This window comes from Lacticaseibacillus camelliae DSM 22697 = JCM 13995 (genome assembly GCF_001311195.1).
In the GTDB taxonomy this organism is placed as follows: Bacteria; Bacillota; Bacilli; order Lactobacillales; family Lactobacillaceae; genus Lacticaseibacillus; species Lacticaseibacillus camelliae.
This window is the reverse complement of the sequence record NZ_BBAJ01000015.1, coordinates 1-43,097: the sequence shown is the minus strand read 5'-3', so window position 1 is coordinate 43,097 and position 43,097 is coordinate 1. Positions and strand designations below refer to the sequence as shown.

Annotated in this window: 41 protein-coding genes and 10 pseudogenes; 17 read left to right on the top strand and 34 right to left on the bottom strand. The window is 56.7% G+C overall.

Translation table 11 applies throughout. From position 1 onward, the window contains the following. Positions 1–33 precede the first annotated feature (33 nt). The 4 genes and pseudogenes from JCM13995_RS04485 to JCM13995_RS04470 form a co-directional block, all read right to left on the bottom strand. A complete protein-coding gene (locus JCM13995_RS04485; RefSeq protein WP_054662942.1) occupies positions 34–447 on the bottom strand; it encodes a helix-turn-helix domain-containing protein in 414 nt (137 codons plus the stop codon). A 107-nt stretch (positions 448–554) separates the two neighbouring features. Next, a complete protein-coding gene (locus tag JCM13995_RS04480; RefSeq protein WP_054662939.1) occupies positions 555–1,208 on the bottom strand; it encodes a TetR/AcrR family transcriptional regulator in 654 nt (217 codons plus the stop codon). Between the two features lie 8 nt (positions 1,209–1,216). Then, positions 1,217–5,479 (bottom strand): annotated as a pseudogene (locus JCM13995_RS04475) (acyl-CoA dehydratase activase-related protein). A gap of 22 nt (positions 5,480–5,501) precedes the next feature. Further along, a pseudogene (locus JCM13995_RS04470) lies at positions 5,502–5,947 on the bottom strand (flavodoxin). 523 nt (positions 5,948–6,470) lie between these two features. On the opposite strand from JCM13995_RS04470, the pseudogene JCM13995_RS04465 reads away from it, so the two are divergent. Further along, positions 6,471–6,743: pseudogene (locus tag JCM13995_RS04465) on the top strand (HAD family hydrolase); the annotation flags it as partial. Positions 6,744–6,848: 105 nt separating this feature from the next. Beyond that, complete coding sequence (locus tag JCM13995_RS04460) at positions 6,849–7,229, top strand: HAD family hydrolase (RefSeq protein WP_156314317.1); 381 nt, start codon at positions 6,849–6,851, stop codon at positions 7,227–7,229. A gap of 48 nt (positions 7,230–7,277) precedes the next feature. Here the strand turns inward: JCM13995_RS04460 and JCM13995_RS04455 are convergent, their stop codons facing one another. From JCM13995_RS04455 to JCM13995_RS04430, 6 genes and pseudogenes are all read right to left on the bottom strand, one after another. Continuing rightward, on the bottom strand, positions 7,278–7,967 hold the full coding sequence (locus JCM13995_RS04455; protein ID WP_225350712.1) for an ABC transporter ATP-binding protein: 690 nt from the start codon (positions 7,965–7,967) through the stop codon (positions 7,278–7,280). A gap of 23 nt (positions 7,968–7,990) precedes the next feature. Beyond that, positions 7,991–10,240: an ABC transporter permease gene (locus tag JCM13995_RS04450; protein ID WP_054662928.1), complete on the bottom strand. Its 2,250-nt coding sequence runs from the start codon at positions 10,238–10,240 to the stop codon at positions 7,991–7,993. Then, positions 10,237–10,488: a hypothetical protein gene (locus JCM13995_RS04445; protein ID WP_054662925.1), complete on the bottom strand. Its 252-nt coding sequence runs from the start codon at positions 10,486–10,488 to the stop codon at positions 10,237–10,239. The genes JCM13995_RS04450 and JCM13995_RS04445 overlap by 4 nt, the downstream gene beginning before the upstream one ends. Before the next feature lie 169 nt (positions 10,489–10,657). Further along, entirely contained in the window at positions 10,658–11,131 is a 474-nt protein-coding gene (locus JCM13995_RS04440; RefSeq protein WP_054662922.1) for an S-ribosylhomocysteine lyase, read from the bottom strand. 30 nt (positions 11,132–11,161) lie between these two features. Next, positions 11,162–12,021: pseudogene (locus JCM13995_RS04435) on the bottom strand (MetQ/NlpA family ABC transporter substrate-binding protein). 357 nt (positions 12,022–12,378) lie between these two features. Next, positions 12,379–13,308 carry a hypothetical protein gene (locus tag JCM13995_RS04430; RefSeq protein ID WP_054662919.1) on the bottom strand — a complete coding sequence of 310 codons (930 nt, stop codon included), beginning with the start codon at positions 13,306–13,308 and terminating at the stop codon, positions 12,379–12,381. 139 nt (positions 13,309–13,447) lie between these two features. Between JCM13995_RS04430 and nrdI the strand changes: the two genes are divergently transcribed. Beyond that, entirely contained in the window at positions 13,448–13,912 is a 465-nt protein-coding gene (nrdI, locus tag JCM13995_RS04425; protein WP_054662916.1) for a class Ib ribonucleoside-diphosphate reductase assembly flavoprotein NrdI, read from the top strand. Here nrdI and JCM13995_RS04420 read toward each other — a convergent pair. Then, positions 13,909–14,831, bottom strand: a pseudogene (locus JCM13995_RS04420) (alpha/beta hydrolase). The gene nrdI and the pseudogene JCM13995_RS04420 overlap by 4 nt on opposite strands. Before the next feature lie 99 nt (positions 14,832–14,930). Between JCM13995_RS04420 and JCM13995_RS04415 the strand changes: the two are divergent. Continuing rightward, positions 14,931–15,371, top strand: coding sequence for a MarR family winged helix-turn-helix transcriptional regulator (locus JCM13995_RS04415; protein ID WP_054662913.1), 441 nt, complete (start codon positions 14,931–14,933; stop codon positions 15,369–15,371). Positions 15,372–15,481: 110 nt separating this feature from the next. Here the strand turns inward: JCM13995_RS04415 and apf are convergent, their stop codons facing one another. The 7 genes and pseudogenes from apf to JCM13995_RS04385 all read right to left on the bottom strand — a co-directional run bounded on the left by apf (position 15,482) and on the right by JCM13995_RS04385 (position 20,245). Further along, positions 15,482–16,192, bottom strand: a complete 711-nt coding sequence (gene apf / locus JCM13995_RS04410; protein ID WP_054662910.1) for an aggregation-promoting factor — start codon at positions 16,190–16,192, stop codon at positions 15,482–15,484. A 279-nt stretch (positions 16,193–16,471) separates the two neighbouring features. After that, positions 16,472–16,723: an HAD hydrolase-like protein gene (locus tag JCM13995_RS16730; RefSeq protein WP_263849562.1), complete on the bottom strand. Its 252-nt coding sequence runs from the start codon at positions 16,721–16,723 to the stop codon at positions 16,472–16,474. Next, positions 16,623–17,123: an HAD hydrolase-like protein gene (locus tag JCM13995_RS04405; RefSeq protein WP_263849561.1), complete on the bottom strand. Its 501-nt coding sequence runs from the start codon at positions 17,121–17,123 to the stop codon at positions 16,623–16,625. Before JCM13995_RS04405 ends, JCM13995_RS16730 begins: the two co-directional genes overlap by 101 nt. Then, positions 17,120–18,285: pseudogene (locus tag JCM13995_RS04400) on the bottom strand (cation:proton antiporter). The gene JCM13995_RS04405 and the pseudogene JCM13995_RS04400 overlap by 4 nt, the downstream one beginning before the upstream one ends. 12 nt (positions 18,286–18,297) lie before the next feature. Beyond that, positions 18,298–18,816: a GNAT family N-acetyltransferase gene (locus JCM13995_RS04395; protein ID WP_054662907.1), complete on the bottom strand. Its 519-nt coding sequence runs from the start codon at positions 18,814–18,816 to the stop codon at positions 18,298–18,300. Between the two features lie 125 nt (positions 18,817–18,941). After that, positions 18,942–19,262: a hypothetical protein gene (locus JCM13995_RS04390; RefSeq protein ID WP_054662904.1), complete on the bottom strand. Its 321-nt coding sequence runs from the start codon at positions 19,260–19,262 to the stop codon at positions 18,942–18,944. An 83-nt stretch (positions 19,263–19,345) separates the two neighbouring features. Further along, on the bottom strand, positions 19,346–20,245 hold the full coding sequence (locus tag JCM13995_RS04385) for a proline iminopeptidase-family hydrolase (RefSeq protein WP_054662901.1): 900 nt from the start codon (positions 20,243–20,245) through the stop codon (positions 19,346–19,348). A gap of 128 nt (positions 20,246–20,373) precedes the next feature. Here JCM13995_RS04385 and JCM13995_RS04380 point away from each other — a divergent pair. After that, positions 20,374–22,721 (top strand): annotated as a pseudogene (locus tag JCM13995_RS04380) (cation-translocating P-type ATPase). Positions 22,722–22,769: 48 nt separating this feature from the next. Here the strand turns inward: JCM13995_RS04380 and JCM13995_RS14880 are convergent. The 3 genes from JCM13995_RS14880 to JCM13995_RS04365 all read right to left on the bottom strand — a co-directional run bounded on the left by JCM13995_RS14880 (position 22,770) and on the right by JCM13995_RS04365 (position 24,298). Beyond that, the gene (locus JCM13995_RS14880; RefSeq protein ID WP_054662898.1) at positions 22,770–23,219 is read right to left on the bottom strand and encodes a universal stress protein; all 450 of its coding nucleotides are present in this window, start codon (positions 23,217–23,219) and stop codon (positions 22,770–22,772) included. Positions 23,220–23,355: 136 nt separating this feature from the next. Next, positions 23,356–23,703: a hypothetical protein gene (locus JCM13995_RS04370; RefSeq protein WP_054662895.1), complete on the bottom strand. Its 348-nt coding sequence runs from the start codon at positions 23,701–23,703 to the stop codon at positions 23,356–23,358. A gap of 100 nt (positions 23,704–23,803) precedes the next feature. Beyond that, positions 23,804–24,298: a flavodoxin domain-containing protein gene (locus JCM13995_RS04365; protein ID WP_054662892.1), complete on the bottom strand. Its 495-nt coding sequence runs from the start codon at positions 24,296–24,298 to the stop codon at positions 23,804–23,806. Between the two features lie 139 nt (positions 24,299–24,437). Here JCM13995_RS04365 and JCM13995_RS04360 point away from each other — a divergent pair, with 139 nt between their 5' ends. After that, positions 24,438–24,938: a thiol peroxidase gene (locus tag JCM13995_RS04360; protein ID WP_054662889.1), complete on the top strand. Its 501-nt coding sequence runs from the start codon at positions 24,438–24,440 to the stop codon at positions 24,936–24,938. Between the two features lie 1,060 nt (positions 24,939–25,998). Here the strand turns inward: JCM13995_RS04360 and JCM13995_RS16725 are convergent. The 4 genes from JCM13995_RS16725 to JCM13995_RS04340 all read right to left on the bottom strand — a co-directional run bounded on the left by JCM13995_RS16725 (position 25,999) and on the right by JCM13995_RS04340 (position 29,463). Beyond that, the gene (locus JCM13995_RS16725) at positions 25,999–26,469 is read right to left on the bottom strand and encodes a metallophosphoesterase family protein (protein WP_162230905.1); all 471 of its coding nucleotides are present in this window, start codon (positions 26,467–26,469) and stop codon (positions 25,999–26,001) included. Next, a complete protein-coding gene (locus JCM13995_RS16720) occupies positions 26,466–26,594 on the bottom strand; it encodes a hypothetical protein (RefSeq protein WP_263849560.1) in 129 nt (42 codons plus the stop codon). The genes JCM13995_RS16725 and JCM13995_RS16720 overlap by 4 nt, the downstream gene beginning before the upstream one ends. A gap of 221 nt (positions 26,595–26,815) precedes the next feature. Next, entirely contained in the window at positions 26,816–27,802 is a 987-nt protein-coding gene (locus tag JCM13995_RS04345) for an AEC family transporter (protein ID WP_054662881.1), read from the bottom strand. 2 nt (positions 27,803–27,804) lie between these two features. Further along, positions 27,805–29,463: a malolactic enzyme gene (locus tag JCM13995_RS04340; protein ID WP_054662878.1), complete on the bottom strand. Its 1,659-nt coding sequence runs from the start codon at positions 29,461–29,463 to the stop codon at positions 27,805–27,807. Positions 29,464–29,729: 266 nt separating this feature from the next. On the opposite strand from JCM13995_RS04340, the gene JCM13995_RS15680 reads away from it, so the two are divergent. From JCM13995_RS15680 to JCM13995_RS04330, 3 genes and pseudogenes are all read left to right on the top strand, one after another. Further along, positions 29,730–30,065 (top strand): LysR family transcriptional regulator, encoded by a 336-nt coding sequence (locus JCM13995_RS15680; RefSeq protein ID WP_225350711.1) that lies wholly within the window; start codon positions 29,730–29,732, stop codon positions 30,063–30,065. Further along, a pseudogene (locus tag JCM13995_RS15675) lies at positions 30,065–30,612 on the top strand (LysR substrate-binding domain-containing protein). The gene JCM13995_RS15680 and the pseudogene JCM13995_RS15675 overlap by 1 nt, the downstream one beginning before the upstream one ends. Next, positions 30,612–31,982 (top strand): class II fumarate hydratase, encoded by a 1,371-nt coding sequence (locus JCM13995_RS04330; RefSeq protein ID WP_054662875.1) that lies wholly within the window; start codon positions 30,612–30,614, stop codon positions 31,980–31,982. The pseudogene JCM13995_RS15675 and the gene JCM13995_RS04330 overlap by 1 nt, the downstream one beginning before the upstream one ends. Here the strand turns inward: JCM13995_RS04330 and JCM13995_RS04325 are convergent. Genes JCM13995_RS04325 through JCM13995_RS04315 form a run of 3 tightly spaced genes read right to left on the bottom strand, consistent with a single transcriptional unit; the run spans position 31,973 to position 33,844 of the window. Next, a complete protein-coding gene (locus JCM13995_RS04325) occupies positions 31,973–32,914 on the bottom strand; it encodes a magnesium transporter CorA family protein (RefSeq protein WP_054662872.1) in 942 nt (313 codons plus the stop codon). The two genes, JCM13995_RS04330 and JCM13995_RS04325, sit on opposite strands and share 10 nt — an antisense overlap. A 58-nt stretch (positions 32,915–32,972) precedes the next feature. Continuing rightward, positions 32,973–33,323 (bottom strand): CorA family divalent cation transporter, encoded by a 351-nt coding sequence (locus JCM13995_RS16710; protein WP_156314315.1) that lies wholly within the window; start codon positions 33,321–33,323, stop codon positions 32,973–32,975. Further along, positions 33,209–33,844 carry a CorA family divalent cation transporter gene (locus JCM13995_RS04315; protein ID WP_082397712.1) on the bottom strand — a complete coding sequence of 212 codons (636 nt, stop codon included), beginning with the start codon at positions 33,842–33,844 and terminating at the stop codon, positions 33,209–33,211. The genes JCM13995_RS16710 and JCM13995_RS04315 overlap by 115 nt, the downstream gene beginning before the upstream one ends. 187 nt (positions 33,845–34,031) lie before the next feature. On the opposite strand from JCM13995_RS04315, the gene JCM13995_RS04310 reads away from it, so the two are divergent. From JCM13995_RS04310 to JCM13995_RS04295, 4 genes and pseudogenes are all read left to right on the top strand, one after another. Then, positions 34,032–34,388 (top strand): DUF488 domain-containing protein, encoded by a 357-nt coding sequence (locus JCM13995_RS04310; RefSeq protein ID WP_054662864.1) that lies wholly within the window; start codon positions 34,032–34,034, stop codon positions 34,386–34,388. Next, on the top strand, positions 34,388–34,930 hold the full coding sequence (locus JCM13995_RS04305) for a 5-formyltetrahydrofolate cyclo-ligase (protein WP_054662861.1): 543 nt from the start codon (positions 34,388–34,390) through the stop codon (positions 34,928–34,930). The genes JCM13995_RS04310 and JCM13995_RS04305 overlap by 1 nt, the downstream gene beginning before the upstream one ends. A 63-nt stretch (positions 34,931–34,993) precedes the next feature. Beyond that, positions 34,994–35,939: pseudogene (locus JCM13995_RS04300) on the top strand (AEC family transporter). Between the two features lie 245 nt (positions 35,940–36,184). Then, the gene (locus tag JCM13995_RS04295) at positions 36,185–36,424 is read left to right on the top strand and encodes a hypothetical protein (protein WP_054662858.1); all 240 of its coding nucleotides are present in this window, start codon (positions 36,185–36,187) and stop codon (positions 36,422–36,424) included. Positions 36,425–36,471: 47 nt separating this feature from the next. On the opposite strand, the gene lexA is transcribed toward JCM13995_RS04295, so the two are convergent. Both lexA and JCM13995_RS04285 read right to left on the bottom strand, forming a co-directional pair. Then, a complete protein-coding gene (lexA, locus tag JCM13995_RS04290; protein ID WP_054662855.1) occupies positions 36,472–37,098 on the bottom strand; it encodes a transcriptional repressor LexA in 627 nt (208 codons plus the stop codon). Positions 37,099–37,220: 122 nt separating this feature from the next. After that, on the bottom strand, positions 37,221–37,412 hold the full coding sequence (locus tag JCM13995_RS04285) for a hypothetical protein (protein WP_054662852.1): 192 nt from the start codon (positions 37,410–37,412) through the stop codon (positions 37,221–37,223). 220 nt (positions 37,413–37,632) lie between these two features. Here JCM13995_RS04285 and JCM13995_RS04280 point away from each other — a divergent pair, with 220 nt between their 5' ends. Together JCM13995_RS04280 and JCM13995_RS04275 are read left to right on the top strand one after the other, a co-directional pair. After that, positions 37,633–38,811 carry an AI-2E family transporter gene (locus tag JCM13995_RS04280; RefSeq protein ID WP_054662849.1) on the top strand — a complete coding sequence of 393 codons (1,179 nt, stop codon included), beginning with the start codon at positions 37,633–37,635 and terminating at the stop codon, positions 38,809–38,811. 78 nt (positions 38,812–38,889) lie between these two features. Then, positions 38,890–39,279, top strand: a complete 390-nt coding sequence (locus JCM13995_RS04275; RefSeq protein ID WP_225350710.1) for a hypothetical protein — start codon at positions 38,890–38,892, stop codon at positions 39,277–39,279. 67 nt (positions 39,280–39,346) lie between these two features. Here the strand turns inward: JCM13995_RS04275 and JCM13995_RS04270 are convergent, their stop codons facing one another. Continuing rightward, positions 39,347–39,781 (bottom strand): hypothetical protein, encoded by a 435-nt coding sequence (locus tag JCM13995_RS04270; RefSeq protein ID WP_054662846.1) that lies wholly within the window; start codon positions 39,779–39,781, stop codon positions 39,347–39,349. A 144-nt stretch (positions 39,782–39,925) separates the two neighbouring features. Here JCM13995_RS04270 and JCM13995_RS04265 point away from each other — a divergent pair, with 144 nt between their 5' ends. Further along, positions 39,926–40,891, top strand: coding sequence for a zinc-binding alcohol dehydrogenase family protein (locus tag JCM13995_RS04265; protein WP_054662843.1), 966 nt, complete (start codon positions 39,926–39,928; stop codon positions 40,889–40,891). A 44-nt stretch (positions 40,892–40,935) separates the two neighbouring features. On the opposite strand, the gene JCM13995_RS04260 is transcribed toward JCM13995_RS04265, so the two are convergent. From JCM13995_RS04260 to JCM13995_RS04250, 3 genes and pseudogenes are all read right to left on the bottom strand, one after another. Next, positions 40,936–41,229, bottom strand: coding sequence for a hypothetical protein (locus tag JCM13995_RS04260; RefSeq protein WP_054662840.1), 294 nt, complete (start codon positions 41,227–41,229; stop codon positions 40,936–40,938). Positions 41,230–41,246: 17 nt separating this feature from the next. Then, complete coding sequence (locus tag JCM13995_RS04255) at positions 41,247–41,675, bottom strand: GNAT family N-acetyltransferase (protein ID WP_054662837.1); 429 nt, start codon at positions 41,673–41,675, stop codon at positions 41,247–41,249. Between the two features lie 78 nt (positions 41,676–41,753). Next, positions 41,754–42,108: pseudogene (locus JCM13995_RS04250) on the bottom strand (iron-sulfur cluster biosynthesis family protein). Between the two features lie 522 nt (positions 42,109–42,630). Between JCM13995_RS04250 and JCM13995_RS04245 the strand changes: the two are divergent. After that, positions 42,631–43,077: a LytTR family DNA-binding domain-containing protein gene (locus tag JCM13995_RS04245; protein WP_054662834.1), complete on the top strand. Its 447-nt coding sequence runs from the start codon at positions 42,631–42,633 to the stop codon at positions 43,075–43,077. Positions 43,078–43,097: the final 20 nt, after the last annotated feature.

Below are 43,097 nucleotides of genomic sequence, written 5' to 3'. Positions count from 1 at the left end.
CCGCAGCTTCGCTGTAGGAGTGCTTATACTTAGTCACATACTGACCACTTCAATTCGCTCTTCGAATGTTGTTTTCCGACTCATAGTGGGGACCTGCTTTCTGAACGGCGATGCCGTCAAAGTCTTGTCCTCATTATACTTGGAAAGCCATCTGCGGAGTTGTGCCGACGAGCGAAGACCGAAACGCATGGTCAGTTCAGTCAACGTACCTTCACCAGCTTGATAAGCCAACACCGCTGCCAGTTTGAGCGATGATGTATAGTGCTTATTCTTCCTAGCTTCACTGAGGCCTTCAAGACCATCACGCTCATATCGCTTCTGCCATCGAGCTAGCAGACAATGACCCAGACTGTGTTGACGCTCAAATGTCGTGGCTCCAAGACCTGACTGTCTGAATTCCTCCAGAAGAGCTAACTTCTCCTCTGCTGTGTACCTTGATCTAGGCATACAAATATCCCTCCATGATTGTCAGATGAATTATGATATTTCATCTGACAACCACAAAGGGATTATCGCAGCCGCATCCAAACGGCGCGAGATTTTTTTGTCTACGGTTACGCCTGGCCGCCGGTGAATGCCGGCAGTAGCGTCGCAACAATTTCTGCCGTGGTTTGCTCCACATCCAGTGACTCCTCAGACAGCATGATATTCGGCATGACATAGCCCAGCGCCAGACCGGAGACGCTGCGCACGATCCGCATCGTCGGCCAATCGTTCAACTCGCCGCTCTGGCGAAAATGATTCAGGATCGCATCCAGGCGCTGCTCGATCAGATCCTGCAACCGTGCCGTCAGCCGCGTGAGAATTTCCGGGTGCTTGCTGATTTCCTGCCCCATCACCCGCAGCGCCTCACGGTTTGCCATCGCAAAGCTCAGGCGGTTTGCCACGGCGTAGGAGAGCAACTCGGCAAACGATAACTCGGTGTGTGTCGCGAGATCCGTCAAAAACGCATCGGTCGCCTGTGGCAAAATCTGCGCTTCCAGCGGCGTCAGAATCACTCGCAGAATGCCTTCCTTCGTCTTGAACCGTTTCAGGACCGTGCCTTCGGCAACATGCGCGGCGCGCGCAATGTCTAAGGTCGTGGTGTTGGCAAACCCCTTTTGGGCAAACAAGGTGAGGCTGGCCTGAAGCACTGCCTGCTGTTTTGCCGATAACTCGCCAACAGTACTCGCAACGCTGCACGGGGCCACGATTTCTTGTTCTGTCATGATTCCTCCTACTGCGCCTGAGCCAGCGCCTGCTTCTTGGCAGTGGCCAGCATGAGGCGGATGCGGTTGAGCTGGTTCACAACGCTGGTGCCAGGATCGTAATCGATCGGGGCAATGTTGGCGCCAGGAAAACGGCGCCGCAGCTCCTTGACCATGCCCTTGCCGACCACGTGGTTCGGCAGGCACCCAAACGGCTGCATACAGATAATGTTGGGCGTGCCGTGCTTGAGCAGCTCGATCATCTCGCCAGTCAGGAACCACCCTTCACCCGTTTGGTTGCCCAGACTGAGCACCTTGCTAGCGTCATCGGCGATGGCATCAATGGCCTCGATGCCGTCAAACCGTTCAGAGGCGGTCAAGGCCTGCTGCAGCGGCTTTTCGCACCAGTCGATCAGCTGCATGGCAAACTTGGCGAACCATTTTGCTTTTGCGCTGGCCCCCAGGTGATCATAACGGTACAGCTGGTTGTACAGCGAGTAATTCATGAAACCGACGATGTCCGGCACGACGACTTCCGCGCCTTCACGTTCCAGCAGGTGGACCACGTCGTTATTCGCGATGGGCGAGTACTTGACCAGAATCTCGCCGACAACCCCCACGCGCGGCTTACGCCCTGCCTTGAGCGGCACGGTGTCAAAATCACGCACGATTTCGGCCACGTTGTGCTTGAACGCCTTGAAATTCCCCGCTTCGATCGACGGCCGCACCAGCTTCAGCCAGCCGGCGTGCATGTGGTCGATCGTTCCAGGCACTTTTTCATACGGCCGCGTGCGGTACACCACGCGCTCAAACAGGTCCCCGTACAAAAAGGCAATCGCCACCCGTTTCAGCAGTGCAGAGTGAAGCTGAAGCCTGGAGTTTCTTCGACCCCTTGGTTGCCCAGCGACAGTGACACCACCGGAATTTGCGGGAAGCCGGCGTCCGCCAGCGCCTTGCGAATCAGCGGAATGTAGTTCGTCGCGCGACACCCGCCGCCGGTTTGCGTCATCATCACGGCAGTTTTGTTCAGGTCATACTTACCGCTTTGCAGCGCCTCCAGCATTTGCCCAATCGAAATGATGGCCGGATAGCAGGCATCGTTGTTGACGAAGCGCTGGCCGACGTCAACGGCGGCACGGTCATCTGCAGGCAGGTTCACCACGTTGTAGCCTGACGCCTGCAAGGCGACATCCACCAGCCCCTGCTGATGAATCGGTGACATCATCGGCAGCAGCAGCGTGTAGCCCTGCTGTTGCATCTGCGGGGTGTAGTTGACCGGCGCCGGTGCTTCTGCCAGCACCTGTGGGCGAATGCGCCGCGTTTCGCGCTCACGCACCGCCGCCTTCAGGGAGCGCAGACGAATCCGAATCGCACCCATGTTAGTGCCTTCATCGATTTTCAGGCAAGTGTAGAGGCGGTTATGCTGGGTCATGATTTCTTCGATTTGATCGCTGTCGATGGCATCAATGCCGCACCCGAAGGAATTCAGTTGCACGAACTCCAGCTGGGGGAATTTCGCCGCGATTTCCGCCGCGGCGTATAGGCGTGAGTGGTACATCCACTGGTTGACCACTCGCAAACCCTTCACATCGCCGAGGTGCGCGATCGAATCTTCCGTCAGCACATGGAACCCTTCGGCCGTCATCAGCTGCGAAATGCCGTGATTGACTTCCGGATCCAAGTGATAAGGGCGCCCTGCCAGCACGATGCCGTGTTCGCCGGTTTCCTGAATCATGCGCAGGGTGTCTTCGCCGCGGTCTCGCGTCACCTGTTTGAAGTGTTCAAGTTCGGCAAACCCTGCATCCAGTGCCTCTGCAACTTCCGCCTTGGTGACGCCGAGGTCCTTGAAGCACTCGTATAGATTCTTCGCGGTTCCCTTACGATCGGCTAGGTTCAAATAAGGCGAACGGTAATCGACACTGCCGTTCACGATTTCGTCCACGTTATTGGCGATCACCGCCGGGTAAGACTGGACAATCGGGCAGTTAAAATGATTCTGGGCGGTTTTATCCTCGTTCACTTCGTAAACCACGGCCGGGTAGAAGATCCGCTTGCAGCCGCGATCGATCAGCGCCTGAATGTGCCCATGCACCTGCTTGGCCGGGTAGCACACCGTGTCGCTGGGAATGGTTTCCATGCCTTTTTCGTACTGCTTCTGGCTACCCTTGGGCGACAATTCCGCCCGGATGCCAAGCTTGGTGAAAAAGGTCTGCCACAGCGGGTAGTTCTCGTACATGTTCAACACCCGCGGCATCCCCAGCGTGCCGCGAGTCGCCAGCTTGCGGCGCAGCGGCCGGTACGCAAACAGGCGCTGATACTTTTCCTGCACCAGGTTGACCTTACCGTTGGACTTCGGCACGCGCAGCTTAAGCCGCGCGCCTCGCCGCGCTCGCACCGGTTGCCGGTGACAAACCGGCGGCCGTCGTTAAACACGGTAATGGTCAGCGCGCAATTGTTCTCACAGCCGCCGCAGTGCATGTATTCCTTGTTGAAACTGAGGTCATCCATGGCGGCAACGTCCAGCATCGTGGTCTGATCGCCGGCCTGGTAATTTTCTTGGGCAATCAGGGCCACCCCGTACGCACCCATCAGTCCGGCAATGTTCGGCCGCACCACCTCAACGCCGGCGATCTGCTCAAACGCGCGCAGCACCGCCTCGTTGTAAAAAGTACCGCCTTGGCAAACAATGTGCTGCCCCATGTCCTCGACGCGCCGCATTTTAATGACCTTAAACAGGGCGTTTTTGATAATCGACATGCTCAGGCCGGCGGCAATGTCACCGATCGTCGCGCCTTCTTTTTGCACCTGCTTGACCTTCGAGTTCATGAAGACCGTGCAGCGACTACCCAGGTCGCTCGGGTGCTTGGCCAGCAGTGCCGCCTGGGCAAAGTCGCGAATGTCGTAGTTCAAACTCGTCGCAAAAGTCTCTAAAAACGACCCGCAGCCGCTGGAGCAGGCCTCGTTCAACTTAATCGTTGAAAGAGCCTCATGACTGACGGTCATCGCCTTCATGTCCTGACCGCCGATGTCGAGGATAAAATCGACATCCGGCTCAAAATACCGCGCGGCCTTGTAGTGGGCGACGGTTTCCACCTCACCGATGTCCACATTCAACGCGTTTTTGATCAAATGCTCGCCGTACCCAGTCACGGCGACCTTGCCAATGGTGACCCCGGCCGGGAGTTTTGCGGTCATATCGCGCATAATTTGCTTGGTTTTCGCCAGCGGATCGCCGTCATTGGAGTCGTAATAGGTGTAAAGCAGCTTGTCGTCTTCGGAAATCAGCGCCACCTTGGTGGTCGTCGAACCCGCGTCAATCCCAAGAAACGCGGTGCCGCGATAGCTGGCCAAATCACGCGTGGCCACTTGAGCCTTGGCGTGACGCTTGCGGAACGCCGCCAGCTCTTGGTCGTCTTTAAACAGCGGCGGCAGGGAATGCGCCGGCTTCATCGCCGAGTCATCCCCATTTTCGAGGCGGTCTAATAACGTCGCCAGCGTGACCTGCGGTTGGTCATTGGCGTACAGTGCCGCGCCTTTCGCCACAAACAGCTGGGGATCGGCGGGAAAAATGACTTCGTCCGGCGTCAGGTTCAGCGTCTCAATGAAGCGCACCCGCAGCTGGTCCATGAAGTACAGCGGCCCGCCAAGAAACGCCACGTGGCCGCGGATTTTATGGCCCGCCGCCAACCCGGAAATGGTTTGGTTGACCACTGCCTGAAAAATGCTGGCCGCGATGTCGGCCTTCGCCGCGCCGTCGTTGATCAGCGGCTGCACGTCGGTTTTGGCAAACACCCCGCAGCGGCTGGCGATCGGGTAGATTTTGGTCGCGTCCTTGGCCATGTCGTTCAGACATTGGCGTCGGTTTTCAGCAGCGTCGCCATTTGGTCAATGAACGCACCGGTACCGCCGGCGCATGAGCCATTCATCCGCTGTTCCAAGCTGGCGCCAAAGAACGTGATTTTCGCGTCTTCGCCGCCCAGTTCAATGGCCACATCGGTTTCCGGGATCAACGTTTCTACCGTCTTGGTGCAGGCGATGACCTCTTGGATAAACTTCAGCTGCAGCAAATGCGCCAGCCCAATCCCGCCGGAACCGGTGATCGTGCACTGCACCACCGTCTGCGGGTCAAGCTCGGTCATTGCTTCCTTCAGCACACGGGCACTGGCCGCCTTGACGTCCGAGTAATGGCGCTCGTACCGCGCAAAAATCGTTTCGTGCTGGGCATTCATGATGACCAGTTTGACCGTGGTCGACCCGACGTCGATCCCTGCAACATACGACTCTTTTGGCATTCGACTACCTCATTTTCCGTGACTACAGCGCAACAATCGCACTGACGACCTGATCAAGTTGGGCAAAATCTGCCGCGTCGGGCTCAAGATCGATTTTGACTGACGACGCGACCTGCTTGGCCCCGGTTTGTTCAAACGCTGCGGTAAATAGATCGACGGCTGTGCAGAACTGGTCATAAGTTGAATCACCGCTTCCGCACACCGCATACTTGAGGTCCGGCAGTTCGAGTTCCTCTAGGTCTTCGTAGAAATCCATGCTTCTTCAGGCAATTCGCCATCGGTCACCCCAGAGTAGGTATACGACGCCACCACAGCGACGTCATAGTCGGCTAAATCGTCGGCCAGCGCCTGACTCATTTCTTCGACGTCAACGTCAGCGCCCCGTGCCTCCAATTGCGTTTTTAAATAGTCGGCAATGGCTTCATTATTACCAGTCAAACTTGCGTACACGATTTTAACTTTCGTCATCTTATCCTCCAGGCAATGTAATGTGAGTACTCACTCATTAATGCATGTTGAGCAGTGATTTTTCAAGCGAAATGTCTCACAATATCATGTGGCACAATTGATGGCGCAGCAATCGATAACAAGCATTCCCGTCGACTGCCACATCCGCATCGCCCGTCTACCGGATTGTCCATGCGCTCACAAATGTTTTTAAATTACCTGGTGGGATCCGTCGACAACATCCTGTAACACAAAAATAATCTAGGGTGCTGGCACACCTAGACCGAGGTGAAAAAAAGGGTTTCCGTGGTTGGTATCGCCTTGCCTTTAAAAAAATGAGGACGAATGCGATTGCCCCACGCGCGATTCTTCCTGGCTCGCACCGGTGGCATTGCGTTTGAACCGCGCCAATCGCACTGGACTTTAGTATAATGAAACCGCTTAGATTTGTACCCACAACAATTGTTAAAGGAAGGTCACTCATGTCACCTTACACTGTTTTCATGGATATCGATGGGACGCTCGTTGGCGAAAGCAGTATCCCAGCAAGCGCGTTGTCGAGACCATCGCCAAATACCGCGCGCAGGGGCACCGCTTCTTCATCGCCTCCGGCCGGCCGCTGTTTTCCGCCACCATGATGGCCGACCGCATCGGTCCGGACCTGGACATTATCTGCTCCAACGGCACGGTCACGCGCATTGGCGGCAAGGTCGAGGCCCAGCACCTATCGACTAATGCACTGGAGGGGATTTGGCGAGTCGCCAAGAAGTACCAACTGCCGCAGTACTTTTCACGCTCGAAAAAGTACTTTACTTAACGCCACTGCCTGCCGCCGTCTCCGCTGACGGCAAAAACCGCATCGCCGGCGAAGACCCCCACAAATACGTGGCCATCGACACTCTCGAACAGCTGCGGGCAAACAGTGGCAAGATTATCAACGCCATCGCCATCGACCCCGACCTGGAAAAAAATCGCCCGCGCTCGCGTCGAGATGAACGCCCTGCCCGATGTGGATGCCTCAAGTTCCAATATCGACAACATCGAAATCACGGCTCACGGCGTCAACAAGGCCACGGCAATCATGCGCGTGTGCCGAGAGCTCAACCAGCCGCTGGCGCGCACCATGGCGTTCGGCGACGGCTCCAATGACCTGGAAATGTTAAAAACCGTGCACTACGGCATCGCCATGGGCAACGCCAACGACCAGGTGAAGGCCGCCACCAAGTTCCACACCGTCGACCTGGCGCATGATGGCGTGGCGGTTGCGCTGGATAAGTTTCTCGGCAGCCAAGAACAAAATTAATTTCAGTATCATAAAAGCCCGGCAAAATCGCTGGGCTTTTTGTTTACTCTAAGGTTCGAGCAGCTTCTCATCCACGGCGAAGAGCTCATCGTACTTCTGCTGCAGATCGATGGCCGCCGTCTGGAAGGTCTGGAGGTGAGCGTCCTTCAGGAACATCACGCTATCGGCCATCGTGGTCACGTTACCCAGCTGATGCGAGGACATCAGGATGCTCTTACCCTGCCCCTTCAGTTGCGAAAAGACGCGCGTGAACAGCTCGATGCTGGTTGGATCTAGGCCGTTCAGTGGCTCGTCAAACAGCAGAAGGTCGGCGCCGGAAATCAGGTACATCCCCAGCAGCACATGCTGCTTCATGCCCAGCGACATGCTGGCCACCCGCTTCTTGCGGTACTTGTCCATACGCAGCACCTTGACGACACGGTCGACCGATAGCTGCCCGCCCCACACGTCCTTCACGTAGCCAAACAGCTCGTTGGGATTGAGACCCTCGTATAGCCTAGTGGAATCCTCTAGGAAAAAGAGGTGCTTCAAAAACTCCTGCCGGTCGTGCCAGGAATCGTGGCCAAGCAGACTGACAGTACCGTGCTTAGGACGCAGCAACCCGGTCACATTGCGCAACAAAGTGCTTTTCCCGGTGCCGTTCGGGGCCACGAGGCCAACGATGGTGCCCGCCTCGATCGTAAAGCTCAGGTCATCGAGGATCGGCTGCTTACCATAATTAAAGGAAAGGTTTTTCACTTCAAGCAAGAGACTCACTCCTTTCACGCGGCCTGGCGCCGGTAGACGACAACGTGGCCGGCAATCAGGAAGACCGCCGCCCAGGCGAATAGCACCGTTAGTCCCAACAAGCCCTGGCCACCGAATGGCCCGGCAGGATAGGTCTCCTGACTATCCATTAGCATCCAACTGATGTCGGTGTGACTGCCAGGCAGAACCTGCAACACCCCTGAAAGGGACGGCAGCCACTGCATGACAGTCCGGCTCGGCAGCATGACCACGGCGGCCAAGGCGAGCACAGTGGTGATCAAATTGGCGTGCCACTGCTTGAGCAGCAGCGCCAGCCCCGTCAGCATCAAGCTCACCGCAAGCAGGCCCAGCAGGTAGAAGGCCAGCGCCTTGAGTACCGGCACGATGATGGCACGCGTATCAGCTTTAAAGTCGACCCCAGAGCCCGAGAAGAATGCGGTCTGCCACGAGCCCATCCCACCCCGCGCGATGACGGGCACCGCCATCAGCATCAATGCCAGCAGCACCATGCCAAACGTGGTCAGGCCGATGACCACCTGCTGATTGAGCAGCACCCGATTCGCGCGCATGGGCAGAAGGGCGGCGAACTCGTCACGTTTGCCGCGCCCCATGGTGGTCAAGAAGGCGACCAGCACCGCAAGCGCCAGCACGATGTACGTGCTGTTACCAAAATACATCACTTGGTTCAGGAGATAATTGGTGAACGGCGTCTGGGTATCAACAAAATCATAGAACGGGACGTGATGCGCTGCAAGGTACTCGTACTTGGGGGCGCGCATGTCAGTAGCGGCGAAAAAGGCGGCCACTGCCTTGGGATAGGCGACCCGATCGCCCGCGTTGACCGCCGCGGTCACTTTTTCCGCCAACGGCAAGAGCTTCTTGGCCTGCTGGTAGTTCATGACCGTGGGCGGCGCCTTGGGGCCGGCTTTAATCACGCGCCGGATCGTCGCTAAATCGCGCGATTCCATCACGGTGATGGCATCGTCGCGCAGGATGGCAGCGGGAGTGCCTCGGGCCACCATCGACCGCGCAGCATCGGCATTAAGAAAAGCATCGTCATCACCAGCGGAATCAGCCAGATCGTGGGCCGCTTTAGGGCGAGCAGCCACTCCCATTTTTGTTGTTTCATCGCGTTCTCCTTCTATAGTCGTTGTCGCCGCGTCGCAACAATCAAGCTCAAACCGCCCAGCACTGCCGCCCAGCCGGCCAGGATCAGCGGCCCCCAGCCCGGGGCAAGAATCCCCACGGTCCCTTGAGGCAACAGAGTCGCTGCGGGGTCCAGGTACGGGAACGGCGCCCAGGGGCCAAGCTGAAGCGTTGGGCCAAAAACGCACAACCCCGCGAGCAGCAGTAACACCACAAAGTAATTGCGGATGAACTGCTGCAGCAAACTGTTCACTGCCGCCATGAAGCCAATAGCGCCAAAATGCTGAGCAAAAACAGTAGCACAAACCGGCCGGCGTCATCACTTGGACGGCTTGGCCCGCCGGGGCAAAGGCCAGCGGATAGCGCACATCCCCAAAGCCACTGGTGAGCACAGGAATCACCAGCGCCAGTGCGAACACGGCAATCGTGGTCACAGCGGCGATAAACCAATAAACCAGTTGCTTGGCCAAAAGGATCGTTTCCTGCCGCACTGGCACCAGCGCCGTGACCTCACCGACGCGGCTGCGCTTATCCCAAATCAGATAGTAACTGCTCCACACCGCGATAAACAGCAGCAGCCAAAGTGCTGGCACCCCGCGCTGTAGCGTGCGCGCAAGGGCCAGGCTAGCCGGCAGATTAGTCGCGGCCGCCGGCATAAAAACTTGATGGCGTTCAATCAAGATTTTTAGTACCGCATAGTCTTCTCGGGCCGGCAGTACGTCTATCGGTGTGCCACCGGTGTCGACATAGACCCGGCCGGCCTTGATCTGCGCCACCATCGACCGGCGCAGGCGGTACATCAGCTGAGTGAGGCGCCATGGCGACGCCTGGTTCTCAATGGCCGAAGTCAGCGCATAAAGCTGGTCTTGCTCCTTGCGCAGGTCCTCCTGAGTCGGCCGGGCCCCTTTTGCATCGGCTTTGTCCGGTGCCTTCTTCTGCAGCTTGGTATCCGCCTTCATCAGTTCTTGGAGTGCCGGCACTTCCACGTCGTAACCACTGCTTGGCGCCAGGCGCGCGGTGTTGGGCCACATGAGAAGTAAGGCGAACACGAGCGCGAAGCCCAGCCAGCCCCAGTCGCGCACCACGCGCAGCCACTCAAAGCGAATTTGTCGGCTCATTGCAGCCGCCTCCTTTGACCGAGGCTTAGCCATAACCAGGCTACGGCCAAGATTCCGACGGTCCAAGTCAGCAGCACTGCGATGCCACCGCCAACTGAAAGCTGAGGCCAGCTCGCATCACGAAGTAAGAGCGGCGCCGACTGCCATTGCCGCAACGACACAAACAACACCAATAAATCCAGCAACAGGCCGACCAGTCCCCGCTGCCAAGGTTGCTTCTTCCATTCCAGCCCCACCAAATGTGTCATCGTACTTCCCCCACTGACCGCGTGCCCCAAAAACTAAGAATTTTTCTCATTATACTACGATTAATTAATCATATGCTCATTTTCGTAAAAAGTATTAAGCGCTTACAGTCCGGGATAAAAAAAATGGCGCCACCGCGAACGGTGACGTCTGCACGATAACAACTGGCTGTTAAACTTCGTGGCGCTCGAACGGATCGTCGGAGATGCCGCGGCTGAGGATCAGCTTCGCCCATTCCTTGGCGGAAAAGAGGCTGTGATCCTTGTAGTTGCCGCAGGACTTGATGGTCGTGCCTGGCACATCGTCCCAGGTCACGTCGTTCGCGATGGCTTCCAGACTGGACTTCAGGGCCTTGGCCACTTCCGTCGTGCTGTGCTCGCCCCAGGTGATCAGATGGAACCCGGTGCGGCAGCCGAACGGCGAGCAGTCGATAACGCCGTCCATGCGGTCGCGCAGCAGACTGGCCAGCAGGTGCTCGATGGTGTGCAGACCCGCCGTATCGATTGCGGCCGTGTTCGGCTGCACGAGGCGCAAATCGTAGTTCGAAATTGTGTCGCCTTTTTGGCCGTGCTCCTCAGTAATCAAACGGACATAGGGTGCCTTGACCTTCGTGTGATCCAACGTGAAACTTTCAACTTTAGCCATAAATAATGCCTCCTAATATTTTTAGAACAGTCACTCGAGCTCACTGATCGGTTCTTTGACCTCAACTTTGGTGCCATCAAACTTTTGCTTCAACCAAGACTGGATGGCTGGCTTGCGGAACAAGGTGACTAACTTCTGGTACTGCTTGTTGTCCTTTTGGCTGGCGCGGGTGGCCAAAATATTGACGTTGCCCTTAGTGGTCTTGTCAACCTTCTCATGGTACAACGAGTCTTTCAGAACATTCAAGCCGCCTTGGAAGGCAATGGTGTTATTGATCAGCACCAAGTCCAAGTCCTTCATCACGCGTGGCCCAGTCGTATCGTCGATTTCTTTGAACTGCAACCCCAACGGATTTTTCGTCACGTCTTTAATGGTGCCAAGCGCGTTGAACCTTTTTTGAGCTTGATCAATCCCGCCTGTTGAAGCAGTAACAACTGCCGCGACTCGTTTGCCGGGTTGTTCGCGATACCGACCGTTGCGCCATGGGGAATCGCCTTCAGGGACTTGATCTTTTGCGAATAGATCCCGGTGGGCTCCATGTAGGTCGTCCCTAAGGCGACCAGTCGTTTACCCTTGGCCTGGGTCCGGTTGAAACTCTTGAAGTAATCCCACGACTGGAACGCATTGACGTCAATCTCACCTTCCTGCGTGGCGCGATTCAACTGCACCCCATCGCTGAAGGACTGCACTTGAATTTTTAACCCTAACTGCTTAGCCGCCTGACTCTTGGCGATGTGCTGCCAAGCCGCGACATCTGATCCAACTGAGCCCACCTTGATCACTTTGTCTGCGCTGCCAGTTGCTTGCGCGTGGTGCTGCTGAACGCAACCAGCTAGCAGCACTGTCAGTCCGGCGGCTAGGACCAGCAAAGGCCTGACCCATTTCTTCATCTTGTTTCCCCCTTTGCAACAGTCTTTCATCGCAAGTTGATTTCTAACCGCGCGCAAAAAAACGCCCCTTGATCCAACGTTCAGTTAGACCAAGGGGCGATTGATCGCGGTGCCACCCTTGTTTGCGAAAAAGCTTCGCCTCTAGATACCTGTTGATACCCGGCAATGTAACGGTTGCACCCGGCCCCACGGCGTGAACCGTGAAGCAGCTATTTGGAGCTCATCTTCGTCAACTTGCGACGCACCCTTTTACACCGGCCGGGTTCTCTAAATCGCCGCGCAATGACTACTCTTCTCCGCAAAGCACATAGTAGAAATCAACTTTAGGGCCATACTAGCCCCGTTTTTTTCATCGTGTCAACAGCGTTTTCTAATTTTTTTTGCCACTTCTTCTGCACGCCGGCGGGCGGTCATGCGCATGATTGCCGCCGCGATCGACATCGCGATCCCGATGATCAATATCACGCCTGCCAAGATGCGCCAGGTCGGCGCGGCCGCCGCCTGAATCTGCTCGATGACAATCTGACTGATCCCACCAAGGCGAATGTACTGCGCAAGCGCGGGAATTGAAGCGACCAGCGCACCCAGCCCGGCCAGGATGGCAATGCTGTAAGTCAGGCGGCCGGTCACGCGCAGCCAGCGCTCCCAGGAATGCGAACAAATCCGCATCACCGTTAAGACAATGACTCCTAAAATTGCCCCGACGATGGCCGCGGTTTGACAAATCAGCACCATCATTGGGTACGCGATGCCGACCCCGTGCATCATCATCGTGTCGAGAATCATTTCGTTGTAGTGCGCGGCGATGGCCTTTTCAACGGACACGCGCACCTCACCGGAATACTTAGGATCAACGTGCTTGGCCGCGACCGCCAGCCGCTGGTTCAGGGGCTTGAGCAGCGGCTCCAGGGTCATGTTGCTGGGGTCAGCCTTGTTAATGTACGCCGGGTCGACCCATTTGCTGTGAGCCGGCACGTCGCCGAAGTTGGCGCTGATGGCGAGCCCGGTTTCCAGCCCGTGCTTGAGCGCCTGCGGATCGATCAGCTGCGTCGTTTGGGGCAAATCAACGCCGGCCTTGGCCGCCTGTTTCAGGGCGCTTTTGTTCATCGTCTCCTGCAGGTTGGTCAAGCTCTGCCGGTTGGTGACGGCCTGGATCATTTTATCCGTGTTGCCAAACGTCATCGCAAACCCTAGTCCCACGCCAAAAATGACGAGCACCACGCAGTAGATTAAGCCAAAAAGCATCAGCCAGCCGCGACTGACCGCCGTGTACCGATTTCGTGCCATAAATGTCCCTCCACGACCATTATACCGAAGTCGGCCGGTCAATGTCGGACCACATATAGTGTTCACAGTGGTCCGCCGCCACTACCCGTTGGGTTCGATTCGTGTTACATTAGACGCATAGCGAAATTAACAAAGGAGCCTGACTGTGATCAACCTCTTATACATCTCCATTTCCGGCAATACCAGAGCGTTCGCCAACCATCTTGCCGAATACGCCAAAACGCAGCACCAGGCAAACGCGGAACAACCACTGATCCATTTGGAGGAGGTCTCCGACGCCACCCAAAACGAAGGCGAAACGGCGCCTTACTTTGTGATGATCCCCACGTACTTGGACGGCGGCAACGGGATTGACAACGGCTTTCACGAGCTGATGACCACGGCGATGGGCGACTACCTGCGCGAACCCGGCAACGCCGCGTGGTGCCGCGGCATTATCGGCTCGGGCAATCGCAACTTTAACGAGCAGTACTGCCTGACGGCCAAAGAATACTGCAAGGAATTTAATGTTCCGTTCCTGGCCGACTACGAGCTGCGCGGCACCGATAAAGACGCCAGCCGCATTTACGCCATCCTAGTCAAAGTCGCCCAGGCTGACGCTTAACGCCAGTGAGCATTGAACCAGCCCACCACGCGCGCCTGGTAACGCTGCGGTTGCATTTTCAGACTCTGGGCATGCCCGGCTTTGGGCACGATCCAGAGCTTTTTCTCGCTATGATCGGCGGCGTATTCACGATGCACCATGCTGGTTGGCACGAAGGTGTCCTTGGCCCCGTGGATGAAAAAGATGGGCCGACTGTTGTGGTTCAGCGCGGCGATAGTCGAGGCGGCAAACACGTTGTACCGGCCTTAACGCTTGCCGTCAGCGCCACCGCGGGAATCAACGGGTAGCGCGGCAGGGAAAACAGTTCCCGGCCCTGGGCCGCCAGCTCGTCCATGATACTGGTGTAACCGCAGTCCTCAACAATGGCGACCACCTGCTTGGGCAATTTTTCACCGCTCAGATACATCACCGTTGCCCCACCCATCGAGACGCCGTAAAAACCGATTTGACTGTTGGGGCCCACGCGCCGGATCACCCGGTTGATCCACTTCAGGTAGTCCAGCCGGTCCGCGTAGCCATACCCAATGTAATTGCCTTGCGACTGGCCATGGCCGCGGTCATCCGGCGCCAGAACGTTGAAGCCCGCTTCATGAAAGAATTCGATCTGGCGCGCCATGTCCTCCTTAGTATTCATGTAGCCATGGGCGACGACAATCGTTTTGGCGGTCGCCTGTGTTGCGGGGACCCAGTCGGCAACCAGTTGCAGGTTCGAGCCAGCGGCCGTTTCTCTCCAAGTTTGCTTATTGATGCGGTGCAGCCAGTTCTGTGCCTGCGCCACTGCCGGCTCAGTCTTGTTACTGAGAAAAGTTTTGCGGCTGGGAACAAAGGCATAGTTGTAGAAGTATAGCGACGCACCGGCCATCGCAGCAACAATGACCATCCCGAGGCTGCTCAAGAGAATTGTCCATTTGCGTTTCATTATGGGTCTCCAATCGATCAAATTTTCCAGCGATAATGGTTGGCGAACAATGCAATTTACGTTAGACTTATGGTAATGATACGGAGGAGGCACCAACCCATGAACGAAAAAGCGTTACGCGCCGGCTTCATCGACATTTACTTTGGTCTGATCAAGCACGTTGAGGCGGATCTTTCCCGCCCGCTGGAAGACTTTAAGCTATCGTTTGAACAATACCAGATAATGACCGACCTTGCCAACAACGAGGCCACGACGCTAACTGACATCGTCAAACGGCGCAAGGTGACCAAACCGGCAATTGCCCGGCAGCTCCGAGTCCTGCGCGACCTGGGTTACGTCTCCCAAACCACTGCCAAGGACGACCACAGGCGCCGCATTCTCCAGCTCACGCCCCTTGGCAAGCGCATCGAGGCCGAGGCCACCAAGGCCTCCAATGCGGCCTTCGACCAGTGGGTCCAAATTCTCGGCGAGGATAAGCTGCTTGCGCTGCTCACCATGCTGCAAGACGCCGAGAATCAACTTCATCAGACGCAACATTAAACGCAAAAGACGCGATCTCGCTAACTGCTGGGATCGCGTCTTTTATCTTGGCAGCAAAAACACCGAAACCCATAACCGGTTTCGGTGTCAACTTAAGTGGCAAATTAAGCTTAGTACCAGCCGTACGCGTTGGAGTGCGCCAAGGCGTTGGACCAGCTGCCGTAACGGCTGGCCACGTACTGATCAGCGACGCGTTCCTGATTTGCGGCAGAGTAATCGCCGTGCAGGTATGAATTGCTGAGCTGATACTTGCCAATATACTGGCCGTTGCGCGCGCCGTATGAACCACCGGATTCACGCTGGGCAATGGCGGCCTTAGCGGCGGCTTCACTGCCAGTGGCAGAGCTAGAATAACTGGTTGCCCGCGGCGTGGTGCGAGGTGCGCTGTAGGTCTTTGACACCGTGGCCGTGCGAGGCTGCGGTTGCGCCGCCTGCGTGGTTGTTCTCGCGGCAGGGGCACTGGTTGAAGAAGCAGCGGTCCCAGTCAGCTTCAGGACCTGGCCCACAATCAGCAGGTTAGGATTTTGAATGTTGTTGAAGCTGATCAGATTTGACTGACTAACACCAGTGCTGGACGCAATGTCCGACAGCGTGTCGCCGGCCTTAACGGTGTAAGTCTTAGGCGCGGCTGGCTTGGCTGGAGCCTTCGTCACAGTCAGGACCTGGCCGACGTGGATCAGGTTCTTATTCGCCAACTGATTGGCGACAGCCAGCTTGTCGGCGTTTGTGTTGATGGCTGCGGCAATCGCAGACAGGGTGTCACCCGCTTTAACCACGTACTCATCGGTGGTAGCCGCATCAGTGGTATTGGCGTGGCCCATGACCACTGCTGTGCTTAGTGCTGCTGCCGTTGTGAAGAGCCATGCTAAATGTGAGTTTTTGATAATTGTTCACTCCTATATGTTCGTCCAGTAACAATTCAACATTTACCATGTTAACGACTTAAGGTCACAGGGAAGCCACAGGAATGTTACGATTAATCGTAAATTTGTCTTATTGTCATGAAAATGTCGCATAACTGGGTCAAAATTCAATTTTTTGCCTCAAAAACGCAAAAAAAAGCGCCTGCCCGCAATGTGACAGACGCAAACCCAATTCTGTTACAAAAGCGCGGCCACCCCGCTAGGCAGTTCGGCCGGTGCAGCGATCACAGCAGTGGCGTGGGCCTGACGCAATTCGGCCAAATCGCCGAAGCCGTACGTCACCCCCAGCGTTTTGACGTGGTTGTTGGCCCCACCGATCATATCAGTGTCACGGTCGCCAATCATCAACGACTGCTGGCGGTCCGCACCACTTTCCTGTAGTGCGTATTCCAGTACCGCTGTTTTGGAGGAGCGCTCCCGCTCGTCCATCGTGGCGCCGTACAGCCCAGTAAAGTAGCGGTTCAGCAAAGCGCTCGGCAATTTGGGTCACCATCGGTTCGGGCTTCGCCGACGCAATATTCAACTGGTACCCCGCGTGCAGCAACCGGTCCAAGGCGTCCAAAATCCCGGGGTAAAGCGTCTGTTGAAAAATGCCTTTTGCCAGGTAAAACTCGTGATAATACTGAATCGTTTGGTCGACCTCGGCCGCCGACAGCGCCGGATAGTATTTGTTAAGGCTACTGCCCAGCGACGGGCCGATGAACTGGCGGTAAGTGTCGTCATCAAGCAGCGGCAGGTGCTGTTTTTGAATCATGTAATGAATACTATTGATGATTCCTTCCTGAGAATCGGCAATGGTGCCGTCTAAGTCAAAAAACAGAGTCTTCAAGCATTTTCCTCCTGTGCACGGTGACGGTTCAAAGCATCTTTCAGCATGAATGGCGCAATCAGAGTGGTCAAAATGATGACAATGATCACGCTGGAATAAAAATCGCGGTGCAGCAAATTTGCGTCAAAGCCAATTTGGGCAACAATCAGCGCCATCTCACCCCTGCTGACCATCCCCGCACCAATGATATTGGCCTCGTGCCAGGACATCCCAGATAGCTTCGCCCCGGCGCCGCAGCCGACCCACTTGGTCAAAAGCGCCAACACGGTCATGATGAGAATGAACCAGAAATCCCGGCCGATGCTGTCCAGGCGCATGTTCATGCCGATTGAAACAAAGAACACGGGAATGAATACGGCGTACCCGATGGACTCAAGCGCCTTGTCCACCTCGGCGCGGTACTTGGTTTCGCTGACGGCGACCCCGGCAAAAAAGGCGCCGATGACCGCGGACAGGCCGAACAAATCCGCCAGGTAGGCCATGCCCAAGCACAACAGCAGTGACCCAATCGTCACCGACGAGCTGGGCAGCAGGCGCTCCGCGAGGTGCATCACAAACGGTGCCAGCCACTTGACCACCAGGAAAATCAGCCCGAAGTAAACGACTTCCTCCAGCAGCGTCAGCCACAACGGGGCCGTGCTCTTGGCGTTGCCGGTGCCGAACACGCTGACGGCCACGCTCAGAATGATCACCGTCAGGATGTCGTCGACCACCGCAGCGCCCAAAATTGTGGCGCCGCTTTTGCTATCTAAGGCATCCAGTTCCTTGAGCACCTCCACCGAAATCGAAACCGACGTTGCGGCGTAGGTAATGCCCAGAAAAGCGGCGGCAACAAACGAGAAGCCCCACAGCTCGGCAAACACGAAGATGGTCACGACCGGGACAATGACGCCGATCACCGCCACCAGCACCCCAGGCCGAAAATACTTTTTCAGCAACGTGAGGTCACTTTCTAGGCCGGCGATGAACATCAGCAGCACCACCCCGATTTCCGAGAACTCGCTGATCATGGTGCTGGGATGGATCCAGTTGAGCACGCGGGGCCAAACAGGATGCCGGCAAGCAGCTCGCCGATCACCGCCGGGATCCCGAGCTGTAGACTAAAATGGCTTAAAATCAGCGTGGCAAACAGGATCAGCGCCAGTGTCCCCAAATAGCCCATATGTCCTCCTTATTACGGCAGTAGTAGCTGGTAAGCGTTGCGCTCCGGCACGGGTTCGTCCAAGTACACGACGCCGCGGTAAGTAAACCCGTTGCCTAAAATGACGTGCTGCATGATCTGGTTCTGCGCGTGCGTGTCAATGCGCAGGTCGCGGAACCCCCTGCCGTAAGCCTCGGTGATGAGATTCGACATGAAGAACTTGCTGAGGTGCTGACCGCGAATCTTGGCCGAAACAGCGAAGCGGTGGATCATCATGTACGGTGCATTGCCCTGCCAACCGGCGCCATCAATTTTGCCGTAGAACGGGTCGGGTCCTTCCAGCAGGCTGGCATTGCCGGCCACTAAGTCATCGACCATTAGCAGCCGGTTGGTCCCCTTTTGAATGTCGGCTTCGACCGCGGGCTGGTCCGGGTACGTGCCCTGCCACTGGTTGATGTGCTGGGCATGCAGGAATGCCCGCGCGTCATCGATGATCCCCATGATTGCCGGAATATCTGCCTCTGTGCCTTTACGTACGTAAATAGTTGCCATACTGTGCCTCCGCCCAAAAATTGTAATAGTAGATTTATTGTCGCGCAAATCCGCCCACTTGGCAATTTAACTGCGCGCAGGCACCAAAAAAGCCGCTTGCAAGCGCAAAGACGGCTTTATCAGGCTTATTCAGTTGGCAGTTCGTGATGCGCCATCAGTTTCATCGGTGGCTTGGGACCGTGGTGCCGGCCGCAGTGTGGGCCGTGGTGCGGCATCATCGCGCGCAGCTTAGCCTGCTTGGTCCGTTCTTTTTCGGCCTTCAGCTTCTGGTGGGCCAAGATCACTTGGGTGGTGCCAATGATCATCAGTGCGATCGGCACCACGTGAATGACAGCCAGCGGGACCACCAGATCAGGATTTTCTTTGATCGTGTTATCAAACGTGTGCAACGGTTCTGACGCGGTATCTGCAAGTTTGTTCACAAGTGCCTTGGTGTCCTTGAACATGTGCATCGCCTCCTGAGTCCATCATACCAATCTCGCCGCTAAATGTAACCGCTAACGCCTGACTATTTTAACAGTCATGCCGCCTAGCGATTTTGCGCCGCCAGCCACTCACCCAGGTGCTGGAAGTAATCCACCGGGTTGTCGAGCATCTGGCCGTGGCCAGCATTCGGGGTGATGTGCAGCGTTGCGTGCGGAATGGCTTTTTGCATGCGCTGAGCCGCCGCCAGCGGCATGGTTTCGTGGCCGCCAAACGTCAAGTACGTCGGCACCGTGATCTTACCGATATCCGCACGCCGGTCCCAATCCTTCAGTGCGCCCACCATAACGAACTCATTGTCGCCCTGGAAGTAGTTGTACACTGCTGTGGCCATGGTCGAAATCAGATGGCGCGGCTGCGGGTCGGCGGCATGATGCAGGTAATGCTCGCCCAACTCGGCGACCAGCTGCTGGTACTTCGGATCGTCAAAAGCATGATCAGCTTCGATGTGCTTCATGTAAGCCACCTGGGCCGGCGAAAACATTTTCTCGCGAATGGCGTTAATGTGATCAATGTACTCGGCCAAGTTGTCGATCATCGAGCTGAGGATCAACCCCTTCAGGTGGGCACCGTACTTCAGGGCGTACTCGATGGCGAGCACCCCGCCCCAGCTTTGGCCGAGCAGGTAAAAGTGATCCAGCCCCAGCTGCTTGCGGACTTCCTCGACCTCATCCACGTAATAAGGAATGTTCAAGAATTTTTCCCGAACGGCCGGGTCGGTCCAGTCGGGCTGATCCGAGTACCAAGAACCCAGCTGATCGTAGCGCGTGACTTGCACGCCATACGGGGCCAGGCGCTCGGCGAAGTTTTCAAACACTTCGTTCGTGCCACCCGGGCCGCCGTGCAGCGTCATCAGCTGAATCTCGCCTTGGCCGCGCGTCTGCGTCCACAGGTGGTAGCCGTTCGCCAACGTCACAAAATGGGTCCCGTTTGGTGCTGTTTTCATTGATCATCAACTCCTCTGCAATCAATTATGCACCTTTTTGCGCGCGATAAAAATCTCTTAAGCAAGGGTAATTCACCGTCGACTTGGCCCCAATTCGGTAAAATAGAGAAAAGGAAGGAAGTGGCTCAATGGCTTTTGAACCCACGCCCTTAACCGGGCTGACCAGCCAGCAAGTGAAAGAAAAAAAATCGCGGCCGGCGAGCACAACACCAAGCCGGTCAGTTTGACCCGCTCCCCCAGCGCCATCATCAAGCGCAACACGCTGACCCTGTTCAACTTCGTCAACCTGGCCCTTGGGGTGCTGATTGCCACGACGGGCAGCTACGCCAACTTGCTGTTTCTGTTCGTTGCCATCATCAACACCGCCATTGGGACCTTCCAGGAACTGCGCGCGAAGCGGCAACTCGATAAAATGACGATCCTGGCCGAAACCCCGGCCCAGGTCATGCGCGAGGGCCAATTAGTTGCCATCCCGCAGGAAAAGCTTGTGCTGGGTGATTTGATCCAGCTGCACCGCGGCGACCAAATTCCCGTCGACGGCAAGGTCCGACAAACCGCCGGCGTCGAGGTCGACGAAAGCCCCTTGACCGGCGAAGCCAACGCCATCGATAAGCGCACGGGCGATGCCCTGCTGTCAGGCAGCTTCATCGTGGCCGGGCAAGTGCTGATGCAGGCCACTGCGGTTGGCCAAGCCACGTTCGCCGCCAAAATTACGGATTCGGCCAAGACCGCGCGGCATCCCCAGAGCCAGCTGCTCGCCACCATCAACCGCATCATTCAAATCCTGACTTACGTGCTGATCCCACTGGGCGCGGTCTACTTCACCGTCGCCATGATCCGCCGCGGCAATTACAACCGGGCCATCCTGTCCACCGCGGCCGCGATGATCGGCATGATTCCCGAGGGCCTAGTGCTGCTGACCAATGTCGCGCTGGCGGTTTCATCCATGAACTTGGGCCGCAAGCGCGTGCTCGTCAGCGCGCTGCCAGCAATCGAGGCGCTGGCCCGCGTCGATGTGCTTTGCCTAGACAAAACCGGCACGATCACGTCTGGCCAGCTCCGCGTCGCCGGCGTCTATCCCGAAGCGGGTGAAACCGAGGACACCGTCAGTGCCGCGGCCTCGGCGGTGACTTACGCGCTAAACGATGACAACGAAACGGCGCTGGCCATCAAACAGGCGTGGCCGCAAGCCCCGAGTGTGACCACTGTCAGCACCGTTCCCTTCTCCTCTTCACGCAAGTGGTCCGGGGCCACGTTTGCGGACGGGCACAGCCTGCTGATGGGCGCACCCGAATTTATCTTCGGTGCCAGCCTGCCTGAAGCCAGTCGGCGCCGAATTGAAAAAGCCACGCAGGCCGGTTTTCGGGTCCTGGCGGTTGCGGCAACCGACCAAGGCCTTCAGCCGCCTCTGCAACAGGTGCGCCTGCTGGGCTTTATCACCATTGCCGACGAGGTCCGTCCCGCTGCGGCCGAGACCCTCGCATTCTTCGGCACCCAGGACGTGACCCTGAAAGTCATCTCCGGTGATAACCCGCTGACCGTCGCCAACGTGGCACAGCAAGCAGCGCTGCCGCACGCAGACCGCGCCATCGATATGAGCACTGTCCCTGACGACACGGATTTTACCTCCCTTGCCGAGCAGTACACCGTTTTTGGCCGCGTAACGCCGCCGCAGAAAAAGCAGCTGATCGCCGCGCTGCAGCAAGACGGCCACACTGTCGCGATGACCGGCGATGGCGTCAACGACGTGCCGGCCTTGCGCCAGTCTGACTGCGCGATTGCGATGGCCAGCGGCGCTGAGGCCGCCAAGTCGATTGCGGACTTCACCTTGCTGGACTCAAACTTCGATGCCATGACCGGTGTGCTCAACGAAGGCCGCCGCGTCATCAACAACATTGAGCGGGTGGCCTCGATGTACCTGATCAAAACGATTTTCTCGGTGATTCTCACGGCAATTTTCGTCTTTTTACCGCTGGATTACCCAATCACGCCAATCAACCTGACCCCGGTGTCGGCGATCTGCGTGGCGCTTCCGTCGTTCTTCCTCACCCTGGAGCCAAACTTCACGCGGGTCACCGGCCACTTCCTGCAAAAGGTGATGACCGTAGCTGCCCCGGCCGCACTGGCAGTCGTCCTGTACACGCTGCTGCTGACACGCTTTGAGTACGTGTTTAACTGGTCGTTTGGCCTGACCTCCACATTGGTGGTGTTCATGATCGGCGTCATTGAGTACCACGTGGTGCTGCTGGTCGCGCGGCCGTTCAACCGGTACAAAGCGGCCATGGTGCTGCTCGTCGCGGGGCTGTTCTTCCTGACCTTCTTCGCGGCCAACCACCTCTTCGCTTTAGCGAACCTGTGGGACTGGTCACGGGCCATATTTTACCTGCCGCTTTTGGCCTCCAGCTTACCGGTATACATGCTGCTTCAGGAATTTCTGGGACGGCGCATCTTGTCCAGAATCAACTGGCGCTTCTAGCGTGCAAAAGGCCATCGCAAGAAAAATTGCGATGGCCTTTTGAGTTATCTAAGCGTTGGGGTTGGCGACGATCAGCACATCACACGGCGCGTTTTCAGTGACGAAGCTGGCCACCGATCCAATGAACATGCGCGAGGTCAGCCGCTTACTGGAGCGGCCGAGGATGATGAGACTGCTGGCATAATCTTTGGGCGCATCAAGCGCGACCACGGTGCGCGGATTGCCAAAGCGCAGGTGCGTGCGCACTTCGATGCCCCGCGCTCGCAGCGGCTTGGCCTGCTCTTCCAGCTCGATTTCCGCCCGCGTTTCGGCGTTGTACAAAATCGTGCCGTCCACGTCAGGCTGCTGAGAAAAGCCGACCTGGTAGCTGCGCGTGTCGATCACATACAGCAGGTCGATGCTGGCGTCGGCCACGTCGGTGATTGCCACCGCCTTTTCCAGCGCCGCGACGCCGGCGGCAGAACCATCAAACGCCACTAAGATCCGGTCTTTTGTCATCTGGACCACTCCCTTCCCCTTATTTGTACCATATCCAGGCGAACTGGCGGGAACAATAGGGGCCGGCGTCACATTATTTTTTGACCGAGCTAAAAAGGCCGTCACCTGCAGTTCCAGGTAACAGCCTTCAGCCAGTTTAATAGTACCGGCTGTGGTTAAAGAAATTGAGCTTAGCGACCACGGTGTTCTCGTCGCTGTATGGTTGTGGGACCACGAACAGCCCCAAGGCGTCGAGGTGCTTATGCACATTGTTGGTCACCGCAATTTCAAGCTCGGCCGGATCCAACTGCGGCGCGGTTTTAGCCGCAATGGCCATCAACTCATCTAAGTCGATGATAATGGTGTCGACAAAATGGTCGCTCAACTGCGTGTAAACCGCCGCGACCTGAGCGTCTACGTAGTCCGTGACAGCCTTGAACAAATCGGCGTTTTTTGCCTTCAAGTTGTAGTAGCGGGTCACCAGCTGGTTGTTATCGATTGTCATAGTTACCTCCGGGTTTCGTTTGGCTTTAGTGTACCAAATTTTCCAGCCACCTGCCGGCCGCTTCCGGAGTGCCCACACAGCAAAACTTTTTTTGCCAGCGCTAAATTGCCCCGCTGGCCTCCAGCCTGGCCACCTCGTCAAGCAGCGGCCGCACCGCCCCAACGCCGCCAGCCGGGGGCTTTTCCTTGAGCTTGCGTTTTTGCGAGTAGTACGGCAGCTTGATGCGCAGCGGCATGGTGTCGGGGTTCATTTCGCCGTCAAAGTAAAACAGCTGCGGCTGCGTGTGACAGCTGCGAAATGTGTGCTGGCGCAACTGCTGCAGATCAATTTGGGTCGGCGGCAGAAGGCCCGTGCCAAAAACGATCAGCTGATGCGGCAGCGCCAACTGATACTGCTGGTAGAAAGGCCGAAAGCCGGCCACGCCGCCGCGCTTGGTGGCGTGCGCGCCGTAAATCACCAGCCGCGTGTGGATCAGGTCATCCGGGGTGACAAACGCGACATCAAGCACTTCACAGTGCAGCACCCGCGCGATCCACAGCGCGTATCCCTGTGTGAAGCCGGTCTGCGACGAATAGACAATAACTGTTTGGCCCATGATGTCCCCCTCCTTATCAGATTACCCACTGGTACACGATAATTGTAGCAAGACGCCCCGTCTGTCGGCCACTCGCAGGGCCTGCCAAACTGAAGTGGATATGCTACACTGGGGGTAGATTGCAAAAGGAGGCTACATCATGCAAATCACTCGTCATGGCGAAGCACAAGAGACAAACGGCCAGCCACCATTGATTGGACACGTACTGCCACAGTTCAACGTGACCACTGCCGCTGAGACGCCGTTTGACCAGTCCCACCTCAAGGGCCGCTACAGCCTGATTTCGGTGGTGCCAGACATTGACACGCGCGTCTGCAGCATTTCCACCAAAAACTTTAACCAGGCCGCCGACCGGTTCGACGGTATTAACTTCTACACCATTTCCACCAACACCACTGCCCAACAAAACGACTGGTGCGCCAACGAAGGCGTGAAGAATATGCACCTGCTTTCAGATGTGGACGGCAGTTTCGGCAAAGCGATGGGCCTGTATGTGGCGACCAATAACACGGACGCCCGCAGTGTCTGGATCACCGATCCCGAGGGCAAAGTCGTTTACCGTGAGCTGATTTTAGAACAAACCAATGAACCTGATTACGATAGCGCGCTGGCCTACCTTGAGACCCACGCAAAACACTGATCTCTGCTAAAAAAATGAGGCTGAGACACAAAGCGGTTTTAGCCCAAAACGCAGGCGTCCCTGCATCACGATTCGCACTTCGAATCGAGATGCAGGGGCGTTTGCGTGTCTGGGCGTTGCTTTGTGGAACGCGACTAGGCTAATTTTGTCTAAGCCTGATTTTTTTACGGTGCTTTCAACGCATTTAGCTGCGCCACCATGCTGTCGACGGCTGGCTGAGTCGCCGCCCGGTCCTTCAGCAGGTAACGTGCCTGGGCCAGTAGCAACCGGCTGGCTGCATCGGCCCCCTGTCCGTGTGCGGCGATGGCTGCCTCGAGGCCCGTGCGGTCAATTCGAGGAAAAACGCCTACTAACAGGCGCTGCGCCTCGTCCACCAGCGCAGCCAGCTGCGCGTCGCTGAACCTGATCATTTGCGGGGTCACCTCCGCCAGCCGCGCCTGGACAAACTGCCGGGTCAACCGGGCCTCCACCGAGGCCTCAGCGGCCTGACCATGCGTCAGGTTTTCGCTCAGCCGCCCCAGCGTCTCAGTTGCGTCGTCACGCCGGGCAAAGTACGCGTGGTAAGGCTTGAGATCTAACGGAGGGCAGAGTGGCCGCCGCGGCCGGGCATTGCCAATCAGTTCGGCCACCTGAGCCTGCACCGACGGGCCAAACAACTGCTGTGCCGGCGCGTCCGGCGTGGCATCGGTGCGCGGATCGTCAAAAGTGGCGGTCGCATAACTGCGGTGCAGCAGCTGCAAAGCCCGGACCCCAGCGGCCGCGTCCTGCTTGGCAATACTTGGCAGCGCCGCCGCAAGCGTCGTTGTTTTCAGGCTCAAATCGTACTGCGGCAGCGGCCGGTTGATGGCCAGATCCCACGCCGCAAACTTCATTGTTCGCGCGGTAAACGTGCAGTAATACGCCAGTCCGGCCCCATCATACCCGTTTTCACTCAGCGCAAACGCAGGCAGGTCGATGCACGTGCCAAAATCGCGCGGGATGGCCTCCGCCACGCCAAACCCATTGTGGATGTGACCGGACAAAATGAAGGTGTTCGGATGCCGACGCAGCACGTCTTTGATCACGGCATCCTGAATGCCAAAGCCACCGCCAAAATTACTGCGCCAGTGCGTGTCCCGCAGCGCCTGGTGGACCAGCACCAGGTTTTTCTGGCCGCCGTCCTCGCCGGCCTGTAGTTCGTCGTCGAGCCAGGCCACCTGCTGGGCAGAGATGTAGCGCCATCCTTAAGACCCTTTTCGGAGTTCATCACAATGAAGTGGTAATCGCCCAGGTCCACCGTAAAGTATGGCTGCCAAGGCTTGGCCCCTGGCACGCGACTCAAATAGTGCGCCTGATACTCTGGCATGGTGACCTGCCGAAAGTATTCGGGGTCACTTTCCTGGTCGTTGTCGTAATCCAGCTGATGCGGGCCGCGGACATCATGGTTGCCCAGGCAGACGATCAGCTGATCGGCAGGGACGCGCTCCAGCGAGGACCACGCGTCCTGGAACTGCGCCGGGTCTCCCCAATCGGTCACATCACCGGCGATCACCAAGGCCGCATTGGATCAAGGCGGTGCATGTTGACCAGCGCGTGATGAAAGGCCGCGGTGGTGTGGCGCGTGCTGCCCAAGTGCAAATCAGCGAGGATAAAAAGGTGCAGACTGCCCAGATCCATTGACGAAGCGCTCCTTTCGCTCATGTCCAGCCAGGGGTAACGAGGCTGGCAATTTGTCGACGAATTGTCGACCGTTCGCATAAGTTTGTTAATTTCTAGGGTACACCCATGCTCAGAATTATGAAAGCCTATTCAAGACGCAGGCCTTTTCTACCGCATCAAAACGACGCAATCGGGTAGCCGATTGCGTCGTTCGGTAACTATTTAAATGTGATCACCAATTACATGCCTTGAATCAACAGCATGATGATTGGCACCACAATAACGAATAGCACTGTGGATAAGGTTACCACGTTGGTCGCGTACTCGACATCACCGTGGCCTTCAGTGGCGAGAATCGGCAGCACAGCAAGGCCAGGGGCAGAAGCCTGAACGATCAGCGTCTTGGCTTCAAGACTCGGCACCTGGAAGCCGGCCTTAAGCCCAATCGTGATCAGCGCGAAGATCAAAAGCGGTGCGACCACGAAACGACCGAGCAAAGCGACCACGGAATCGCGGTCAAACTTGATGGTCTTGAAACCGGCCTTGGCCAGAATGATCCCGATGTAAATCAGAGACAGTGGGGTTACCAGACTACCGACATACGTCATCGCGTTAACCACAAAGCTGAGCCAGCCGACGTGAACGAACGGAATGTTGAACAGCAGGAAAACCAGTGCGACCAGGAACCCAACCAGTGGGGCTGGCAGGAGCTTTTTCCAGTTGAAGCTGGCCTTCGTGCCGATTTCACCGGCGACCTTGGTCGGGTCATCCCAGCTCATCAAAAACGCCCCCAGCGTCCAGGTGGACACGGTGTTGACCACGTAGTACATCAGGAAGTACGCGGTCGCCTTGTCACCGAACAGCGCCATGTTAAGCGGCAGGCCAATGAAGATGGTGTTAGCGTTGACGAACATGTTGATGAACGTCCCGCGCCGCCCCGGGCGTACTTTAAGCAGCTTGACCAGAATGAAGGCGACAATGTAGCCCAGCGCCACTGCGCCGAAGCCGTAAACCAGCCCGGAAGACAGGCTGATCAGCTTGCTGCGGGTCAGCCGCTGCAGGACCTGGATGAAGATGGACGCTGGCAGCGCCACCTTCATCAACAGGTTAGAGATCGTTTGACCGAACTTTTCATCAAACCAGCCGTTGTGCTGGAGAATGTAGCCTAGCGCGATCATCAAAACAATGGTTAAAACACTTTCGATACTCGTGTATAAGGCAGTCACAATTAGTCCTCCACTTCTACATCGGTGAGGTCGCGGTATTCAGGGGACCACTGCATGTCAGCGACCGCCTGTTTAACGTCAGCGATCGGTTCTTCGTTCAGGCCATCCTTGACGGCCTGAGTCGCCACCGCAATCGCGACCGTCTTGCTGAACTGATCCAGCTTGGAGACTGGCGGCAGCACGGCAGCGCCGGCCTTGTCAGGGTCAACCAGACCACCCAGGCTGTGGGCAGCGGCAGAGATCATCGCGTCAGACAGCAATTTGCTGGTTGCGGCAATCGTACCCAGGCCCAGTCCTGGATAAACCAGGGCGTTGTTGGCTTGGCCGATGGCGTAAGTCACGCCGTTGTAGTCAACGTCAGCGGCCGGAATGCCAGTCGCAACCAACGCGCGCCCCTCGGTCCACTTGATCAGGTCTGCCGCTTTCGCCTCCGCCAGCTTGGTCGGATTGGACAGTGGGAAGATGATCGGGCGTTCAGTGTGCGCTGCCATTTCGGCGACGATCGGCTGCGTGAAGCTCCCAGGTTGCGTCGAGGTGCCAACCAGGACTGTTGGGTGCACGGCCTTAACGGCAGCTTCCAGAGACGTCAGCTCAGCCGCGTTTTTGAACTCACTACGGCTGCGCGCAAACGGCTTTTGCGCCGGGGTCAGCGTGTCGTCATCGTCAAAGAGCAGGCCCTGCTTGTCGACCAGGTAGAAGTGCTTCTTGGCTTCGGCCGGATCCATGCCCTGCTGCAGGAACTCGTCGTACACGCGCTGGGTGATGCCGGCGCCGGCAGTCCCGGCCCCAAAGCTCATGTACACCTGGTCGGTCAGCTTTTGCTTGGAGATGTTCATGGCCCCAAACAACCCGGCCAGCACGATGATCCCTGTGCCTTGGATGTCGTCGTTGAAAGTCGTGATCTTGTCCTTGTACTGATTGAGGATGTCAGCTGCGTTGGCGCGGCCGAAGTCCTCAAAGTGCAGGTACAGGTGTGGGAACAGCTTCTCGGCCGTCGCCACGAACTTGTCAACGAAGGCGTGATACTTTTCGCCGTAGATGCGGTCGTGACGCACCCCAAGGTACAGGTCATCTTCCAGCAGTTCCTTGCGCGTGGTGCCGGCGTCTAAAACGACAGGTAGGACCTGACTCGGGTCGATGCCAGCGGCGCCGGTGTACACCATCAGCTTGCCGACCGCAATGTCGACGCCCTGCGTGCCCCAATCGCCGATGCCGAGGATGCCTTCCCCGTCGGTGACCACAATCAGTCGAATGTCACGACCGTTGGCACTGCGGCGCAAAGCCGCTTCCATGTCATCCTGCGCGTCAATGCTCAGGTAAGTCGCGTTTTGCGGCTCGATGAACAGTGCGGAGTAGTTTTCGATGAAATCGGCAATGGTTGGATCGTAAACAATCGGCATGAATTCAACAATGTGCTCAGAGAACAGTTTGTAAAACAGCACATGGTTCACATTGAACAGCTGCATCAAGAACTGACGCTTGGCGACCGGGGTCGGCTTACTTTCCAACTGGGCGTAAGCTTGAGTCACCTGCTGATCCAGCGTCTGGATGGCGCTTGGCAACAGGCCATTCAGCCCATACTTAGCGCGCTCTTCGGCGGTGAAAGCCGTGCCCTTGTTTAAAAATGGATCGTGAAGCAATTGTTCTGGTGTGTATTTCATGTCGTGTTCCTCCTATTTGATTACAGGAGTCACTTTACGCGGCTAACAAAAATATAGTCAAACAGCCCAAGAGCCATACGAGTTGATTATATGACCGCTATTCACCGGTGCCGATGCCTGCTCACTTGATACGCCGCGCCGTTCGGCCGAAAACTTTTTCGTCTATTTTCTGCTGAGGGCGTCGACAACCAGCTTTCATCGCCTTTTCATTTTGCCAACCCCTTTTTGTGTTAATCTTTCGTTATATGAGAAAAGGAGCGCTGAGCATGAACACACGCGATCTGGAATACTTTGAGGCCCTGACCAAGATCAAGAACTTCTCCCAAGTGGCCGCCGAGTTTGGCGTGACCCAGCCGACCATCACGATGGCCCTGAAACGACTTGAGACCCACTTCGGGATCCAGCTGATCGACCGAGACCAAAGCCACGCTCGCATCACCGTCACCCCGGCCGGCGAAAAGCTGGCTGGCCATGTCCAGGTGATCACCGCGGAGCTGACCGCCGCCGAGGCCGAGCTCGCCCGGGCGCGCAGCGGTAAGATCCGCTTTGGCCTGCCGCCGATCATCGGTAACTACTATTTTCCTACGCTGCACCGGCGCTGATGCAGGCCGGCCTCATCGATCAGCTGCAAACCGTGGAGGACGGCTCGCAAAATCTCCTGGCGGACCTGCGCGGCGGCCACCTCGACGGCGCCTTGCTGGGGTCCACCGGGCCGCTCAACGCGCCGGCCTTGAAGGTGCAACCGCTGCGGCGCGTCCCTTTCACGTTAGTGGTGTCGCCGGACCACCCGTTAGCAATTAAAAAGCAGCTCAGTTTTGCCGAACTGGCGGCGGAGCCTTTTGTCACCCTGGCCGAAGGGTTTGTGCACACGAAAGCCTTCGAGTGGTTTACCCACAATGCCGGCATTCAGCCAGCGTGGTTTACCGCACCCAAGACGTGGCGCTGCTCAAGCACATGGTACAGGCTAAGGTCGGCGTGGCGCTGCTGGCTCAAATCGCGGTGCAGCCCGCCGACCACTTAGTGACTATTCCGCTGACCGATCCGGGCCAGCCCACGTTTGACATTGCGCTGGTCACCAGCCGCACCCTGCAGCACACGCCTGCGACTGACCAGCTGGCACAATTATTATTGGAAGAAGGAGAACAGTAATGCGGATTGAAAAAGATGCTTTGGGCGCAGTGGAAATTCCCGATGACGTGGCGTGGGGCCCGCAAACCGAGCGCTCTCGCCACAACTTTCCCACCGGCCCGTTAATGCCGGCCGAGGTGATTCGGGCCTTGCTGACGATTAAGGCGGCGGCTGCGACTGTCAATATGAATCATGGTCTCGACAAACCGGTCGGCCGGGCCATCATCACCGCTGCGGACCACCTGCAGGCCCTGCCAGATGACCAGCTAATGGCCGATTTTCCGCTGCACGTCTACCAAACCGGCAGCGGTACGCAAACCAATATGAACGTCAACGAAGTGCTCACGCACCTCGCCAGCTCGGCGTTAGGCCGCCCAGTCCTGCCAAACGATGACGTCAACCGCGGGCAAAGTTCGAATGACACGTTTCCCACCGCACTGCACATGGCCGCCTACCCGGCCGTGACCAAGGTCTGCCAATCCGCCGAAGCCATGATCGCGACGCTGAAGGAAAAAGAGACGGCCTATGCCAATGTCGTCAAACTAGGCCGCACGCACCTGCAAGACGCCACTCCGCTCACCTTCGGGCAGGAAGTCTCCGGCTGGCGCGCGACCCTTGAAGGGGATGTGGCCACCTTGCGCCAGTTGCAGCCGCAGCTCTTGACGCTGGCGCTGGGTGGCACCGCCGTGGGCACCGGCCTGAACACGACCTCGCAGCAAACCGCAGCGATGGTCGCGCAAATTGCCAAGCTGACCGGTCTGCCGTTCAAGGAAATGCCCAACAAGTTTCACGGGCTGGCCTTTCACAGCGAGCTGACGGCCATTCACGGGGCCTTGAAGACGCTTGCGGCGGACTTGATGAAAATCGCCAATGACATCCGCTTCCTAGCATCCGGCCCCCGTGGTGGGTACGGCGAGCTGACCATCCCCGCCAACGAGCCCGGCAGTTCGATCATGCCAGGCAAGGTCAACCCCACGCAGGCCGAGGCCCTCACGATGATCGCCACTCGGGTCATGGGCAACGACACGACGATTGCCGTCGCCGAAAGCCAGGGCAACTTTGAACTCAACGTGTACAAGCCGGTGATTGGCGCCACCGTGCTGGAAAGCTGCACGCTACTGGCCGGGGGCATCACCCAGCTTGACCGGCTGCTGCTGCAAGGGCTCACCGTAAATCAGGGGCGGATGCGCGACCTGGTCGACCGCTCGCTGATGCTGGTCACGGCGCTTTCGCCGCACATTGGCTACGCGCAGGCGGCGAAGCTTGCTCAGACGGCACAAAAAAACGGCCAGTCCCTGCGCGAGGCAGCAATTGCCTCAGGCGCGGTGACGGCCGAACAGTATGACGCATGGGTCGATCCGCTGAAAATGACCAACCAAGCTCAAAAGTAATCCTTGCAATGCAGCCACCAGGCGACGGCCGCACTGATCCCCAGAGCAATCGCCAACGTCAGCCAGAAGCCGACCACCGGCCCATCTTTCCAAGGAATCCACGTCTTTTGCCCAAAGATACCGGAAACGATGGGCGGAATCGCCAGCAGGATCGACACGGACGTCAGCATTTTCATGATCAGGTTCAAGTTGTTGCCAACCACAGACGAAATTGCGCTGTTGTATTGATCCAGGATCTCCTCGGTGCTTTCGACCGTGGTCAGGATCTGCCTGACTTTCACGTCCAGCAGGAACAGCACCCGGGCGTCACTCGCTGCTTGAAAGTAGCAATCGCTGCCGCGAATATCTGCTACCAGCGATTGGGTGCGCGTTAGGGCCGCGTTGAAATAAACGAGGCCTTTTTCTAGACTCATGACTTCATAAATCAACGTGTTTTTAGCTGAGTTTTTGACCTGTTTTTCCATTGCGTGGGTGCTGTCTGCCATGTCGTCAATATCCTTGGTGAAGCAGTCCAGCACCCGATCAACGATGCGCAAGGCGAAGCTGTCGGCGCTTTCAACTTGGTCTAACGCCTGCAGATAGTCATCCATGAGCCGCGGCTTAGCGCGACTGATGGTGACCAGCTCATCCTCCAGCAAGATCAAGGCTAGGGGCATGGTCGCGTACGTCCGGTAGCCAGTGTCACCCTCGTAAGCAAAAGGTTCGCGCACCAAAATGAACCCGGGGGCCTCAGCCCCCTGGCTCAAGGCCTCACTGCGCGCATCCTCGTGATCGTCAAGCGCGGCCTCAACGTAGCCGTCTGGCAACTGGTACCGGTCTTTGAGGGTCTGCAGCTCGCCTTCGGTGGGGTCAAAAATGCAGTGCCAGCACGCGCCGCTGGTTTCCTGGGCGCTGGTGGTTTGTGATTGCTTGATCGCGTAGTCTTTTTGCATGGTGCACCTCCACCTTTAATTGTAGAGAGGTGCGGCCACCCAATGCACGTCAGGCGCTTTAGAAGAAATCCTTCTTGTGCAGCCAGTACCCGGCCGCCACGCACAACACAATGGTGGCCACGATCAAGGTCCAAAAGCCCCAGATGCTTTGCTGCCACGGTACTCGGGTGTTCATCCCCCAAAGGCTGCCAACGATGCTGGGGATGGTCATGATAATCGACACCGAAGTCAGCATCTTCATGATCAGATTGAGGTTGTTCGACACCACTGAGGAAACCGTGGAATTATACTGATCTAGGATCGCTGAGTTGGCCTCTGCCAGCGTTTTCGCCTGGTGAGCGGTGCGCTCAGCGATTGCCAGCTTACGCCGATGCGCCGGGTCAACCGAGAAATAGGCTGATTCTTGCAGCTGGGCCCAAATGCCCTGAGAGTCCGTGATTGCAGAGGTGAAAAGTACGAGACTTTTTTTTCAACTGCCATAATTTCGTAAAGCAGCGTGTTGTGCGAGGCCTTACCGACCCGAACTTCCATACTCTGGGTCTGCGCGGCGAGCTGGTCGGTGTCGTTCAGAAACTGGTCGAAAACTAGATTGACCACCATCAGTGAATAGACGATTGGATCGGCTGTCCCGGTGCTGGCCTGCAAGCAGCGATTATGAATCGTCAGCTTTCGCGGACTGACCGTGGTCACCAAATCATCCTGAATAATGATGGCCAGGGGACTGGTGCCGTATGTGCGCTCCCCGTTTTTGCTGATGGTTTGGTATGGGCACCGCACCAAAATCAGCCCTGCACCGCTTTTATCGTCCATCCCTTCCACCCGCGGGTTCTCGTGCGGATTGAACACCGGCGTCATGTAGTCGATGGGGATATGGTACTTGGCCGCCAGGTCGTGGCATTCTTCCTGGCTCGCTCCTGGACAGACAGCCACTGCGGAGCGGTGGTTGCGGCCGCCTGGTTACCCTTCACGCCAAGTGCAGTTAGTAGATGCATCTCGTGCCTCCTTGAGCTTTATGGTTTCAAGTTTATCACTTCAAGGCCGTGCCAACTGGCTTGACCCGCGCTCGGAATAGGCCTTTAATTTGGTTATTGGTAGTTTTCAGAAAGGAGTCTTTACGATGGAGTTCATTCCCGTTAGGATTTACGCGCACGAGCAACCTGAGGGTTACCGACTGCTGGTCGATCGCGTTTGGCCGCGCGGCGTCAGCAAGGTCAACGCTCGCCTTGACGACTGGGCGAAACAAATCGCCCCGTCCACTGAGCTGCGCAAGTGGTACGCCCACGACCCGGCCAAAGCCGAGGAGTTCAACCGGCGCTACATTACCGAACTCGACAGCAATCCGGCCACCCCGGCTTTCCTGCAAAAAATTCGGAGTCTGGACGCTGATAAAGTGTTGTTACTTTTCGGTGCCAAGGATGAGGACGACAACAATGCCACCGTCTTGGCAGACTACCTAAAGGAGAAAATCGGCTAGTGCAAACCAAACCCGAATTCCGCAAGGCGCAGCTTAAACGGCTGACCGCCGCAGCCCCTATCACCAAACAGGAAAGCGCTGGCCTGATTCAGCAGCTGCTGGCACTGCCGCAGTGGCAGGCGTCGCGCACGATTGCCACCACCGTCAGCGGGCCGATGGAAGTTGATACCACCGGCATTATTCAAGCCGCGCAGGAAGCTGGCAAAACCGTGCTGCTGCCGCGCGTGATGCCGCATCGCCAAATGGCCTTTTTGAAGGACCCTGGCGCAGCCCACCGGATCACCAGCAAGTTCGGCATTCCCGAGCCGCCTTACGAGGCGACAAACGTCAATCAGCGCCCCGACCTGGTGGTCGTCCCGGGGATCGCATTTGTGCCGGCAACCGGCGCGCGCATCGGCTTCGGCGCCGGCTACTACGATCGCTTCTTGGCGCAGTACCCAGGCGCCACTGTGACGCTGGTGCCCAGTGCGATGAACTTCGCCGCGCCGGCGTGGCCTGTTGAGCCGTTTGATGTGCTGATCCAGACTCTGCTGACAGTTTAGCCGGCAGCGGCCTCGCAAAATTTCAGCGGTAATCCTTTTTGCCGCATGTTAGGAGTAATTTTTTTGACTGCTTTTCTCTCAAGTTTAGGCGGGGTCGCTGAAATCCTGATCCTGGTCGCGATTGGCTACGGGCTGACCGCCATTGGTTGGTTCGATGATCACTCCAGCCGGGTGATCGCTAAGGTCGTCACCCAGGTGGCGCTGCCCGCATACATGATCGACACCATCTGCTCCCGCTTTTCGGCGCACGAACTCGCCACGCTGCTTCCCGACCTCCGCTTTCCGGTGCTGTCGATGGCGCTGCTGTTTGCCTTGTCCTTCGTGGTGGCCCGCGTTATTCGCGTCAACCCGAAGCGGCGCGGCCTGTTTAAATCCATGTTTTTCAATTCAAACACCGTGTTCATCGGGCTGCCAGTAAACCTGGCGCTGTTTGGGCCCAAGAGCCTGCCGTACGTGCTGGTGTACTACATGGCCAACACGACGATTTTTTTGGACCGTCGGCGTGTACCTGATCCAGCGCGATGGTCCGCAGGCGGCCCACTTTGACCTCAAGCAGACCCTCGGCAAAATCTTCTCCCCGCCGCTGCTCGGGTTCATGCTCGGCGTGGTGCTCGTCCTGCTCCACGTCCAGCTGCCCAGCTTTCTCATGGCGACGCTGGGCTACGTCGGGGATCTGACCATTCCGGGGTCCATGTTCTTCATCGGCATCGCCATGTACCAAGCCGGCATCAAGAACATCCGCTTCGACCGGGAGATGCTTGGTGTCTTCTCCGGTCGCTTCGTCTTTGCGCCACTCATTATGTACGCCCTGGTCGTCGCCGCCCCGGTCCCACTGCTGATGAAGCAAGTCTTCATCCTGCAGTCCTGTATGCCGGTCATGACGAACGCGCCAGTGGTGGCCAAGCTGTACGGCGCAGACTCGAAAAATGCCGCGATCACCGTTTCAGCCACCACAATGTTTGCCATCATTGTGATCCCAATTGTGATGACGCTTGTGCAACACCTGTGAGGTAGCCATGTTGAAAAAGCTCATGCTTAGCACCACCCTGCTACTGCTCTTGGCTGGGTGCAGCGGTCAAAAAAAAGGCCTCATCGGCCAGCACCAGCAGCGCCGTTAAGGTCAGCAAGAAAGCCGTCCCCCAAAAGCGCCCTAACACCAATGCGGGCATCGATGATCTGATCGGCCATTACTGGATCAATACCACTGATTCCAACCAGGTCCTGCAGATCACAGCCTCGACGGATGGTTACTTTGTGGACGTACAGCGCTACTCAACAGCTCAGGCCGGCTACGTGACGACTGATGCCGGCGTGTTTGCGGCCCGCCTGGCGCTCGGCAAGCACACCTATACGTTCACCGGCCGTGCGCAGCCCAACTCACCGACTGGCACCTGGGAGTTTCAAAAACTCAGCGCCACGACTATCAGGCAACTCCCAACCGGGCCCGAATTTCAGCGCGTTAAGCACGACGACCTTAGTACCATCAAGCATTAACAAAGCGGCGCAACCAGAAGACTGGTCGCGCCGCTTTGGCGTTTAACCTATTTCACTTCGCTGCGGTAAAGCCCCACCACGATGCCAAGGATCGAGACGTCGTCGAAGTACATGTCCGACATGGAATCATTTTCAGGGTGCAACCGCACGCCGCCGTTTTCGCGGTAAAAGCGCTTGACTGTGGCCTCATCGTCCTGCGTCATCGCGACGACAATCTGACCGTTCTCAGCAGTTTCCTGCTTCTTGATGATCAGCTTATCCCCATCCAGAATGCCGATCTTGATCATGGACGAACCTGACACTTCGAGGATGAAGAGATCATCCGCAATGTACTCCAGGTCATCCGGAATTGGGAAGTACCCGTCGATATTTTCAATTGCGGTGATCGGCACCCCGGCGGCAACCGTGCCGACAATGGGAATGCCTTCCTCGGCGATGCCGATGTATGACAGCCCCGCCTTGGTGAGCATCAGTGTGCGCGGCTTGGCCGGGTCCTTGGCAATATAGCCTTCCGCCAGGAGTCGATCAAGGTACGCCGCCACCGTGGAACTGGAACTCAGCCCCACGCTCTTACCGATTTCCCGCACTGTCGGCGGAAACCCGTTTGTTTGAATCGAATCATGAATGGTGTGTAGGATCTGCTTCCAACGTTTCTGACTTGCTTGGGATGGCATGGCCGTCCGCCTCCGCTCTCTAGTTTTCTTTATCATACCAGTGGGAACGCTTGTTTGCAAGTAAAAGCACTGCTCGCCGGGCCCAAACAAAAAGACTGCCTCAGCAGTCTCTTGGATGATGATTAGAATCGGTGCATGAGGTCCAGCCGGTGCAGCTGCCGGCGATCGCACTTATTGCGCTGCATCAGGTAGACGCCGCCGAACACCATGTCGACCACGATCAGTCCAATGCCGAAGACGGTATTGATGACCAACAGGACGACGGTCACTGCGACCAACACCCGCAGTGTCCACTTCAAGATTGTCATGCCCATTGTGCGCCCCCTCTCTTCGTTTTGATGGTTTTAATTATACCCAATTCTCGTTTTTTTGTAAAGGTTCTGTATATAGTTCGTTTACAAACGACCCGATTAGGTCGGCATTCCTGGTTGATGGCCTTTACAATTCACAAACAAATCAGCCTTGCGCCGGATTCGCTTTCACCCCGTGGATTAGGTATCATAGAGGGAGTAGACAAATTAAAGGGGTGCGCGCATGCAAACAAAACGCTCACAATTTTACCAGCGGTTTTTGAACAACAAGTTTGCCGTGATCCTAGTTGACCTGGTGCTTGGCCTGCTGGCGATTTTTATCTTCACGAAAATTGCGTGGGTGTTCCAGCCGGTGCTGAGTTTTCTCAGCATTGTCGCCCCACCCTTCATTCTTGCTGGCATTCTCTTCTACATGCTGAACCCTGTCGTCAACTGGCTGCAGCACCACGGGTTAAAGCGACTCCTCGCCATCGCCTTGGTGTTCCTGCTCCTGATTGGCCTGATTGTTCTGGCCATCACCCGGGTGGTGCCACCGATTGAAAGCCAGTTGCGCAGTTTTATCAATGCCACCCCGACTTACTGGGACGACCTCGTCAAATGGGTCACCGCGCTAAACAACCAGCAGAATATTTTTAGCGACAAGCAGCTCAGCCAATTCGCCACCGAGATTCAGACCTGGGTGTCCAAGCGCGGCTCAACGATTCTGTCAGGGACCCTGTCGTCGCTGTCATCGATCATCTCCACGGTCGGCACCGTGGTGGTCACCGTGGCAACCGCGCCGATCATCCTGTTCTTCATGCTCAAAGACGGCAACAAGTTCACGCCGATGGTGCTGCATCTAATTCCCACCAAGCAGCGCAAGAGTTTTGGCGACATGCTGCACGAAATGAACGTCAAGGTCGGCTCGTACGTGCAAGGACAGCTCACTGTCGCCATCGCCGTCGGGATCATCTTCATGGTCGGCTACTCGATTATCGGGTTGCGCTACGGCCTGATTTTCGGGATGCTGGCAGCGCCGTTAAACCTGATCCCGTACTTCGGTTCCGCACTCGCGATGGTGCCCGCACTGATCATGGGGGCGATCCAGGGACCAAAGATGTTCATCGCCGTGATCGTCGTCTTCTTCATCGAGTGGTTACTCGAGACACAATTGATCTCACCATTTGTCATGGGGAGTAAACTAGAGATGCACCCAATCACGATTGTCGTGGTCCTGCTGACCGCAGGCTCCATGTTCGGCCTGATTGGGGTGATCTTGGGGATTCCGGGCTTTGCAGTGATCAAAATCATCGTGGTACGCTTGTTCAAGTGGTACCAGCAGGTCTCCGGGCTTTACCCAAGTGATGTTTCAAATGATAACCTGCAACCGACACCGCAGGAGAAAGTAGATAATCTAAAATGAACGCTTTTCTAATTATTCTTGATGCCGCATTGATTTGCCTCGGCGGTTATTACCTTTTTTTGGCAAAGTAAAATCGACGTGCGCGGCGCATACTCGACCTTCCAACTGGTGATGGCGGTCTTCTTTGGCTTCTGGTTCGTCAGCACCGGTGTCGGCAACATGTATTACGTCGTGTTCATGGCCGCCTTCTTGACCCTGACCGTGATGACCGGCAGCACCGGCCTGACCCCGACGCGCTTGATCAATGTGGGCCTGTTCTCGCGGGTCATTCCCTACACACGGCTCGTCGGGGTGACCCTGACGCCGCTGCAGCTGCCAAACGGCCAGTCGATGGTCGTCGCCGTGTTCGGGCTGTCTGCTCGCCGCTTCGTGCGGCTAACGTTCCGCAGCGATTTGCAATCGCTGATTAGCATTCTGCGCCCGCGCGTGCCGCAAAACATTGAGATCCGCATCCAGCAGGTCCAGTAACCCAAGTTCGATTACTGAAAAACCGCCTGGCATCTGCCAGACGGTTTTTGCGTGGACCAAAGCGCGCTTACTTGCTCTTGCTTTGATCATGTTCCTCTTCACCAAAGTAATCCGGGGGCATTGGCCCGCGGTCAGCAGCCCGATTCGGCTTGCGCAGCGCAAACAAGCCGGCCAGTGCGGCAATCACCAGCACCACCGCCACAATGACCTGCCACATCACCACAAGGCCGATCAGGTACACGTATAGCAGGGCCACGATGGCCAACCCCAACCCCAGGTCGACGAAGAATCTGCCCCACCGCGTGTGGGTCGCGGAATCAAAGTACGCTAACAGGCCGACGAGAATCACCGTGCCGAAGCCAAAGCTCAGTGCAGCGGTCATGGCCACCGGCGTTTGCGGTTGAGTCACGTACCAGGCAAACCAGCTGAACAAGCAGCCAAACACAAATAAGAGCAAGTTAATCCAGAGCTGGGTGCGGGACCCTTTACGATTGCTGCGCATAGGCGGCCTTCTTTCGCAAGTTTCATCAATTATTGATCAAAAACGGCTACAATAAATATAGCACAATCGAAGGGAGTCGTATTCTATGTTCGAAAACCTTGCTTTGCCGCGTATGACGGGGTCGCCCTGGATGATGCCGCCAGCTTGGTCCCCATCGACCTGAAGCGCCCCAACCCCGGCACTGACGATGTTGTGGTTCAGGTCCAAGCCATCGCGCTGAATCCAGTTGACGAAAAGCAGCGCGCGGCGCTGAACCAGCAGCAGGCCCCACGGATCCTGGGTTACGATGCGTGCGGTGTGATCACCGCCGTTGGCAGTGGCGTCTCCCGGTTTAAGCCCGGCGAGCGCGTCATGTACGCTGGTACCACCAAGCGGCCTGGCAGCTTTGAGCAATACCAGGCCGTGGCCGCTGAGCTGATCGCTCAAGCGCCTGCAAACCTGACGGCAGGTGACGCTGCGGCCCTGCCCCTAGTTGGACTGACCGCATGGGAACTGTTGTTTGAAAAGATGAACTTTGTCCCGGCAGCCCAGGCGAACAAAGGTAAAACGCTGCTGATCATTAACGGCGCAGGCGGCGTTGGCTCTATGCTCAGTCAACTCGCCCACTGGACAGGCATGACGGTGCTGGCCACCGCTAGCACCCGGCATTTCGACTGGCTTGCCCGCCACGGCGTCGATGTGCCCCTAAACTATCATGAGGACCTCATCGCTGCCGTTCACGCCGCCGGCTATCCGGTTGTCGACGCCGTGGCCATCTTGTACGCGACTGAGCCCTACCTGGACCTAGCCGCCCAGCTGGTCGCCCCGTTCGGCCACGTGGGCGCGGTCGCAACGCCGCAGGGGCCGCTCGACGTGACCGCACTGAAACCAAAGGGCGCCAGCCTTGACTTCGAGTTCATGTTTGCCAAAAGCGACTTCCACCATGACATGGCCAGCCAAGGCCACATCCTCTCACAACTGGCCACACTGGCCGCTGTCGGCTTGATCGACCCCAGTGTCACGACGCGGTTTGACAAGATCAATGCGGCCAACATTAAGACCGGCCTAAGAACGTTGATGGCAGGCCATCAAGCCGGCAAAATTGTGCTAGATGGCCCGTTTGAGGCCTAACGAAAAGCAGCGTGAAGAATGAATCTTCACGCTGCTTTTGCTGATCACTTGGCAAAGCCCAGCGCCTTTTGCAACACCGCCTTCGCCTCCGCCTCGGAAAAGCGCTCCGGATCGTAAATAATCGAACCGGGACCCATGTAATAGTGGAACAGTTTCAATTCGCCGCGCGGCGTCAGCGTGCGCAGCCGCAGCTCGTCGTTGACCTGCTCCAGGTACTCGTGACACCACTGCTCGTCCATCATGGTTGGCTCGTCGCGCTCGGTAATATACCCCTGCTCAAGCAGCAGGTTCGCCCCTTCGGCCTTTTGCTCTCTCGTGACGTTTTCTGTCGGTTCCATGTCTGCCTCCCTGACGTTTAGCGCCGGTTAAAACTTCGGCTCAAGCAGTTTGCGTGGCCGCACAAAGGTGGCCACCTTCGTATCACTGCCGCGCTGGAAGCCGGCGTGTTCGTAAAATGCCGCCATGGTTCATTGGTCGTGACGATTACGATGCGGTCGACCTGCTTGAAGTACTCGTCAAATTGGTCCAGCAGCTCGGTGCCGATGCCTTGATGCTGGTACTCGGGCAGCACAATCAGATCCTGCACAAACACAATGGTATGCATGTCCGAAACGCCGCGGATCACGCCGACCAGCTTGTCGCCATCGCGCGCCGTGAGCAGCGTCGAGTTGGCGATGCCCCGCGCCGTTTCCGCTGGGTCGTTCAGGTAATGCGTCATGTGAACCGCGCCATACAGCGCTTTGATTTCATGGATCGTCAATGCCGATTCAAACGTGTAATTCAAAATTTAACCTCCCGAATTCAGTTGCCAGGTTAAATTTTAACCCAAGCGGCACTTAATTCAAGAGAAAGAAGCCTCAACCTATTTCTTTTCAGTAAAATCCAAGAACCCCATGTCGCTGTCGATGACGCCGCCATCCCCGCTGAGCTGCATGGTGTTCAACGTCTTGTTCAGGTGAACGGTCAGGTGTTCATCCAGGTCTTCAGCCGAGTAGTCCTTGATCAGGATCGGTCCCAGGTTCGAGTCGACCACGACGTTATACCGTCAGTGGGGGCAGTTTGGGCCACCACATTCAGCGTGAATTGGATCATCATGTGAATCATGGCATGCTGGGAGTACTGGCCGACCCCATCCTCAAACGTTAATAGTAATTTCTTATCTGGTCCCAAGTGCGGCTGGATTTTGCCACCGCCGCGTCGTCAAAAGTTAGCTCCATTTGATTCACCTCCACCCTCAGCCTAAGCTCTGATTTTAAAAAGGGCAATTAATTGCGCTTGCCCCAGCAAATTTTTTTTGATTAGGGTCGTGAACGTCACAATTTCTTCACATTATGGGATTAGATTAACCAGTATAGAGATGAGCCACCCACTCATTTCCATACCCATACCCAACTTTTTCATTTTTACTCCTCCAAAGTAAAAATCGCGAAACGGCCGCCCAGCCGTTTCGCCAATCCTTACTCCTTGGCCATCACCCACCCAGTGATGGCCTTTTTTGCGCAGTCTCTTAGCGCTTTAGCGCTTAGAGACTGCCACTCGACGCCAGACCGCAACGCGGTCTGGCTAGAGAGCGCACTAAAACACAGCCCCGCTTAGAGCACCAATATTCTCAGAAACCTTTGATTCCTTTCCGCGTGCCTAACCAGTCACGCGGTTTTTTTGACCGGATACGTACAAGGTATTTCACTCAGCGAATTTTAATGGTCTAATAATGAAGTACCAAGCGAGGAGGTGGGGCAATGAAAATCAAAATTGAAACTGATCCGGACCTGAAGGAACCGGAACTGGTCATTCGGGCCAAAGATCAGGAGGCGGCTGCCGCGGTGAAAAACGCGCTGGCCGCACCCACTGCCCCCACCCTGCCAGTGTTCCAAGACACGCTTGAACGTTTCCTGCCGCTGCCGACGATTCTGTTCATTGAAACGCAGGACCGCACGCTTCAGGTCCACACTAAGGACGACATTTTCACCAGCAAGCAAAAGCTGTACGAGCTGGCCGAGTCGCTGCCTGGCAGTTTCATGCAGGTGGCCAAGTCGGTGATCATCAACTTAAACCAAGTTTCAGCAATCAACCGTTCGCTATCAGATTGCCTAGTGGAGTTTCAAAACAGTCATAAACAGGTCTACGCATCGCGGCGCTATTACAAAGCGCTAGTCGACCGCTTAAACGAAATGAGGGGTTTGTAATGGAAACCAAACAAGTTAAA

Excerpts from the sequence above, each read along its gene's own strand:
- JCM13995_RS04485 (WP_054662942.1), bottom strand. The coding sequence starts at position 447 with ATGCCTAGATCAAGGTACACAGCAGAGGAGAAGTTAGCTCTTCTGGAG.
- JCM13995_RS04480 (WP_054662939.1), bottom strand. The coding sequence starts at position 1,208 with ATGACAGAACAAGAAATCGTGGCCCCGTGCAGCGTTGCGAGTACTGTT.
- JCM13995_RS04450 (WP_054662928.1), bottom strand. The coding sequence starts at position 10,240 with ATGAGCCGACAAATTCGCTTTGAGTGGCTGCGCGTGGTGCGCGACTGG.
- JCM13995_RS04445 (WP_054662925.1), bottom strand. The coding sequence starts at position 10,488 with ATGACACATTTGGTGGGGCTGGAATGGAAGAAGCAACCTTGGCAGCGG.
- JCM13995_RS04440 (WP_054662922.1), bottom strand. The coding sequence starts at position 11,131 with ATGGCTAAAGTTGAAAGTTTCACGTTGGATCACACGAAGGTCAAGGCA.
- JCM13995_RS04430 (WP_054662919.1), bottom strand. The coding sequence starts at position 13,308 with ATGGCACGAAATCGGTACACGGCGGTCAGTCGCGGCTGGCTGATGCTT.
- JCM13995_RS04415 (WP_054662913.1), top strand. The coding sequence starts at position 14,931 with ATGAACGAAAAAGCGTTACGCGCCGGCTTCATCGACATTTACTTTGGT.
- apf (WP_054662910.1), bottom strand. The coding sequence starts at position 16,192 with ATGGGCCACGCCAATACCACTGATGCGGCTACCACCGATGAGTACGTG.
- JCM13995_RS16730 (WP_263849562.1), bottom strand. The coding sequence starts at position 16,723 with ATGGACGAGCGGGAGCGCTCCTCCAAAACAGCGGTACTGGAATACGCA.
- JCM13995_RS04395 (WP_054662907.1), bottom strand. The coding sequence starts at position 18,816 with ATGGCAACTATTTACGTACGTAAAGGCACAGAGGCAGATATTCCGGCA.
- JCM13995_RS04390 (WP_054662904.1), bottom strand. The coding sequence starts at position 19,262 with ATGTTCAAGGACACCAAGGCACTTGTGAACAAACTTGCAGATACCGCG.
- JCM13995_RS04385 (WP_054662901.1), bottom strand. The coding sequence starts at position 20,245 with ATGAAAACAGCACCAAACGGGACCCATTTTGTGACGTTGGCGAACGGC.
- JCM13995_RS14880 (WP_054662898.1), bottom strand. The coding sequence starts at position 23,219 with ATGACAAAAGACCGGATCTTAGTGGCGTTTGATGGTTCTGCCGCCGGC.
- JCM13995_RS04370 (WP_054662895.1), bottom strand. The coding sequence starts at position 23,703 with ATGACAATCGATAACAACCAGCTGGTGACCCGCTACTACAACTTGAAG.
- JCM13995_RS04365 (WP_054662892.1), bottom strand. The coding sequence starts at position 24,298 with ATGGGCCAAACAGTTATTGTCTATTCGTCGCAGACCGGCTTCACACAG.
- JCM13995_RS04360 (WP_054662889.1), top strand. The coding sequence starts at position 24,438 with ATGCAAATCACTCGTCATGGCGAAGCACAAGAGACAAACGGCCAGCCA.
- JCM13995_RS16720 (WP_263849560.1), bottom strand. The coding sequence starts at position 26,594 with ATGGATCTGGGCAGTCTGCACCTTTTTATCCTCGCTGATTTGCACTTG.
- JCM13995_RS04340 (WP_054662878.1), bottom strand. The coding sequence starts at position 29,463 with ATGAAATACACACCAGAACAATTGCTTCACGATCCATTTTTAAACAAG.
- JCM13995_RS15680 (WP_225350711.1), top strand. The coding sequence starts at position 29,730 with ATGAACACACGCGATCTGGAATACTTTGAGGCCCTGACCAAGATCAAG.
- JCM13995_RS04330 (WP_054662875.1), top strand. The coding sequence starts at position 30,612 with ATGCGGATTGAAAAAGATGCTTTGGGCGCAGTGGAAATTCCCGATGAC.
- JCM13995_RS04325 (WP_054662872.1), bottom strand. The coding sequence starts at position 32,914 with ATGCAAAAAGACTACGCGATCAAGCAATCACAAACCACCAGCGCCCAG.
- JCM13995_RS04310 (WP_054662864.1), top strand. The coding sequence starts at position 34,032 with ATGGAGTTCATTCCCGTTAGGATTTACGCGCACGAGCAACCTGAGGGT.
- lexA (WP_054662855.1), bottom strand. The coding sequence starts at position 37,098 with ATGCCATCCCAAGCAAGTCAGAAACGTTGGAAGCAGATCCTACACACC.
- JCM13995_RS04285 (WP_054662852.1), bottom strand. The coding sequence starts at position 37,412 with ATGGGCATGACAATCTTGAAGTGGACACTGCGGGTGTTGGTCGCAGTG.
- JCM13995_RS04280 (WP_054662849.1), top strand. The coding sequence starts at position 37,633 with ATGCAAACAAAACGCTCACAATTTTACCAGCGGTTTTTGAACAACAAG.
- JCM13995_RS04270 (WP_054662846.1), bottom strand. The coding sequence starts at position 39,781 with ATGCGCAGCAATCGTAAAGGGTCCCGCACCCAGCTCTGGATTAACTTG.
- JCM13995_RS04260 (WP_054662840.1), bottom strand. The coding sequence starts at position 41,229 with ATGGAACCGACAGAAAACGTCACGAGAGAGCAAAAGGCCGAAGGGGCG.
- JCM13995_RS04245 (WP_054662834.1), top strand. The coding sequence starts at position 42,631 with ATGAAAATCAAAATTGAAACTGATCCGGACCTGAAGGAACCGGAACTG.